The organism is Pseudomonas sp. HB05, from assembly GCF_016756915.1.
Classification (GTDB): domain Bacteria; phylum Pseudomonadota; class Gammaproteobacteria; order Pseudomonadales; family Pseudomonadaceae; genus Aquipseudomonas; species Aquipseudomonas alvandae.
In genome coordinates this window covers 112,226-167,180 of the sequence record NZ_JAESPG010000017.1, presented here as the reverse complement: position 1 = coordinate 167,180, position 54,955 = coordinate 112,226, and the positions used below count along the sequence as shown (strand labels likewise).

51 protein-coding genes, 1 tRNA gene, 3 pseudogenes and 1 riboswitch (1 of these 56 only partly in view) are annotated in these 54,955 nt (G+C 61.4%); of the genes and pseudogenes, 21 read left to right on the top strand and 34 right to left on the bottom strand.

Annotation, left to right across the window (positions count from 1 at the left end):
• From JMN22_RS16525 to JMN22_RS16510, 5 genes and pseudogenes are all read right to left on the bottom strand, one after another.
• The coding region (locus JMN22_RS16525) for an OprD family outer membrane porin (protein WP_198797097.1) at positions 1 to 646 on the bottom strand (646 nt) is incomplete at its 3' end.
• A 775-nt stretch (positions 647 to 1,421) separates the two neighbouring features.
• A pseudogene (locus JMN22_RS26560) lies at positions 1,422 to 1,508 on the bottom strand (nucleoid-structuring protein H-NS); the annotation flags it as partial.
• Positions 1,509 to 1,845: 337 nt separating this feature from the next.
• A complete protein-coding gene (adeC, locus tag JMN22_RS16520) occupies positions 1,846 to 3,303 on the bottom strand; it encodes an AdeC/AdeK/OprM family multidrug efflux complex outer membrane factor (RefSeq protein WP_198797098.1) in 1,458 nt (485 codons plus the stop codon).
• Entirely contained in the window at positions 3,300 to 6,464 is a 3,165-nt protein-coding gene (emhB, locus tag JMN22_RS16515) for an efflux RND transporter permease subunit EmhB (RefSeq protein WP_198797099.1), read from the bottom strand. The genes adeC and emhB overlap by 4 nt, the downstream gene beginning before the upstream one ends.
• 3 nt (positions 6,465 to 6,467) lie before the next feature.
• Positions 6,468 to 7,625 (bottom strand): efflux RND transporter periplasmic adaptor subunit, encoded by a 1,158-nt coding sequence (locus JMN22_RS16510; protein WP_198797100.1) that lies wholly within the window; start codon positions 7,623 to 7,625, stop codon positions 6,468 to 6,470.
• Between the two features lie 264 nt (positions 7,626 to 7,889).
• On the opposite strand from JMN22_RS16510, the gene JMN22_RS16505 reads away from it, so the two are divergent.
• Positions 7,890 to 8,522: a TetR family transcriptional regulator gene (locus JMN22_RS16505; RefSeq protein WP_198797191.1), complete on the top strand. Its 633-nt coding sequence runs from the start codon at positions 7,890 to 7,892 to the stop codon at positions 8,520 to 8,522.
• A 208-nt stretch (positions 8,523 to 8,730) separates the two neighbouring features.
• Here the strand turns inward: JMN22_RS16505 and JMN22_RS16500 are convergent, their stop codons facing one another.
• The 4 genes from JMN22_RS16500 to JMN22_RS16485 form a co-directional block, all read right to left on the bottom strand.
• Positions 8,731 to 9,240 carry a hypothetical protein gene (locus JMN22_RS16500; RefSeq protein WP_198797101.1) on the bottom strand — a complete coding sequence of 170 codons (510 nt, stop codon included), beginning with the start codon at positions 9,238 to 9,240 and terminating at the stop codon, positions 8,731 to 8,733.
• Between the two features lie 314 nt (positions 9,241 to 9,554).
• Positions 9,555 to 10,604: an alkene reductase gene (locus tag JMN22_RS16495; RefSeq protein ID WP_030138444.1), complete on the bottom strand. Its 1,050-nt coding sequence runs from the start codon at positions 10,602 to 10,604 to the stop codon at positions 9,555 to 9,557.
• 32 nt (positions 10,605 to 10,636) lie between these two features.
• Positions 10,637 to 11,803, bottom strand: coding sequence for an MFS transporter (locus JMN22_RS16490; protein ID WP_198797102.1), 1,167 nt, complete (start codon positions 11,801 to 11,803; stop codon positions 10,637 to 10,639).
• A gap of 17 nt (positions 11,804 to 11,820) precedes the next feature.
• Positions 11,821 to 12,123, bottom strand: a complete 303-nt coding sequence (locus JMN22_RS16485) for an ArsR/SmtB family transcription factor (protein ID WP_030138446.1) — start codon at positions 12,121 to 12,123, stop codon at positions 11,821 to 11,823.
• A gap of 155 nt (positions 12,124 to 12,278) precedes the next feature.
• On the opposite strand from JMN22_RS16485, the gene JMN22_RS16480 reads away from it, so the two are divergent.
• On the top strand, positions 12,279 to 12,857 hold the full coding sequence (locus JMN22_RS16480) for an acyl carrier protein phosphodiesterase (RefSeq protein ID WP_198797103.1): 579 nt from the start codon (positions 12,279 to 12,281) through the stop codon (positions 12,855 to 12,857).
• 110 nt (positions 12,858 to 12,967) lie between these two features.
• On the opposite strand, the gene JMN22_RS16475 is transcribed toward JMN22_RS16480, so the two are convergent.
• Positions 12,968 to 13,762, bottom strand: coding sequence for a lysophospholipid acyltransferase family protein (locus tag JMN22_RS16475; protein WP_198797104.1), 795 nt, complete (start codon positions 13,760 to 13,762; stop codon positions 12,968 to 12,970).
• Positions 13,762 to 14,517 (bottom strand): L-ornithine N(alpha)-acyltransferase, encoded by a 756-nt coding sequence (olsB, locus tag JMN22_RS16470; protein WP_030138449.1) that lies wholly within the window; start codon positions 14,515 to 14,517, stop codon positions 13,762 to 13,764. Before olsB ends, JMN22_RS16475 begins: the two co-directional genes overlap by 1 nt.
• A gap of 155 nt (positions 14,518 to 14,672) precedes the next feature.
• Between olsB and JMN22_RS16465 the strand changes: the two genes are divergently transcribed.
• From JMN22_RS16465 to JMN22_RS16445, 5 genes are all read left to right on the top strand, one after another.
• Positions 14,673 to 15,548, top strand: a complete 876-nt coding sequence (locus tag JMN22_RS16465; protein ID WP_198797105.1) for an acyl-CoA dehydrogenase — start codon at positions 14,673 to 14,675, stop codon at positions 15,546 to 15,548.
• 183 nt (positions 15,549 to 15,731) lie between these two features.
• Positions 15,732 to 16,826, top strand: coding sequence for a serine hydrolase domain-containing protein (locus tag JMN22_RS16460; protein WP_198797106.1), 1,095 nt, complete (start codon positions 15,732 to 15,734; stop codon positions 16,824 to 16,826).
• The gene (locus JMN22_RS16455; protein ID WP_198797107.1) at positions 16,823 to 17,131 is read left to right on the top strand and encodes an amidase; all 309 of its coding nucleotides are present in this window, start codon (positions 16,823 to 16,825) and stop codon (positions 17,129 to 17,131) included. Before JMN22_RS16460 ends, JMN22_RS16455 begins: the two co-directional genes overlap by 4 nt.
• 249 nt (positions 17,132 to 17,380) lie before the next feature.
• Positions 17,381 to 17,971 carry a YceI family protein gene (locus JMN22_RS16450; protein ID WP_198797108.1) on the top strand — a complete coding sequence of 197 codons (591 nt, stop codon included), beginning with the start codon at positions 17,381 to 17,383 and terminating at the stop codon, positions 17,969 to 17,971.
• Between the two features lies 1 nt (position 17,972).
• Entirely contained in the window at positions 17,973 to 19,130 is a 1,158-nt protein-coding gene (locus tag JMN22_RS16445) for a phospholipase D-like domain-containing protein (RefSeq protein WP_030138454.1), read from the top strand.
• Between the two features lie 129 nt (positions 19,131 to 19,259).
• Here the strand turns inward: JMN22_RS16445 and bglX are convergent, their stop codons facing one another.
• On the bottom strand, positions 19,260 to 21,551 hold the full coding sequence (gene bglX, locus JMN22_RS16440; RefSeq protein ID WP_030138455.1) for a beta-glucosidase BglX: 2,292 nt from the start codon (positions 21,549 to 21,551) through the stop codon (positions 19,260 to 19,262).
• A 261-nt stretch (positions 21,552 to 21,812) separates the two neighbouring features.
• On the opposite strand from bglX, the gene JMN22_RS16435 reads away from it, so the two are divergent.
• The 5 genes from JMN22_RS16435 (at position 21,813) to JMN22_RS16415 (ending at position 26,162) form a co-directional block, all read left to right on the top strand.
• Entirely contained in the window at positions 21,813 to 22,421 is a 609-nt protein-coding gene (locus tag JMN22_RS16435; RefSeq protein WP_030138456.1) for a LemA family protein, read from the top strand.
• A gap of 107 nt (positions 22,422 to 22,528) precedes the next feature.
• On the top strand, positions 22,529 to 23,278 hold the full coding sequence (locus tag JMN22_RS26670) for a TPM domain-containing protein (RefSeq protein WP_198797109.1): 750 nt from the start codon (positions 22,529 to 22,531) through the stop codon (positions 23,276 to 23,278).
• 28 nt (positions 23,279 to 23,306) lie between these two features.
• Positions 23,307 to 23,924 (top strand): TPM domain-containing protein, encoded by a 618-nt coding sequence (locus tag JMN22_RS16425; RefSeq protein WP_198797110.1) that lies wholly within the window; start codon positions 23,307 to 23,309, stop codon positions 23,922 to 23,924.
• Positions 23,925 to 24,150: 226 nt separating this feature from the next.
• Complete coding sequence (locus JMN22_RS16420; protein ID WP_198797111.1) at positions 24,151 to 25,377, top strand: class I SAM-dependent methyltransferase; 1,227 nt, start codon at positions 24,151 to 24,153, stop codon at positions 25,375 to 25,377.
• A gap of 203 nt (positions 25,378 to 25,580) precedes the next feature.
• Entirely contained in the window at positions 25,581 to 26,162 is a 582-nt protein-coding gene (locus JMN22_RS16415; protein WP_030138460.1) for a DJ-1/PfpI family protein, read from the top strand.
• 14 nt (positions 26,163 to 26,176) lie between these two features.
• Here the strand turns inward: JMN22_RS16415 and JMN22_RS16410 are convergent, their stop codons facing one another.
• Positions 26,177 to 27,196 (bottom strand): DUF4917 family protein, encoded by a 1,020-nt coding sequence (locus tag JMN22_RS16410; protein WP_030138461.1) that lies wholly within the window; start codon positions 27,194 to 27,196, stop codon positions 26,177 to 26,179.
• Between the two features lie 142 nt (positions 27,197 to 27,338).
• Between JMN22_RS16410 and yiaY the strand changes: the two genes are divergently transcribed.
• Complete coding sequence (gene yiaY / locus JMN22_RS16405) at positions 27,339 to 28,487, top strand: L-threonine dehydrogenase (RefSeq protein ID WP_030138462.1); 1,149 nt, start codon at positions 27,339 to 27,341, stop codon at positions 28,485 to 28,487.
• On the opposite strand, the gene JMN22_RS16400 is transcribed toward yiaY, so the two are convergent.
• Positions 28,484 to 29,647, bottom strand: coding sequence for an MFS transporter (locus JMN22_RS16400; RefSeq protein WP_030138463.1), 1,164 nt, complete (start codon positions 29,645 to 29,647; stop codon positions 28,484 to 28,486). The two genes, yiaY and JMN22_RS16400, sit on opposite strands and share 4 nt — an antisense overlap.
• A 12-nt stretch (positions 29,648 to 29,659) precedes the next feature.
• A complete protein-coding gene (locus tag JMN22_RS16395; RefSeq protein ID WP_198797112.1) occupies positions 29,660 to 30,895 on the bottom strand; it encodes an aminotransferase class I/II-fold pyridoxal phosphate-dependent enzyme in 1,236 nt (411 codons plus the stop codon).
• 443 nt (positions 30,896 to 31,338) lie between these two features.
• Here JMN22_RS16395 and JMN22_RS16390 point away from each other — a divergent pair, with 443 nt between their 5' ends.
• The 3 genes from JMN22_RS16390 to JMN22_RS16380 all read left to right on the top strand — a co-directional run bounded on the left by JMN22_RS16390 (position 31,339) and on the right by JMN22_RS16380 (position 34,527).
• Positions 31,339 to 32,688: a sensor domain-containing protein gene (locus JMN22_RS16390; RefSeq protein WP_198797113.1), complete on the top strand. Its 1,350-nt coding sequence runs from the start codon at positions 31,339 to 31,341 to the stop codon at positions 32,686 to 32,688.
• 349 nt (positions 32,689 to 33,037) lie between these two features.
• Positions 33,038 to 33,541, top strand: coding sequence for a DUF4142 domain-containing protein (locus JMN22_RS16385; protein WP_198797114.1), 504 nt, complete (start codon positions 33,038 to 33,040; stop codon positions 33,539 to 33,541).
• A 77-nt stretch (positions 33,542 to 33,618) separates the two neighbouring features.
• Positions 33,619 to 34,527, top strand: coding sequence for an SDR family oxidoreductase (locus JMN22_RS16380; RefSeq protein WP_030138467.1), 909 nt, complete (start codon positions 33,619 to 33,621; stop codon positions 34,525 to 34,527).
• A 45-nt stretch (positions 34,528 to 34,572) separates the two neighbouring features.
• Here JMN22_RS16380 and JMN22_RS16375 read toward each other — a convergent pair whose 3' ends face one another.
• Positions 34,573 to 34,977, bottom strand: a complete 405-nt coding sequence (locus JMN22_RS16375; protein ID WP_030138468.1) for a low affinity iron permease family protein — start codon at positions 34,975 to 34,977, stop codon at positions 34,573 to 34,575.
• A gap of 176 nt (positions 34,978 to 35,153) precedes the next feature.
• Here JMN22_RS16375 and JMN22_RS16370 point away from each other — a divergent pair, with 176 nt between their 5' ends.
• On the top strand, positions 35,154 to 35,300 hold the full coding sequence (locus JMN22_RS16370; protein ID WP_198797115.1) for a hypothetical protein: 147 nt from the start codon (positions 35,154 to 35,156) through the stop codon (positions 35,298 to 35,300).
• A gap of 123 nt (positions 35,301 to 35,423) precedes the next feature.
• On the opposite strand, the gene JMN22_RS16365 is transcribed toward JMN22_RS16370, so the two are convergent.
• The 3 genes and pseudogenes from JMN22_RS16365 to JMN22_RS16355 form a co-directional block, all read right to left on the bottom strand.
• Positions 35,424 to 35,834: a type II toxin-antitoxin system HicB family antitoxin gene (locus JMN22_RS16365; RefSeq protein ID WP_198797116.1), complete on the bottom strand. Its 411-nt coding sequence runs from the start codon at positions 35,832 to 35,834 to the stop codon at positions 35,424 to 35,426.
• A pseudogene (locus JMN22_RS16360) lies at positions 35,835 to 36,049 on the bottom strand (type II toxin-antitoxin system HicA family toxin).
• 276 nt (positions 36,050 to 36,325) lie between these two features.
• A complete protein-coding gene (locus JMN22_RS16355) occupies positions 36,326 to 36,955 on the bottom strand; it encodes a LysE family translocator (protein ID WP_198797117.1) in 630 nt (209 codons plus the stop codon).
• Between the two features lie 145 nt (positions 36,956 to 37,100).
• On the opposite strand from JMN22_RS16355, the gene JMN22_RS16350 reads away from it, so the two are divergent.
• On the top strand, positions 37,101 to 37,577 hold the full coding sequence (locus tag JMN22_RS16350) for an Lrp/AsnC family transcriptional regulator (protein WP_198797118.1): 477 nt from the start codon (positions 37,101 to 37,103) through the stop codon (positions 37,575 to 37,577).
• A 172-nt stretch (positions 37,578 to 37,749) separates the two neighbouring features.
• Positions 37,750 to 37,935: a hypothetical protein gene (locus JMN22_RS16345; protein ID WP_198797119.1), complete on the top strand. Its 186-nt coding sequence runs from the start codon at positions 37,750 to 37,752 to the stop codon at positions 37,933 to 37,935.
• A 6-nt stretch (positions 37,936 to 37,941) separates the two neighbouring features.
• Here JMN22_RS16345 and JMN22_RS16340 read toward each other — a convergent pair whose 3' ends face one another.
• From JMN22_RS16340 to JMN22_RS16280, 13 genes and pseudogenes are all read right to left on the bottom strand, one after another.
• Entirely contained in the window at positions 37,942 to 38,538 is a 597-nt protein-coding gene (locus tag JMN22_RS16340) for a hypothetical protein (protein WP_198797120.1), read from the bottom strand.
• Between the two features lie 121 nt (positions 38,539 to 38,659).
• Positions 38,660 to 38,733 (bottom strand) — tRNA-Gly (locus JMN22_RS16335).
• 146 nt (positions 38,734 to 38,879) lie between these two features.
• Positions 38,880 to 39,764, bottom strand: a complete 885-nt coding sequence (locus JMN22_RS16330) for an alpha/beta fold hydrolase (RefSeq protein ID WP_030138315.1) — start codon at positions 39,762 to 39,764, stop codon at positions 38,880 to 38,882.
• A gap of 309 nt (positions 39,765 to 40,073) precedes the next feature.
• The gene (locus JMN22_RS16325) at positions 40,074 to 40,766 is read right to left on the bottom strand and encodes a pseudouridine synthase (RefSeq protein ID WP_198797121.1); all 693 of its coding nucleotides are present in this window, start codon (positions 40,764 to 40,766) and stop codon (positions 40,074 to 40,076) included.
• Between the two features lie 35 nt (positions 40,767 to 40,801).
• Positions 40,802 to 41,020: a cysteine-rich CWC family protein gene (locus JMN22_RS16320; RefSeq protein WP_030138313.1), complete on the bottom strand. Its 219-nt coding sequence runs from the start codon at positions 41,018 to 41,020 to the stop codon at positions 40,802 to 40,804.
• Positions 41,013 to 41,669: pseudogene (locus JMN22_RS16315) on the bottom strand (GGDEF domain-containing protein); the annotation flags it as partial. The pseudogene JMN22_RS16315 and the gene JMN22_RS16320, both read right to left, overlap by 8 nt.
• Before the next feature lie 211 nt (positions 41,670 to 41,880).
• Positions 41,881 to 43,659 carry an allophanate hydrolase gene (gene atzF, locus JMN22_RS16310; protein WP_198797123.1) on the bottom strand — a complete coding sequence of 593 codons (1,779 nt, stop codon included), beginning with the start codon at positions 43,657 to 43,659 and terminating at the stop codon, positions 41,881 to 41,883.
• Positions 43,660 to 43,681: 22 nt separating this feature from the next.
• On the bottom strand, positions 43,682 to 47,362 hold the full coding sequence (gene uca, locus JMN22_RS16305; RefSeq protein ID WP_198797124.1) for an urea carboxylase: 3,681 nt from the start codon (positions 47,360 to 47,362) through the stop codon (positions 43,682 to 43,684).
• Positions 47,363 to 47,667: 305 nt separating this feature from the next.
• On the bottom strand, positions 47,668 to 48,309 hold the full coding sequence (locus JMN22_RS16300; RefSeq protein ID WP_198797125.1) for an urea amidolyase associated protein UAAP2: 642 nt from the start codon (positions 48,307 to 48,309) through the stop codon (positions 47,668 to 47,670).
• A gap of 11 nt (positions 48,310 to 48,320) precedes the next feature.
• A complete protein-coding gene (locus tag JMN22_RS16295; RefSeq protein WP_181286661.1) occupies positions 48,321 to 49,046 on the bottom strand; it encodes an urea amidolyase associated protein UAAP1 in 726 nt (241 codons plus the stop codon).
• A 13-nt stretch (positions 49,047 to 49,059) separates the two neighbouring features.
• A complete protein-coding gene (locus tag JMN22_RS16290) occupies positions 49,060 to 49,848 on the bottom strand; it encodes an ABC transporter ATP-binding protein (protein WP_198797126.1) in 789 nt (262 codons plus the stop codon).
• Positions 49,845 to 50,660 (bottom strand): ABC transporter permease, encoded by an 816-nt coding sequence (locus JMN22_RS16285; RefSeq protein WP_030138307.1) that lies wholly within the window; start codon positions 50,658 to 50,660, stop codon positions 49,845 to 49,847. The genes JMN22_RS16290 and JMN22_RS16285 overlap by 4 nt, the downstream gene beginning before the upstream one ends.
• Before the next feature lie 15 nt (positions 50,661 to 50,675).
• Positions 50,676 to 51,743 (bottom strand): putative urea ABC transporter substrate-binding protein, encoded by a 1,068-nt coding sequence (locus JMN22_RS16280; RefSeq protein WP_198797127.1) that lies wholly within the window; start codon positions 51,741 to 51,743, stop codon positions 50,676 to 50,678.
• 60 nt (positions 51,744 to 51,803) lie between these two features.
• A riboswitch (guanidine-I (ykkC/yxkD leader) is annotated at positions 51,804 to 51,905 on the bottom strand.
• A gap of 304 nt (positions 51,906 to 52,209) precedes the next feature.
• Here JMN22_RS16280 and JMN22_RS16275 point away from each other — a divergent pair.
• Positions 52,210 to 52,614 carry a hypothetical protein gene (locus JMN22_RS16275; RefSeq protein ID WP_198797128.1) on the top strand — a complete coding sequence of 135 codons (405 nt, stop codon included), beginning with the start codon at positions 52,210 to 52,212 and terminating at the stop codon, positions 52,612 to 52,614.
• A gap of 170 nt (positions 52,615 to 52,784) precedes the next feature.
• Here JMN22_RS16275 and JMN22_RS16270 read toward each other — a convergent pair whose 3' ends face one another.
• Positions 52,785 to 53,897, bottom strand: a complete 1,113-nt coding sequence (locus JMN22_RS16270; protein WP_198797129.1) for an enoyl-CoA hydratase/isomerase family protein — start codon at positions 53,895 to 53,897, stop codon at positions 52,785 to 52,787.
• Positions 53,898 to 54,028: 131 nt separating this feature from the next.
• Here JMN22_RS16270 and ung point away from each other — a divergent pair, with 131 nt between their 5' ends.
• Positions 54,029 to 54,721, top strand: a complete 693-nt coding sequence (gene ung, locus JMN22_RS16265; protein WP_198797130.1) for a uracil-DNA glycosylase — start codon at positions 54,029 to 54,031, stop codon at positions 54,719 to 54,721.
• A gap of 128 nt (positions 54,722 to 54,849) precedes the next feature.
• Here ung and JMN22_RS16260 read toward each other — a convergent pair whose 3' ends face one another.
• Positions 54,850 to 54,955 carry the final stretch of an AbrB family transcriptional regulator gene (locus tag JMN22_RS16260; protein ID WP_198797131.1) on the bottom strand. Its footprint extends 938 nt past the window's final position, so 106 of the gene's 1,044 nt are visible here — the last part of the coding sequence; its start codon lies off the right edge, out of view — the gene reads right to left on this strand; the stop codon is at positions 54,850 to 54,852.

Below are 54,955 nucleotides of genomic sequence, written 5' to 3'. Positions count from 1 at the left end.
TTTCGTTGAAGGCGTATTCACCGCCGCCGAAGTTGAAACGGTCGGAGGTGAAGGCACCACGGCCGTTCATCGACATGTCTTCCATGCTCGCGTCGTTGCGCGGGCTGTTGGCGCGGAACTGGCCGCCGTAGAGGCTCAGGCCGTTGATTTCGGTCGAAGTGACCTGGCCGCCACGGAAAGTCTGGGGCAGGGAACGACCGTCGTCGGAGCGCAGGATCGGCAGCACCGGCATCCACTCGCCGACCTTCAGTTCGGTCTTCGAGACCTTGGCCTTCAGGGCGACGCCCAGGCGACCGAAGTCATCGGCGGGGCGGCCATCGTCGTGCACCGGCAACAACTGGGTGCCCGTCGTGCCTCGACCACCGTCGAGCTTGATCGAGTAGGTCCCCAGCACGTCCACGCCGAAACCGACCACGCCTTGGGTGAAGCCGGACTTCGCGTCGAGGATGAAGCTCTGGGTCCATTCTTCGGCTTTGCCTTGGGCGGCGTTGTCGTTGGTGAAGTTGCGGTTGAAGTAGAAGTTGCGCAGGTTCAGCGTGGCCTTGGCGTCTTCGACAAACCCCGACTCCGCCGCCAGGACGGGCAGGGCGGTACTGCTCAGGGCGACGGCAATGAGGCTGGGGAACAGGTGCTGTGTGGGCTTCATGGGCGTTGTCTCTTATTTTTTGTGGACGAAGCGAGTTGTTGCCGCATCTTTTGGGTGCGAACGGTACAGTTGGGCCAGGTTGTTAAAGCGACCGAGGATCAGCCGGACGGTGCAGGGCGTGGGGACATGGCATCGAACCTGTTGTTATTGGTTTTGTGCGAGCGATGGTGAAGGGCGGCCCGGGATCGGTTCAATTGCTGTTCGCGGGTTTTGGGCGATTATCGAACGGCAAAACGACTGATTGGATGGACGCAATTCCCTGTGGGCGAGCTTGCTCGCGATGGCGGCCTGACAGCTGGCCTGGATTTTTGACCGGGTACATATCCGTTGCTGCGGTCACGGCGGCTTAGGGTTCCGCCCTTACGGCGGCTCACTTTTTTTCAGACGCCAAAAAAAGTAAGCAAAAAAGGCTTGCCCCACCACTCGGTGCCTCGCCTAGGCTCGGCATGCCCTCTCTCCGGCCTTGCTCCGTGGGCCCGCCGCGAAGGGCCATCCATGGCCCAGCGCGGCTATCCCGGCATCCATGCCGGGATGCCCACTCCACAATGCCTGCGTTCGGCCATCGTGGTTAACGGGGCGTTGAGATCAAGAGCAAGAGCAAGAGCAAGAGCAAGAGCAAGAGCAAGAGCAAGAGCATGGGGGCTTTCGCTGCACCTATGTGATAGAGCCATTGCTATCGCGAGCAGGCTCGCTCGCGAAGAGGCCGCCTCGTTCTTGATCTTGATCTTGATCTTGATCTTGATCTTGATCTTGATCTTGATCTTGATCTTGATCTTGGCGCCCCGTTAACCACGATGGCCGCACGTAGGTCTTGTGCAGTGGGTACCTCGGCATGGATGCCGAGGTAGCCGCGCTGGGCCATGGATGGCCCTTCGCGGCGGCCCACGGAGCAAGGCCGGAGTGCGGGCATGCCGAGCCTAAGCGAGGCACCGAGTGGTGGGGCGAAGCCTTTTTTGCTTACTTTTTTTGGCGTCTGAAAAAAAGTGAGCCGCCGTAAGGGCGGAACCCTAAGTAGCCGTTACCGCAGAAATGGATATGTACCCGGTCAAAAATCCAGGCCAGCTGTCAGGCCGCCATCGTCGGATCGCCGCCCGGAGCAAGCTCGCTCCCACAGGGTTGTGTGTTGAACTCGGATATTTATTAATCCTTAAAAACACGAAGCCCACCTTTCGGTGGGCTTCGTGTTTTCAGACGTCAAATCAGAACAACTTCGTTTCCGGCGCCTTCTCCGCCACCGGTTCGTTCTTGCCCGTCTCGGCATTCCAGCCACCGCCCAGGGCCTTGTACAAATTGACCTCGCTGGTCAGTTGCGCAAGGCGGTCGGTGATCAGCGATTGTTGCGCGCTGAACAACTGGCGCTGGGCGTCGAGGAAGGTCAGGTTGCTATCGACACCGATGCGGTAGCGACGCTCGGCCAGGCGGTAGTAGTCCTGGTTGGCGGCGACGAAGTCGGTCTGGGCCTGCAACTGCTCGTTGTAGGTCTGGCGCGCGGCCAGGCCGTCGGAGACTTCCTGGAACGCCGTCTGAATCGACTTCTCGTACTGCGCGACGTTGATGTCTTTCTGGATCTTGGCGTAATCCAGGCTCGCCCGCAGGCTGCCGGCGTTGAAGATCGGCAGGTTGATCTGCGGCGCGAAGGTCCAGGTGCCCGAACCGCCCTTGAACAGGCCGGACAGGTCTGGGCTCAGGGTGCCGGCGTTGGCCGTCAGGCTGATGCTCGGGAAGAACGCGGCCCGCGCGGCGCCGATGTTGGCGTTGGCGGCGAGCAGGTTGCGTTCGGCCTGGAGGATGTCCGGACGACGTTGCAGCAGGTCCGACGGCAAACCGGCCGGCACTTCGCTGAGCAGGTCATCGCTCAGCGGTTGGGTGCTCAGGTTGGCCGGCAGGCCGGTGCCCAGCAGCAGGGTCAGGCTGTTTTCATCCTGGGCCACCTGGCGGGTGTAGCGGGCCAGTTGCACGCGGGCGTTTTCCACCGCCGTGCGCGCCTGGCTCAGGTCCAGGGCCGAGGCCACGCCAACTTCGGCGCTGCGGGAGGTCAACTTCAGGCTCTGCTCGTAGGTGCCCAGGGTTTCCTGGGTCAGCTTGAGCAGTTCCTTGTCGGCCTGCCAGGTCAGGTAGGCATTGGCGACGTTGGCCACCAGGCTGATCTGCGTGCTGCGGCGGGCTTCTTCGGTAGCGAAGTAGCTTTGCAAGGCTTGCTCGCTCAAGCTGCGGACGCGACCGAACAGGTCCAGCTCATAGGCGCTGATCCCCAGTGTTGCCGAGTAGGAACTGCTGATCGCCGCTTCGCCGGTTTGCGAAGCCCGTGCCGGTACCCGCTGGCGGCTGCCGGAGCCGGTGGCCGAGACTGCCGGGAACAGGTCCGCGCGCTGGATGCGGTACTGCGCGGCGTAGGCATCGATGTTCAGCGCCGCGACGCGCAGGTCGCGGTTGTTTTCCAGGGCGACCTGGATCAATTGCTGCAGCGCAGGGTCATGGAAGAACTGCTTCCAACCCTGTTCGGCGGCAGCCTGGCCGGGCGCATTGGCTGGCTCGTAGGCCGGGCCCTGCGGGTATTGCGCCGCGACCGGTGCTTCGGGCCGCTGATAGTCGGGGATCAGCGAGCAACCGCTGAGCACGACGGCGGCGATGGTCAGGGAAAGTAGCGACTTGCTCATTGGCCAGCCTCTTTAGAAGTTTCAGGAGTGTGGTCCTGGTCGATATTCTTGCGACGACCCATCGACGACACCGTCACGAAGAACAAGGGCACCCAGAAGATTGCCAGGATGGTCGCGGTGAGCATACCGCCAATCACGCCGGTACCGATGGCGTGCTGGCTGCCCGAGCCGGCGCCGGTGGAAATCGCCAGCGGAACCACGCCGAGGACGAACGCCAGGGACGTCATGATGATCGGCCGCAGACGCATCCTACAGGCTTCGATGGCAGCTTCCATCAGGGTCCGGCCCTGTTCGTGGAGTTCCTTGGCGAACTCGACGATCAGGATGGCGTTTTTCGCCGCCAGGCCGATGGTCGTCAGCAAGCCCACCTGGAAGTACACGTCGTTGGACAGGCCGCGCAGGCTGGTCGCCATCAGCGCCCCGATGATCCCCAGGGGCACCACGAGCATGACCGCGATCGGAATCGACCAGCTCTCATACAGCGCTGCCAGGCACAGGAACACCATCAGCAGCGACAAGGCATACAACGCCGGCGCCTGGGAGCCCGACAGACGTTCCTCGTAGGACAGGCCCGTCCAGGAAATGCCGACACCGGCCGGCAGCTTCTTGGCGATGGCTTCGACTTCGGCCATGGCTTCACCGGTGGAATAGCCGGGCGCCGGGGTGCCGAGGATTTCCATCGCTTCCACGCCGTTGTAACGAGCCAGTTTCGGCGAGCCGTAGACCCACTCACCCTTGGCGAACGCCGTGAACGGCACCATGGTCCCGGCGCTGTTGCGCACATACCACTTCTGCAGGTCTTCGGGGCTCATGCGTGCGTTCGGCTGGCCCTGGACGTACACCCGTTTCACCCGACCACGGTCGATGAAGTCGTTCACATAGCTACTGCCCAAGGCAATCGACAGGGTGTTGTTGATCTCCGAGAGGGTAATGCCCAGGGCACTGGCCTTCTCGTCATCGATTTCCAACTGGTATTGCGGTTCATCGTTCAGGCCGTTTGGACGCACCTGGGCCAGTATTTTGCTCTGGGCCGCCATGCCCAGGAACTGGTTGCGGGCTTCCATCAGCTTGTCGTGACCGATGCCGGCGCGATCCTGCAGGAACACGTCGAAACCGGTGGCGTTACCCAGTTCCATCACCGCTGGCGGGGCGAAGGCGAATACCATCGCGTCGCGGAAGGTGAAGAAGTGTTGCTGGGCGCGGCCGGCGATCTTGAACACGGTGTTATCCGCGTTACGCTCTTCCCACGGCTTAAGCATGATGAACGCCAGGCCGGAGCTCTGGCCACGACCGGCAAAGTTGAAGCCGGTCACGGTGAACACCGAGGCCACGCCATCGCCTTCGCCGCCGTCCTTGCTCGGACGCAGCAGGAACTCACGCATCTTGTCCACCACCACCTGGGTACGCTCGGCGCTGGAACCGGCCGGTGTCTGCACTTGGGCAAACAGTACGCCCTGGTCTTCTTCCGGCAGGAACGCCGTCGGGATGCGGGTGAACAGCCAGACCATGCCAACCACGATGATGATGTAGGCCAGCAGGTACGGGGCCTTGTGCTTGAGCATATTGCCCACGCCGCGTTCGTAGCTCCTGACGCCACGGTCGAAGGTGCGGTTGAACCAACCGAAGAAGCCGCGTTTCGGCGTGCCGTGCTCACCCTTGGGGATTGGTTTGAGCATGGTGGCGCACAGGGCCGGGGTGAAAATCAGGGCCACCAGGACCGACAGGGCCATGGCCGAGACGATAGTGATGGAGAACTGCTTGTAGATCACACCGGTGGAGCCGCCGAAGAACGCCATCGGCAGCAATACCGCCGAGAGCACCAGGGCGATACCCACCAGGGCGCCCTGTATCTGGCCCATGGATTTCTTGGTGGCTTCCTTGGGCGACAGGCCTTCTTCGCTCATCACCCGTTCGACGTTTTCCACCACGACGATGGCGTCGTCCACCAGCAAGCCGATGGCCAGCACCATGCCGAACATGGTCAGGGTGTTGATGCTGAAGCCGAACGCCGCGAGGATGCCGAAGGTGCCGAGCAGTACCACGGGTACGGTCATCGTGGTGATGATGGTGGCGCGGAAGTTCTGCAAGAACAGGAACATCACCAGGAACACCAGTACGACCGCCTCGACCAGGGTTTCAACCACACCCTTGATCGATTCGCTCACCACCGGCGTGGTGTCGTAGGGGAACACCACTTCCAGACCTTGCGGGAAGAACGGCTTGAGGTTTTCCACGGTCTGGCGCAGGGCCTTGGCCGTGTCGAGGGCGTTGGCGCCAGTCGCCAGTCGCACCGCCAGGCCGGAGGCCGGGGCACCGTTGAACTGCGCGTTGATGCTGTAGTTCTCACCGCCCAGGGCCACATCGGCCACGTCGCCGACACGCACTTGCGAGCCGTCCGGGTTGACCTTGAGCAGGATTGCCTTGAACTGCTCGGCGGTCTGCAAGCGGGTCTTGCCGATGATGGTGGCGTTCAGTTGCTGGCCGGGCATGGCCGGCAGGCCGCCAAGCTGGCCGGAAGCGATCTGGACGTTCTGCGCGGTAATCGCCGTGCTCACATCCACCGGGGTCAGGTTGAAATTGTTCAGCTTGGCCGGGTCGAGCCAGATCCGCATCGCGTATTGGGCGCCGAAGACCTGGAAGTCACCAACACCCGCGGTGCGCGAGATCGGGTCCTGCATGTTGGACACGATGTAGTTGGACAGGTCTTCCCGGGTCATGCTGCCGTCGCGCGACACCACGCCGATCACCATCAGGAAGTTTCTCACTGACTTGGTCACGCGAATGCCCTGTTGCTGCACTTCTTGCGGCAGCAGCGGGGTGGCCAGGTTCAGCTTGTTCTGGACCTGGACCTGCGCGGTATCGGAGTTGGTGCCTTGCTCGAAGGTGGCAGTGATGGTCATGCTGCCGTCGGAGTTACTTTCCGACGATACATAACGCAGGTTGTCGATGCCGTTGAGCTGCTGCTCGATCACCTGCACCACGGTGTCCTGCACGGTTTGCGCGGATGCGCCCGGGTAGGTCACCTGGATCGCAATGGCCGGCGGCGCAATGCTCGGGTACTGGTTGATCGGCAACTTGAGGATCGACAGAGCCCCGACCAGCATGATCACCAGGGCGATCACCCAGGCGAAAATCGGACGGTCGATAAAAAATTTCGACATGGTTTACTCCCCTTTGCCGCCGGCGGCTTTATCAGCTGCCTGTGCGGGGGCCGGGTTCTTGGTATTGACGTTGGTGGCCTCGGTGGCTTTGACTTCCACGCCCGGGCGTACGAACTGCAACCCCTCGGTGATCACGCGATCGCCGGCCTTGAGCCCGTCTTCGATCAGCCATTGGCTGCCAACGGTGCGGCTGGCCTTGAGCTGACGCAGTTCGACCTTGTTGTCGGGGCCAACGACCAGGGCGGTCGGCGCACCCTTGAGGTCACGGGTCACGCCTTGCTGCGGTGCCAGGATCGCCGCGCTGTTCACGCCGGCCTGCAGTTGCGCGTGGACGAACATGCCCGGCAGCAAGGTGTGGTCAGGGTTGGGGAACACGGCGCGCAAGGTCACCGAACCAGTGGTCTGGTCGACCGAAACTTCGGAAAATTCCAGTTTGCCCTCGTGGGGATACTGACTGCCGTCTTCCAGCGTCAGCTTGACCATGGCGGCATTGTCGCCTGCCTTTTGCAGGCGCCCGCTTTCCAGCTCGCGGCGCAGTTGCAGCAGCTCGACGGAGCTCTGCGTCACGTCAACGTAGATCGGGTCCAGTTGCTGGATGGTCGCCAGGGCATCGGTCTGACCGTTGCTCACCAAGGCGCCTTCAGTCACCGAGGAGCGGCCGATACGACCGGAAATCGGCGCATAGACCTTGGTGTAGCGCACGTTGATCTGGGCAGTCTGCAGGTTGGCTTCCGACTCCAGGCGATTGGCCACGGCGGTGTCGTATTCCTGCCGGCTTACGGCCTGTTCGTTGACCAATTGCTGGTAGCGGTCGGCAATCGACTTGGTAGAGCGCAGGTTGGCCTCGGCACTCTTGAGGGTCGCCTCATAGACGGCCGGGTCGATCTGGTAGAGCTGCTGGCCGGCCTTGACGTCGGCACCTTCCTTGAAAAGGCGCTTGAGGATGATGCCGTTGACCTGCGGGCGCACTTCCGCGACGCGGAACGCACTGGTGCGGCCCGGCAGTTCGGAGGTCAGGGTAAAGGGCTGGGTCTTGAGGGTTACCACACCGACCTGGGGAGGGGGAGGCGCAGGGGCAGCCTCTTCCTTTTTGCATCCGCTGAGCAGCGATGCCAGGGCGATGGCAGTGACCAGAGCGGTAACAGCTGGCTTGAATTGCATGGAAATCCTCGGGTCCAGGCGCGTAACAGGCGCGCTCGAAGGTGGAAGGTAAAAAAGAGCAAGATAAGCAATTAGTAGGATGCTAAGAAATATACTTACGTACACGGTTGTTTGTAAACAGCCAAATTGCGTACCATCCGTATTTACAAAAGCCTTACAAAGGCCGATGCGAATCGGGGACGCATGTCGACGGGCACTGCCTCATGGATTGTCATGCTGAACCTTACGCATCGCTTATGCATCCTGATTGAGGTGTTTACTGCCATGGTCCGTCGTACCAAAGAGGAGGCTCTGGAGACTCGCAACCAGATACTCGAAGCGGCCGAAAAAGCGTTCTTCGAGCGAGGCGTGGCGCGCACCACGCTGGCTGACATCGCGACGCTCGCCGGTGTGACGCGGGGCGCCATCTACTGGCATTTCAGCAACAAGGCGGATCTGCTCCAGGCCATGCTCGATACGTTGCATGAACCGCTCGATGAGCTGGCACGCGCCAGTGAGAGCGAAGAGGAGGTCGATCCCCTGGGATGCATACGCAAACTGCTGGTGCGGTTGTTCCAGCAGGTGGCCCTGGATCCGAAAACCCGACGCATCAACGAGATTCTTTTCCATAAATGCGAGTTCACCGATGAAATGTGTGACCTGCGCCAGCAGCGGCGGCAGGTCAGCCTCGACTGTAATCTGCGTATTGCGCTGTCGCTGCGCAATGCGATGAAACGCGGCCAGTTGCCGGATGACCTGGATCCCGAAAGGGCGGCGGTGGCCATTCATGCCTACATTGACGGCATCCTCTACCAGTGGCTGCTGGCCCCCGACAGCTTCGCACTGGCAGGTGAAGCGGAGCGCTGGGTGGAAACCGGGCTGGACATGCTGCACTTGAGCCCTAGCCTGCGCAAATGAAACAAAATGCGTAATTGAGTCGGTTTGTGTCAATAGCCGATCAGGAAGTACCCCGCCGGGCATTTATCCTGGCGGGGTACTTTATATAGGCACCGCCTCAGCGTTGAAAGACGGCGCCTCGGCTATTTTGTAGGAAAATTGTTGCGTGTTTGCCAAGTCGCATCCTGCTCAGGCGCGTGCCCTGGGCCTCAGGCTTACTAACATTGGATCAGGTCGGGTTGTTGTCATCGATCGTCAGGTTAATGGTGTAGCTGAAGGGCGGTTCCAGCATTCTTTGGGTAATTACTGACCGACAGGAATATTCGCCATTCCCGGTATACGCGGTTCTGCTTTGCCAATTTGGTTTGTAGCTGGGTTCCAGGAAACCGAAAATAACTCGGGCGTCAAACAGGGTTTGCAGCTGGCAGCCGAAGTTAAAGTTGGTCATCTGATAGGTCAGAACCAGTTCAATAGGTTTTATTTCCCTCAGTGTGGGTTGCCAGCCAGCAGCGGGGTAGGTGAATTTTCTTTCATGTTTGAATTGAAACTTCATACTTGCGTCGGCGGGGACGACAGGAAAATCGTCAGGTATGGAAAACTCACCCAGAAGGTTAGTCATTTCCAGATCATGGGACGTATCGTTTATAACATTGACGATGATGTTCGTATTGGCCAAGCTGACGGCGGCCGCCAAGGGGCCCAGTAACAGGGCGAGAATCAGGTTTTTCATAAGGCTCATAGTAAGATCCCTCTAAAGAGTTTCAGGCCGCTAAAGCCTGCATAAGATAAACAGTATTTGATTATGTTTTGGGTTGGTAAAGCGTTGAGGTTGCATGTTTGTATTTTTTGGTGGTGATGGGGTTCGTTCAGTGGATGGGTTGTTGTTCGGGCTTATTATTAGCGTTGTTGGAAGTGTTAATCCACGGTGAGACGGTGCTGTGTTGTTATTTGATATTTCAACTTTAATAATTGGATTGGGGTCAAAGTCATTGGATGTAAAAAAGCCCCGGCTCTTTCGAGTCGGGGCTTTTTTACAAGGCTGCGTGGTTTAAATTACATCAATGGATAATCGATATAACCCACCGGACCTTTCCCATAGAATGTTTCCGGATGCGGCTCGTTCAATGGCGCGTCGGCTTTCAAGCGTGCCGGCAGGTCCGGGTTGGCAATGAACGGCACGCCAAACGCCACGGCGTCAGCCTTGCCTTCTGCCAGCCAGGCATTGGCACTGTCCTTGGTGAAGCGTTCGTTGGCAATGTAAGGGCCGCCGAAGGCTTGCTTGAGTTGCGGGCCGATGCTGTCTTCGCCTTCTTTCTCGCGGGAGCAGATAAACGCGATGCCACGCTTGCCCAGCTCGCGGGCAACGTAGCTGAAGGTTTCCAAGCGGTTCTCGTCGCCCATGTCGTGGGAGTCGGCGCGCGGTGCCAGGTGCACGCCCACGCGGCCGGCGCCCCAGACTTCGATGGCGGCGTCGGTCACTTCCAGCAGCAGGCGGGCACGGTTTTCCAGGGAGCCGCCGTAGTTGTCGGTGCGCTGGTTGGTGCTGCTTTGCAGGAACTGGTCGAGCAGGTAACCGTTGGCACCATGGATTTCCACGCCATCGAAACCGGCGGCCTTGGCGTTTTCCGCGCCGACGCGGTAGGCATCGACGATGTCGGCGATTTCAGCGGTTTCCAGTGCACGTGGGGTCGGATAGTCGGCCAGCGGACGCACCAGGCTCACGTGGCCCTTGGGTTGGATGGCGCTCGGTGCCACTGGAAGCTCGCCGTCCAGGTAGGACGGGTGGGAGATTCGGCCCACGTGCCAGAGCTGCAGGAAGATCTTGCCCCCAGCACCGTGGATGGCCTTGGTCACGTTGGCCCAACCGCGGACCTGATCGTTGGACCAGATGCCCGGCGTATCAGGGTAGCCCACGCCCATCGGCGTCACCGACGTGGCTTCACTGAGGATCAGGCCGGCGGAGGCGCGTTGCACGTAGTACTCGGCCATCAACGCGTTGGGCACACGGCCGGCGTCGGCACGGCAGCGAGTGAGCGGGGCCATGATGATGCGGTTCTTCAGCTCGATTTCGCCGAGTTTGATAGGGTCGAAAATTGTCGCCATGAAATACAACCTCGCAAGTAAAGGATTAAAAGTCAGTGAGTGGCAGGGGCCAGGTCGGCATTGCCGCCCTGGCGGAAAGTGATCAGGGTCACCAGCAGCGCCAGCACGGCCAGCGCGCCCGCCGCCAGGGGCACGGAAGTCAGGCCCAGGCCGTGGTCGATGACGCTGCCGCCGACCCAGGCGCCCAAGGCGTTGCCGATGTTGAAGGCGCCGATGTTCAGGGTGGACACCAGGTTGGGTGCGTCTTTGCCGAAGGTCACCACGTTGACCTGCAGTGCCGGCACCGCGGCGAAACAGGCGGTGGCCCAGAGGAACAGCGTGATCTCGGTCGGGATCAACGCCACGCTGGTCCAGCTCAAGATGGTGGACACCACCGCCATGGTCAGGAATACGCCCATCAGCGTGTTCGCCAGGCTCTTGTCCGCCAGCTTGCCGCCGATGATGTTGCCCAGGGTCAGGCCTAGGCCGATCAGCACCAGGGTCCACGTCACGCCACGGGGCGATACGCCGGTCACTTCACCCAGCAGCGGGGCGACGTAGGTAAACAGGGTGAACACCGAGGCGGAGAACAGCGCGGTCATGCTCAACGACAGCCACAGGCCCGCTCCCTTGAGCGCCACCAGCTCCGAACGCATGTCGAGTTTTTCCTCGTCGCGCTTGGCTGGCAGGAAGCGGATCAGGCCGATCAGGGCGACTACACCGATGATCGTTACCGCCCAGAAGGTCGAACGCCAGCCGGCTTGCTGGCCCAGCGCGGTGCCCAGCGGTACGCCAAGCACGTTGGCCAGGGTCAGGCCGGTGAACATCAGGGCCACGGCCGAGGCACGCTTGTTCGGCGCCACCAGGCCGGCGGCGACCACCGAACCGATGCCGAAGAACGCACCGTGGCACAGGGCGGTGACGACTCGCGCAAGCATCAGCACGTTGTAGTCGCTGGCGACGGCGCAGAGCAGGTTGCCAATGATGAAGATCCCCATCAGCGCCACCAGCGCGGCCTTGCGCGGCAGCCGCGCGGTGGCCAGGGCCATGAACGGCGCACCGATGGCCACGCCCAGGGCGTAGCCGGTGACCAGCCAGCCGGCGCCGGGAATCGACACGCCGAGGTCCGCCGCCACGTCGGGCAACAAGCCCATGATGACGAATTCCGTCGTGCCGATGGCGAAGGCGCTCAGCGCCAGGATGAAGAGGGAAAGGGGCATGTCGAATCCTTGTCTGGTCAGAGCTCTTGGCTCATTTGCTTGAGGAACTGTTGGATCACTTCCTCGTTGCGTTTGAAGAAGTGCCACTGACCGACCTTCTGGCTGGTGATCAACCCGGCCCGTTGCAGCACCGCCAGATGCGCGGAGACCGTGGATTGCGACAGGCCGCAACGCTGGTCGATCTGGCCGGCACAAATGCCGAATTCATGGTTGTGCAACTGCTCGGGAAACTGGACCTTGGGGTCCTTGAGCCAGTTGAGGATGTCTCGCCGTACTGGGTGCGCCAGGGCTTTTATTATTTCGTCGAGGTCGAGGGGCATGGTGGCAGGCTCGGGTGAGTAAAACGCTATATCGCGATGAAGCGAACCTTAAATCGTTAATTCGCGATATACCAATATGTATTTGATCTGAACCCCGAACAAATCGCTATATCGGGTTATAACGATATGGGCGCGGTGGTGCTAAGCTGCCCGCCATGAACTACCTCGCGCACCTGCACCTCGGCGGCCCTGGCCGGGAACAACTGCTCGGCAGTCTCTATGGCGATTTCGTCAAAGGGCCGCTGCAAGGGCAATTCGACCCGCGGATCGAAGCGGCGATCGCTCTGCATCGACGCATCGACATGTACACCGATCGCCATCCGTTGGTGGATATCGCCTTGTCGCGCTTTTCCACGGTGCGGCGGCGTTACGCCGGGATCGTACTGGATGTGTTCTTCGACCATTGCCTGGCCCGGGATTGGACGCTGTACGGTGAGGGGCCGCTGATGGACTTCACCTCCCGCGTCTACCAGGTTCTCGCCGCCGAACCGCAGTTGCCGGGGCGCCTGGCGCACATCGCACCGTTCATGGCGGCGGATGACTGGCTGGGGTCCTATCAGGAATTCGAGGTGATCGGGCAGGTGCTGCGCGGCATTTCCCGGCGCTTGTCACGGCCGGAGGAGCTGGCGGGGGCGATGACGGAACTGGTCAAGCTCTATGAGCCGTTGAGCGAGGATTTTCGGTTGTTCTATCCGCAGTTGCAGGATTTCGCCCAAAACCAAACCACACCATAAACCCATGTGGGAGCGAGCTTGCTCGCGATAGCGGTATATCAGCCAGAACATCTGCTGAATGTTGAATCGCTATCGCGAGCAAGCTCGCTCCCACAGGGATCTCACACGGATCAAGCCGCAATCGCCGCCGGCCGAACCGGCACCGGCTGCTTCTCCGGCATCTCGCCGAACAACGCCCGGTGCACCGCCTGCTGGGCCTGGAACGCCAGTACCGCGCGTTCCTGGCCGTGGCAGGCAATCGGTTCCAACAGATGGATTTCCACGTCGCCGCGATCATTGGCGAACAGCCGCATCAGGTGCGACAGCAAATCATCATCGCCAATGAATGGCGCCAGCGAATCCGGTTCTCCGTTGCGCAGGTAACGGATCGCCACCGGTTGCAGGGCCACGTCGGCATCGATGGCCGCCGACAACAGGCGACCGTGGAAGGTGCGCAGCGAACGGCCATCGGTGGTGGTGCCTTCCGGGAACATCAACAGCGGATGAGCCTGTTCAAGATGACGGCTCATCTGCTTGCGGATCAGTTGGCTGTCGCCCGAACCGCGACGGATGAACAGGCTGCCGGCCTTGGCGGCGAGCCAGCCGGCCACCGGCCAGGTGCGTACTTCGGCCTTGGACAGGAACGACAGCGGCGTGAGCATGCCCAGCAGCGGAATGTCGGTCCAGGACACATGGTTGCTGACCCACAGCATCGGCTGGCGGGGCAGTTGGCCGTGGACCGTCACCGAAAAGGGCAGGGCATTGGTCAACCGCGTCATGAAAAATCGCGACCAACGCTGGCGACGGACCATGGAGTTGGCAACGCCCAGGCGTTCGAACAGGCCGAACACGCTGGCCATGCTCAGGCCCAGCGCCACCACCAGCAATACTCGCGCGATGCGCGCGTACACCCGCAACCGGCTCATCAGACCGCTGCCTTGAAGTGACGGGCGTAGCGTGGGCAGAGTTCGTCGCGCTTGAGCAGGATGAACACGTCGGCCACCTGGAAATCTTCGTCCCAGCACGGCTCGCCGCAAATCTTCGCACCCAGGCGCATGTAGGCCTTGAGCAACGGTGGCATCTCGGCGATGACGTTGGACGGTACGTCCAGGCTCGGCAAGGGCTTTTTCGGCACCGCCTGCAGGTGTTCGGTGCACAGGTAGCGTTCGCGCAGGCGCTGCATGATCGCCTGGGCCTGGATGCCGCCGTCCTGCATCGGGATGCTCGCGCAACCCATCAGGTAGCTGTAGCCGCCTTCGTTGAGGACTTCGGCCAGTTCGCCCCAGAGCACCGCGATGGTGCCGCCGTTGCGGTAGGCCGGGTCGACGCAGGTACGGCCGATTTCCAGGATCGGGCCTTGCAGATGAACCAGGCCGTGGAGGGCGAATTCTTCTTCGCTGTAGAACCGGCCCAGGCTACTGGCGGCCTGGTGGTCGAGCAGCCGAGTGGTGGCTACGAGGCGGCCGGTGTTCAGGTCGCGTACGCCGATGTGGGCGCAGTGAACATCATAATCATCCATGTCCAGACCCATTTCCGCGCCTTTGAGCTTGGCGTTGAATTCGCCGCTGAAGACGTTGAAGCGCAGGGCCTGTGCTTCGTGCAAGGCCTGGGCGCCGATCAGGCGTTCGGCTTGCAGGCGGCGTTCATTGCCGGTGTCGCGGATGCGGGCGATCTGGGTCATAGCGAGTCTCCGTGCGGGCTGTCTACCCGTCTTGGGTTGAGCCAATCGACTTTCTTTATGCAGCCATGTTGTGCAAAGTCAGGCTATGTAGCCCCGGTGTCACCGCCATGAAGCTTTGGTGATGCTTATATGACAGCCCACGAAAGGAGCCCTTCATGCCTTGGCAAACCCTGATCGAACGCGGCGAGCGGTTGCCCGCCTGGGCGGATCTGGCTGAAGGTTATGCCGCGTTGTTGCACCGCCTGGGGACGGTCACGCCGTTCGAGTTGGCCGTGGTCGGGGCGCGGTCGATGGCGACGCCTGGGTTGGCGTTCCTGGTGGGCTATCAGGCGGCGCTGCGGACGCTTTGGCCGAGCGCGCCGCAAAGTCTCGGCGCGTTGTGTGCCACCGAGCAGCGCAGCCTGCGGCCGGCAGATATGCAGACCCGCCTGACCGACTTGCGGGTGAGCGGGCGCAAGGACTTCGTCACCGCTGGCGATGCCGCCGAATGGCTGTTGATCGCGGCCCGAAGCGAGTCGCCGGAAGACGAGCGCCCGCGATTGAGTCTGGCGGTGGCCTACGCAGGCGAACCGGGTGTGGTGCTGGAAAAACTCCCGGGCCTGCCCTTCATGCCGGAGATCAGCCATGGTCGGGTGCTGTTGGAGGGCGCGCTGTGCGAATTGCTGGCGGGTGACGGCTGGGACGCCTACGTCAAACCGTTTCGTACCCTGGAAGACCTTTATGTGCTCAGCGCGATGACTGCATGGTTGTATGGCGTCGGGCAAGAATGCGCCTGGCCCCAGGCGTTGCGACTGCGCCTGTTGGCGCTGCTCGCCGGGTGCGCGGAGGCGAGCCGCCACAATCCTTCGAGCGCTGCCACGCATGTGCTGCTGGGTGGCCTGTTCGCCCAGTTCCAAGGGCTCGAAGCCGAACTCAACGCTGCCCTGGCCGCCGGGCCTGTGGCGTGGCGCGAGATGTGGGTGCGGGATAAAGGTGTGATGGACATTGCGGCGGGGGCGCGGGCCAAGCGGTTGGACAAGGCGTTGGGATAGCCCCTCAAGCGACTGCCCCCTGTGGGAGCGCGCTTGCTCGCGATAGCTGTTTGTCAGTCGCCATATGCTTAGCTGACACCCTGCTATCGCGAGCAAGCTCGCTCCCACAGGGGGCCACACACGCCTCGAAATTGTCATCAAGTCTGAATAGGCTCTGAAGGTTCAATCCTGCGAGCCCCGCGAATGTCCAAAGGCTGGTTCCTGATCCCGCTGTTGCTGCTCAACCTGAACGCCCAGGCCGAGGATTGGCCCGGTGAGCAATGGTCAAGCAGCCCGCCCCCCACGGGGCCGGCCATCGAAGCCCTGGAGCAATACGCCTTCGTACCGAGGGACGACGCTACCCGCCAAGGCATTCGCACCGACGCGCTGCTGGTGATCCAGGACGGTCGGTTGGTCTACGAACGCTACGCCGGGCCGACCACCGCCCAGACCCCGCACCTGACCTGGTCCATCAGCAAAAGCCTGCTGGCGACAGTATTCGGCGTGGCCTACGGTGAAAAACGCTTTGCCCTGGATGACCCGGCGGCCCGGTACTACCCGCCGCTGAAGCGACACCCGGGCATGACCCTGGCCGATCTGTTTCATTGGGCGTCCGGCCTGGACTGGCAAGAAGACTACGAATACGCGCCGCTCAATTCTTCGGTCGTGGCGATGCTCTATACCCGCGGACGCCACGACATGGCGGCGTTCACCGCCGGGCACGACAGCTTCAGCCCGCCCGGCCAGGTGTTCCGCTATTCCAGCGGCGACAGCAATCTGCTGGCGGCAGCACTGAAAACTATCGTCGGCCCGGCGAGCTATGCCGATTATCCCTGGACAGCCTTGTTCGATCCCTTGGGCATCCGTCACGCGACCTGGGAAACCGACGCCAGCGGCACGTTTGTCGGTTCGTCTTATGCTTATCTCACGGCTCGGGACCTGGCGCGTGTCGGCCTGTTGATGCAACGGGATGGCCGTTGGGGCGATCGACAATTGATTCCCAAGGATTGGATTGCGTTCAGCCGCGAGCCGTTCACCCGCTTCCAGGCCGGTCAGGACGAAGCCGTGCCCGGCGGACACTGGTGGCTCAATCGCGCCGCTGACCGAACGATCCGCCCGTGGCCGGACGCGCCACCCGATACCTTCGCTGCTCTTGGGCATTGGGGCCAGGCGCTGTACATCATTCCCAGCGCCAGGTTGGTGATCGTGCGCTACGGCGACGATCGCGACGGCAGCTATCGCCACAACGAATTGCTCAAGCGCGCCATGGCGGCTTTCGCCGGGACGGTGCAGCCATGATGCGCAAAGTGTCGCTTACCTTGATGGCGGTGCTGCTGGTTGCCCTGTTCGGTTGGGTCTGGCAGGAGCGGGTGGCGTTGCGCGCGTTTCCCGACATCATCAGCGCCTATACCGCCAAGGAATATTGTTCGTGCCGCTATGTGATGCAGCAACCGGCCGAATATTGCCGGGGTTATGTGAAGCAGTCGGTGCCCACCAACGACTTTCTCGACACACCTGAAGCCAAGCGCATCACCGTCAGCGGCTTGGGGCGCAGCCACAGTGCGCGGTGGATTGGGGAGCGACAGGGGTGTCGGTTGGAGTAATCCAGAAACGACGCGAACCTGTGGCGAGGGGATTTATCCCCGCCGGGCTGCGTAGCGGCCCTATAGCTGAACTAAGTTTCTCCCTAATGCAATGCTTCGCCTGTTTTGGGGTTGCGGCGCAACCCAGCGGGGATAAATCCCCTCGCCACGAAAGCTGGGCGATTTCTGGTTGTTGTTGCTACAGACAGTTTGCAAGCGCCCTCGGCCCGGTTAAGGTTCGCCACAGGTTTATCTGCCCCCCGAGTCTGTATGTTCAAGCGGTCTTTCTCCCACGTTGTCACCACCTTGCTGCTGGCCTGCGCCGCGCTGCCGGCCGAGGCCGATTGGTACCTGGACGGCGAGTCGTCGCGGCTCTCTTTTATCAGCAGCAAAAACGGCAATGTCTCCGAGGTCCAGCGTTTCCTCGTGCTGCACGGCCAGGTCCAGCCCAAGGGCCTTGCGCGATTGGAGGTCGAACTCGAATCCATCAACAGCGGCATTCCCCTGCGGGACGAGCGCATGCGCGCCGAGTTGTTTGAAATCAAGCAGTTCGCCGAGGCCACCATCACTGCGCAGCTCGACCTGATACCGATCCAGGATTTGGCCAATGGCGCGCAACTGGAACTGCGCCTGCCGGTGACGGTGGATTTGCATGGCAAGCAGCACGAATACAACGTTCAACTGCTGGCGACGCGCCTGGACGAACGCCGCTTCCAGGTTGTAACCCTGGAGCCGGTGGTGCTCAACGCGGCGGATTTCGATCTGGCGCCGGGTTTGGAAACGCTTCGAACATTAGCCGGATTGTCGGCCATCAGCCTGTCGGTGCCGGTGAATGCGGTACTGATCTTCACGGCGCGCTGACATGAGCGGCCCGGTATTCCCTTGGCGCGAAGGCAATCGCTTCGAGCTGTTGATCGACGGTCCGCAGTTTTTCCCGCGCATGCTGGTGGAGATTGCCCGCGCCCAGGAACAGGTCGAACTGGAGTTGTACCTGGTGGAGGCGGGCGCTTGCGCCGAGGCGATGGTCCAGGCCCTCGTCCAGGCCGCCGAACGCGGTGTTCGCGTGCGCTGCCTGTTCGACGACTACGGCAGCCTGGCGTTTACCCTGGGCCTGCGCAATCGCCTGGTCCAGGCGGGTGTGGAACTGCGTTTCTACAATCGCCTGAGTTGGCGCCGTTGGGTGCGCAATCTCTACCGCGATCACCGCAAGCTCCTGCTGGTCGACCAACGCTTGGCGGTGGTCGGTGGCACCGGGGTTACCGATGAGTTCTGGAACCCCTTGGATGACCACAGTGACTGGCATGAAGTGATGGTGGAAATCGTCGGTCCGCTGGTGCTCGATTGGCAGTTGCTGTTCGACCGCCAATGGCTCGCCAACCGCCATCGACGGGCCTGGAAACCGGCGTCCAATTTTGGCCTGCCGCGCCTGCCTCGGGTTCCGCCGGTCGGCGAAGGCATGGGCCGGGTGGCGTATGCCGACGCCCGCCAGCACCGCGACATCCTGCAGTCACTGTCCCGGGCATTGAACAGCGGCCAGAAACGCATCTGGATGGCTACGCCGTATTTCCTGCCGACCTGGAACGTGCGCCGCTCGCTGCGCAAGGCCGCCGCGCGGGGCATCGATGTGCGCCTGCTGCTGACCGGCCCGCGCACCGATCATCCGTCCGTGCGTTACGCCGGCCATCGCTATTACCCACGCCTGCTCAAGGCCGGGGTGAAAATCTACGAATACCAACCCTGTTTCCTGCACTTGAAAATGGTGCTGGTGGACGATTGGGTCAGCATCGGCTCGTGCAATTTCGATCACTGGAACCTGCGCTTCAACCTCGAAGCCAATCTGGAGGCGCTGGACTCCGGATTGAGCAAGGCCGTGGCGGCCAGTTTTGAACGGGACTTCGAGCAGAGCCTGCAGATGAGCCTCGACGCCTGGCAGCGCCGGCCATTGTGGAAGCGGTTCAAGCAAAGGGTGTGGGGATTGGTGGATCGGGTGGTGGTGAACTTGTTGGATCGGCGGGGCTAACCATCCACCGCAAAACCAATGTGGGAGCGAGCTTGCTCGCGATGGCGGCCTGACAGTCGATGATGCGGTGACTGATGAGGCCTCATCGCGAGCAAGCTCGCTCCCATAGGGTATTTCAGTGTTGCTGGATCAGAGCAACTCAAAGCTCTGCTGCTTCACATCCTGGGAATCCAGGCCGATCTGCACGTTGAATTTGCCTGGCTCTGCGGCGTACTTGAGCTGGGCGTTGAAGAACTTCAGGTCGTCTTCGGTGATGTCGAAGTGGATGACCTTCTTCTCGCCGGCCTTGAGCATCACCTTGCGGAAGTTTTTCAATTCCTTCACCGGACGGATGATCGAGCCGGTCACGTCCTGGATATACAGCTGCACCACGGTTTCGCCGTCACGGTCGCCGGTGTTTTCCAGGGTGATGCTCGCATCCAGCTTGCCGGTCTTGTTCAGCGTGGTGGACGACAGGGCCATGTCCGACAGGCTGAACGTCGTGTAGCTCAGGCCATAGCCGAACGGGTAGAGCGGGCCGGTGGTGTCGTCGAAGTACTGCGAGGTGTAGTTGCCTGGTTTGCCCGGTGTGAACGGCCGACCGATGCTCAGGTGGTTGTAGTAGGTAGGAATCTGCCCGACGGAGCGTGGGAAGGTGATCGGCAACTTGCCCGAAGGGTTGTAGTCACCAAACAGCACGTCCGCGATGGCATTGCCGCCTTCGGTGCCGCTGAACCAGGTTTCCAGGATCGCATCGGCCTGCTGTTTTTCTTCCAGCAGCGACAGCGGACGGCCATTCATCAGCACCAACACCAACGGCTTGCCGGTGGCCTTCAGGGCCTTGATCAGTTCGCGCTGGCTGGCCGGGATATTCAGTTCAGTGCGGCTCGACGATTCATGGGACATGCCACGGGACTCGCCCACGGCGGCCACGACCACGTCCGCTTCCTTGGCGGCTTTAACCGCTTCATCGATCAATACCTGGGCCGGACGCGGGTCGTCCACGACTTCAGGGGCGTCGAAGTTGAGGAAGTTCAGGTAGTCGAGCACTTTCTTGTCGCCGGTGATATTGGCACCACGGGCATAGATCAGCTTCGACTCACCGCCCAGGGCCCGGGCCATGCCGTCGTACACGGTGACCGACAGCGCCGGACGCCCGGCGGCGGCCCAACTGCCCATCATGTCGATCGGCGCCTTGGCCAGCGGGCCGACCAAGGCGATCTTCGCGGTTTTCTTCAGGGGCAGGGTCTGGTTGCGGTTTTCCAGCAGCACCAGGCTGCGGCGTGCCACGTCGCGGGCATCGGCGCGGTGCATGCGGCTGTCGGCGTAGACGTCGGCGGGGTCATCCTCGGCCTTGCCGATACGCAGGTACGGGTCCTTGAACAGGCCCATGTCGTACTTGGCGGCCAGTACTTCGCGGACCGCATTGTCGATGTCGCTCTGCTCGATCTCGCCAGCCTTGAGCAGGCCGGGCAGCTCCTTGCCGTAGAGCGAGTCGTTCATGCTCATGTCGATGCCGGCCTTGATCGCCAGTTTGGCCGCTTCGCGACCGTCCCGGGCGACGCCATGCTTGATCAACTCGAAAATCGCGCCGTGGTCGCTGACGGCCAGGCCCTTGAAACCCCATTCCTTGCGCAACAGATCGTTCATCAGCCAGGTGTTGGCGGTGGCCGGTACGCCGTTGATGGAGTTCAGCGCGACCATCACGCCGCCTGCGCCAGCGTCGATGGCGGCGCGGTAGGGCGGCAGGTAGTCCTGGTACATTTTCACCGGGCTCATGTCCACGGTGTTGTAGTCCCGACCGCCTTCCACGGCGCCATACAGGGCGAAGTGCTTGACGCTGGCCATGATGCTGTCGGCTGCGTTCGCACCGCTGCCCTGGAACGCCTTGACCATCACCCCAGCAATGCGCGACACCAGGTAGGTGTCTTCGCCGAAGCCTTCCGAGGTACGGCCCCAGCGTGGGTCACGGGAAATATCGACCATCGGTGCGAAGGTAATGTCGAGGCTGTCGGCCGCCGCTTCCTTGGCTGCGATGCGGCCGGAGCGGTAGATGGCATCCATGTCCCAGCTCGAGGCCAGGGCCAGGGGAATCGGGAAAATCGTGCGATGGCCATGGATCACGTCATAGGCGAAGAACATCGGGATCTTCAGCCGGCTGCGCATGGCCGCGTCCTGCATCGGACGGTTTTCATCGCGGGTAATGGAGTTGAACGTGCCGCCGATGTTGCCTGCGGCGATCTCCTTGCGGATCATCTCCCGGGGCATCTCCGGGCCGATGCTGATCAGGCGCAGCTGGCCGATCTTTTCCTGAAGGGTCATCTGTTTCATCAGGTTGCTGATGAAAGCGTCCTTGTTCTCTATGGGGGCTGGCGGGTTGTCGGCTAATACGGATTGACTGGCCAGGGTGACAAACAGGCCCAGCAAACACAGCTTCTTCATGAATAGTTTTCTCGCAAGCCTAAAGGGCGGTGATCAGTACACGCCGGTCAGCCTAAATGTGAGGAGCGGCTATTGTTGTTCGGGTGTTATCCAATTAAATGCAGCACACTTTCGAACCTGTGGCGATGAACTTAGTTTCGCACCGCGCATCTTTTAGCCCATAGACCCGATTCGATCCAGTGCGGCGGCGATTATGCCCCAGACACCGGCAAGATAGGTGGCGGTGTTTTGTTAATGCAATGCAACGGAGAGCTTCACCTGATGAATCCACGACTGAACCACCGCAGCGGCCTGCAACTGCTGGCCCTGATGCTGTTCACTACACTGCTGGCCGGTTGCGGCATCAACAACATCCCGACCCTGGACGAACAGGCCAAGGCGGCCTGGGGCCAGGTGCAGAACCAGTACCAGCGCCGCGCCGACCTGATCCCCAACCTGGTAGAGACCGTCAAGGGCTATGCCCAGCATGAGCAGGAAACCCTGACGGCGGTGATCGAAGCGCGGGCCAAGGCCACTTCGATCCAGGTCGATGCCAGCACTCTGGACAATCCGGAAAAACTCAAGCAGTTCCAGCAAGCCCAGGATCAGTTGAGCGGCGCATTGAGCCGCTTGATGGTGGTGTCCGAGCGCTACCCGGACTTGAAGGCCAACCAGAACTTCCTGGCCTTGCAGTCGCAGCTCGAAGGCACCGAGAACCGCATCGCCGTGGCCCGTCGCGACTTCATCCTGGCGGTGCAGAAATACAACACCGAAATCCGCACCTTCCCCGGTCGCCTGTGGCACAGCGTGATGTACAGCGACTTGCCGATCCGCGAGACCTTCGAGGCCACCAGCCCGAATGCCGAAAAAGCGCCTGAAGTGAAGTTTTGAAAAAACTGTGGGAGCGAGCTTGCTCGCGATGGCGGCCGCACATCCAACATTGATGCAAACTGATCCACCGCTATCGCGAGCAAGCTCGCTCCCACACAGGAGTTCTGATGCGAGTGTTGAAATTTGGCCTGGTGCTGTTGCTCTGGGTCTTTGCCATCACGGCCCAGGCCGAATTGAGCTTCCCGGCATTGACCGGGCGGGTGGTGGACTCCGCCCAACTGCTCGACCCGTCGGTCCGCGCGCAACTCGATGGGCAACTCAAGGCCCATGAACAGGCCACCGGCGAACAGGTGGTCGTCGTCACGCTGGCCAACCTCCAGGGCGCCAGCATCGAAGACTTCGGCTATCAATTGGGCCGCCACTGGGGCATCGGGCAGAAAGACAAAAACAACGGCGCGCTGCTGATCGTCGCCCGCGATGATCGTAAACTGCGCATCGAAGTGGGTTATGGCCTGGAGGATCGTCTGACTGATGCCCAGAGTTCGGTGATCATCAACCAGGTAATCACCCCGGCGTTCAAGACGGGCAATTTCAACAAGGGCATCAGTGACGGCGTGGCGGCGATGCTCGTGGTCCTGGGCGGCAGTTCCCTCGATGAACCGGCAGCCGCGTACAACGCGGGTGAGCAGGACGAGAGGGATTTCGTCGAGCGCCATCCGGGGCTGTTCATCTTCCTGGCGATGCTTTTCATCCTGACGATATTCGTCTGCCAAGTGCTCGGTATCCTGCCCAGCGGCGGCGGTTCCGGTGGTAGCAGTTACAGAAGCGGCGGTGGTGGCTTCGGTGGCAGCGGAGGCGGTGGCTTCAGCGGTGGTGGCGGCAGTTTCGGGGGCGGCGGTTCGTCGGGCGGCTGGTGAGAACAATAATGAGCGGGCTTTTTCAAACATGGCATTACTGACTGAACACGAACAACGCAAAGTGGCCGAGGCCATCGCCCGGGTCGAGCGCGACACCGACGCCGAGCTGGTCACGGTGCTTGCCGCCCGCGCCGATGACTACGCCTACATCCCGTTGCTATGGGCCAGCCTGCTGGCACTGGTGGTCCCCGGCGCCTTGCAGTACCTGACAGGTTGGCTGACCCTGCACAGTCTGCTGTGGGTGCAGTGGGGTAGTTTCATCGTGCTGTGCCTGGTGTTTCGCATGCCTGGCATCACCACGCACCTGATCCCTCGCTCCGTACGCCACTGGCGGGCTTCCAACCTGGCGCGCCGGCAATTTCTCGAACAGAACTTGCACCACACCGTGGGCAGCACCGGCATGCTGATCTTCGTCTGCGAGGCCGAGCGCTATGTGGAGATTTTGGTGGACGAGGGCATTTCCAAGCGACTCGACAATACACATTGGGATGCGATTGTCGCGGCGTTCACCCAGCAGGTTCGCCAAGGCCAGACGTTGCAGGGTTTTGTGACGTGCATCGAGGCCTGCGGCGAATTGCTCAAGGAGCACGTACCGGTGACCCATGCGCGTAATGAACTGCCGAATCGGTTGGTGGTGTTGGGCTGAGTGTCTGCCGGACACCGTTGTGGCGAGGGGATTTATCCCCGTTGGGGGCGTAGCCCCCTTTAGCCGACAGCCGGTTATGGGTCGAGATCTGTTGTCTGATTTGGGTCTGCTGCGCAGCCCAACGGGGATAAATCCCCTCGCCACAGGAAATTCCCCGTGCCCTGGCACCCCATCCCCCCTAAAATACCCGCCATTCCCGATCCGCCCGCCCCGAGGCTGCTTCTCCATGTCCGTCACTGCAACTCCCGCCCGTTCCGCGCCGGATCACCACGCCCAGTTCATCGCGCTGCTGCAAGCCAATCTCGAGCAGAACGCCTTCATCAAGCTGGTGCTGGCCAAGTACGTCGGTGACGAAACCGATCTGCAGCGGCTGATCATCAAGCAGCTCACGGTCAAGGATCAGCCTTGCCTGTCCTTCGTCTATCGCTACAAGACCCGCGACATCACCAAGAATTTCCCGCTGGCCGAAGGCGTGGATACCATCGCCGCGCTGTTGCCGGCTTCGTTCAAGAACGCGCATCTGCTGGCGATCACCGACGAGGCGCAATTGGAGTACAGCAAGAAGGGCAAGAGCTCGCTGTTCAAGAGCAAGCCCCAGCAATTGCGGGAGGTGCCATCGACCGAGCACAACCGCGAGAAGAACCGCTTCCTCGACTTGAGCCGGCCATTCCTGGCTGACCTGGGCGTGACTAACCACAAGCACGAACTGATTCCGGCGATGTCGCGCAAATGGAAGCAGATCAACAAGTTCATCGAGGTCTTCAGCCATGCACTGACGTCTTCGCCGCTGGCCCTGGACAAGCCGGTGCGGGTCTCGGACTTCGGCTCGGGCAAGGGCTACCTGACCTTCGCCATCCACGATTACCTGCGCAACACCTTGCAGGCCGAAGGCGTGGTGACCGGGGTCGAGTTGCGCGAAGACATGGTCAAGCTGTGCAACGAAGCCGCCGCGCGGCTGGAGCACCCGGGCCTGAGCTTCCAGCATGGCGACGTGCGCAGCGTGGCGCCGAGCGCGGTGGATGTGATGATCGCCTTGCACGCCTGTGACATTGCCACCGACTACGCCATCCACATGGGCATCCGCTCGGGCGCCTCGATCATCATGTGCTCGCCGTGCTGCCACAAACAGATCCGCCTGCAGATCCAGAGCCCGGCGCTGCTCAAGCCAATGCTGCAATACGGCCTGCACCTGGGCCAGCAGGCGGAAATGGTCACTGACAGCTTGCGGGCGTTGTTCCTCGAAGCCTGCGGCTACGAGACCAAGGTGTTCGAGTTCATTTCCCTGGACCACACCAACAAGAACAAGATGATCCTCGCAGTCAAGCGTGCCGAACCGACGGACCCCGCCGAACTGCTCGCCAGGATCGAAGAGCTCAAGGCGTTCTATTACATCACTGAGCACTGCCTCGAAACGCTGCTGCGAGCGGATGGCTACCTCGCCGCACAGCACTGACCTCTTGTGGGAGCGAGCTTGCTCGCGATGAAACGATAACGCGGTGTGCCTGAAACACCGCATCGCCTGAATCGCGAGCAAGCTCGCTCCCACGAGGGGCAGAGGTACAGCCCGTCAGGTAATCAGCGCTTATCCCTCACCTACCGATGTACCGGTCTACCTTTAATGCGTCCACCCTCACGCATTCCAAAGGAGCCCAGTCCATGGCCGCAAAGAAAATCCTCATGCTGGTCGGCGATTACGTCGAAGATTATGAAGTCATGGTGCCGTTCCAGGCGTTGCAGATGATCGGCCACACGGTGCATGCCGTGTGCCCGGATAAAACGGCTGGCCAGACCGTCCGCACCGCGATCCATGATTTCGAGGGCGACCAGACCTACAGCGAAAAACCGGGGCATTTGTTTGCCCTCAACCATGACTTCGCCAAGGTCCTGGCCGCCGATTACGATGCGCTGCTGGTGCCGGGCGGTCGCGCTCCGGAATACCTGCGCCTGAATGAAGAGGTCCTGCAACTGGTGCGTGATTTCGATCTGGCCGGCAAGCCGATCGCCGCGGTGTGCCACGGTGCGCAATTGCTCGCGGCGGCGGGCATCCTGGAAGGCCGCGAGTGCAGCGCCTATCCGGCGTGTGCCCCGGAGGTGCGCTTGGCCGGCGGGACTTTCATCGATATTCCGGTAACCGAAGGTCACGTCCAGGGCAACCTGGCCACGGCACCGGCCTGGCCGGCGCATCCGAACTGGTTGGCGGGGTTCCTGACGTTGCTGGGCACGGCGATTACCCTGTAGACGTCACCGGGAGACTACACCTCAACCGGCACTGCCAGCTTCGGATCGCCCAGCGGATGACTCTTGGCATCGAAGAAGCGCAGCTCAATGTCCAGGCCTTGGAATAGCTTGGCGTAATGCCGTTTCTGGTGCTGGATAAAAGCCTGGCTGCGCGGGTAGATCGAGATGGCCAAGGTTCTCGGCGCGGCCTGGCGCAGGGCATCAACGATGTGGCTGTCCTGCTCGCCCAGGGCGTGGCCGAACAGGCACAGGTTGTCGCCGTGCTGCAGCAACTGGTCGTAGCAGAACGACAAGTAGTCACTGCTGCGGATGGTCTTGAGTTTGTCCTGGCTCGGGCCTTCGTTGATGAACAGTGGGACATCATCGAGGGTCTTGAGGGTGTTGTTGATGGCGAAACTGCCCAGCAACGTACCCTCGGTGGAGGTGAGCTTGCGTGCCGTGCCGTCCTGGTTGCGCACCAGGTGCAAGCCACCGTGCAAGTACAGCAGGCATGGTTTATCCGTGTTGGCCTGGCTCAGGTCGAAGCTGTGATCGGCTCCCAGGAACAGGTCGGTGACGGTGTCGGGAGCGTGCTGGATCGCCCAGTAGCTCAGCAAATCGTAGTTGGTCGTGAACACCGTGCGGTAGCGGCCCAGTTCCTGGTTGAGACGTTGCAGGGTCGACGCTTGCACCAGTCGCCAGGGGATGTGCATGGCGTGCACGGCGTTGATCAACGCTTCCTTGATCGCGTAGTAGCGATTGCGCGGCGCGGCGGAGCTCACCGCCAGGGCCTTGTTGACCCGGCTGGTGGTTTTCAGCGCACCCAGCACCTGCTCGAAACTGCGGGTCTGCAGCGCATCGAACACGCTCAGCTCCGACGGACTGAGGGGTTTTTCCTCGACGGTACGGGCGTTTTCGAACAACGAGTCATAGCCGAAATCGTCCCACACGGCGCGGCTGGCGCCGTTGCCTACCAACAGGCCGCTGAAGGCCGTGTCGGCGCGCAAGGTCTCCCAATCTTCGAGCCGGGCGTCGTATTCCTGGAAATCGGTCATTGCGAAAGTCATCTCAAAACGTGGCAAAGGCAGGGCGTGACTTTATCACGACCCAGTCTTGAGCCAGATCAAGATACGTTGTGACCAGTCGGTCAATCCTGTACGCCCCTGCCGATCCGGCCTCTTTCAGGAGCGTGTCCCCATGAGCAGCACTTTTTTCATTCCCGCCGTGAACATCATGGGCCTGGGTTGCCTCGACGAGGCGATGACCGCCATCCGCAACTACGGCTTTCGCAAGGCACTGATCGTCACCGACGCGGGGTTGGCGAAGGCCGGCGTGGCCTCCAAGGTGGCCGAGTTGCTGGCATTACAGGATGTCGACGCGGTGATCTACGACGGTGCCAAGCCCAACCCGAGCATCGCCAACGTTGAACTCGGGCTCGGCTTGCTGAAGGAAAGCCGCTGCGATTTCATCGTGTCGCTGGGTGGTGGCTCTCCCCATGATTGCGCCAAGGGCATCGCGTTGTGCGCGACCAATGGCGGGCAGATCCGCGACTACGAAGGCGTCGACCGCTCCAGCAAGCCGCAACTGCCGCTGATCGCCATCAACACCACGGCCGGCACCGCCAGTGAAATGACCCGTTTCTGCATCATCACGGACGAGACGCGTCATGTGAAAATGGCCATCGTCGACCGCAACGTCACGCCGCTGATGTCGGTCAACGACCCAGCCCTGATGGTGGCGATGCCAAAAGGATTGACCGCCGCGACCGGCATGGATGCGCTGACCCATGCGATCGAGGCTTATGTCTCTACCGCCGCTACGCCCATCACCGACGCCTGTGCCCTCAAAGCGATTACCTTGATCAGCAACAACCTGCGCCTGGCCGTGCGTGACGGCAATGACTTGGCGGCGCGGGAGAACATGGCTTACGCACAGTTTCTGGCGGGGATGGCATTCAACAATGCTTCGCTGGGTTTCGTGCATGCGATGGCGCATCAGTTGGGCGGTTTCTATGACTTGCCCCATGGCGTGTGCAACGCCGTGTTGCTGCCCCATGTGCAGAGTTTCAATGCCGCAGTCTGTGCCGTCCGGCTGACGGACGTAGCCCATGCCATGGGGGCCGATATTCGTGGGTTCAGCCCTGAAGAAGGTGCGCAATCCGCCATCGCGGCGATTCGCAGCCTGGCCGTGGATGTGGACATTCCAGCGGGCTTGCGTGAGCTGGGCGTGCGCCTCAATGACGTGCCGGTACTCGCCGCCAACGCCTTGAAGGATGCCTGCGGCCTGACCAACCCGCGAGCGGCGGACCAGCGCCAGATCGAGGAAATTTTCCGCGGCGCGTTCTAAGTGGCCCGAGGCGGCATGAACCTGACGCACAACATCGCCGCCATCGCCAACAGCGTGCACAACAGCGCCAATGGCCAGGCCTGTTGACTCAACAACAGGCTGGCCAAGGCGCCGATCGCGGAGGCCATCAACTGGTGCAGGAAACCGCTCAGTGCCATGGCGTATGCGCCGGCGACTGGCGAGCCCTCGTTCGCCAATGACAGGCTGATGGGGTAGTTCAACGACTGGCCGAACACCGCGAAGCAGTACGGGAGCCAGAACAGCAGGGCAACACTGCCCAATGCAATGCTTCCCGCCAGCATGGTCACGCTGCCGCCCAGCACGAGCGCGATGCCCCAGCCCATCAGTCGACGCTGGCCGGTGCGTAGCACGAATGCATTCACCGCCAACGCGCCGAGCAGGTACGCCGCGCTGATCGGCCAGCCCAACAGGCCGTATTCGATGGCGGACCAATGGAAACTTTCCTGCAGGATCAGCGGCGCACCGGTGTTGAAGGCGATGATCACGCCATACCCCAGCCCACCTGCCAGTGCAGGTAGCAGAAAACCGCGATGCCTGACGATTTGGCCGTACACGTGCCACGCCGATTGCCCACTGTTTACTTCGGTCAATATCGGAAACCGGGCCCTGGACACCGCCGCTGCCGTCACCAGGCTGACCGCACCCAAGCCCAGGAAAATCGCCTCCCACCCGAACGCGAGCTGGATCAACGAACCGAGGTACTGGCCGATGCCGAGGGCAACCACGAAGGCGATCGATATCCACGACAGCGCCTTGGCCAGCACGTCGCCGCTGAACGTGTCGCGGATCAACACCCGCGCCATCACCGAAATACCGCTGGCACCGATGCCCTGGATCAACCTGAACGTCAAGAACGCTTCCAGTGACGTGCCCAACGGCAAGGCCAGGTTGCCCAGGCCGTACAGGACCAATGCCGCAAGCAAGACGGGTTTGCGCCCGAGCCGCTGGCTCAGGCTGCCCCATGACAGCATGGGCAGCGCCATGCCGATCAGGTAGACCGACAATCCCCACGACACCTGGGCCGCATTGGCCTTGAGGTCCAGGGCAATGTCAGGCACGGCCGGCAGGTAGATGCTCATGCCCAGTTGTGCGAGGAAAACGGTGGCGCAGGTGACGATCAGGGTTGTGCGGTTGTTCATCAAGGGCTCGATTCAAGGGCGAGTGTCGCGCCCGTGGGCCAACAGCAGGTCAATGACCTGCTCGCAGAACGAACGGATCACCTCAGGCGTCATGTCGGCACGCAGGGTGATCCGGATCGCGGCTTTGTCTTGTGGCACCACGGGGAAAAAGACCGCTGAGGTGAAATACCCCAGTTCGGCGAGTTCAACCGCGAGACGCGTGGCCAGGACCGCCTCGCCGCAGTGCACCAGGCGAATCGCCATGGGGCTGGCGTACTGTTCGGTGCGGATAAGGCTGTCGAACAGCCGGATATTAGCTTGCAAACGCTCCTGCAACGAACTGAATTCGGGACTGCGGTGCAAGCGGATCGAGGCCATGCCTGCGCCGATAGCGGCCGAATTCAGGCTTTGCGACCAATTGCTTGGGCCGCCGTAACGTTGCACCAGGGTCTTGTGCCGTTCACTGCCAAACATGGCCAGTCCACCGCTGGCACCGAATGATTTGGCCAGCGAGGCGACAATCAGGGTGCGTTCGTCCACCGCCTGGATTCGCGATCGCACCAGGCCAATGCCGGAGGGCCCCACGGCGGACAACGCATGGGAATCGTCCAGATAAAGGAACAGGCCATGGCGCTGCTTGAGACACATCAGGCTATCCAGGTCCGCCATGCCGCCCATGCTGTAGGCGCTGTCCGCCACGTAGGTCACGTTAGCGTGGCGTTTGCACACGTCTTCGAGGAAGTCCATGTCGTTGTGTGGGCAGGTGATGACCTGGGTTTCATCCGCACAGGCGGCCTTGATATGGTTCATCGAGTAATGGGCCTGCTTGTCGAAGACCATGACCGGTGGTCGATTGCCGGTCAAGGCACCGCTGGCCAGCAACGGCAGTATTCCCGAGCTCGCTGCGCTGCAAGACAATGCGCTGCTGCAAACTGCGCCAAACAACTCCGACAGTTGGCTTTCGTATTGGTCGAGGATTTCCAGCTTGCAGCGATTTTTCGAGTTGGCAACGCGCAGGGTTCCGGCTTCCCATAGCGCCGTCATGGCTCCATCCAGCAAGGCGGGGTGATAATCCAGGCCCAGGTAGGATGTCGTACAGAAGTGGTGGAAGGTCCGACCGTGCTGGTCGACCAGCACATTGGGGCTCTCGATGTGCACATTCAATCCGGCGGCTTTTCCGGTGTCGGCGTTCTGCCAGTCCTGGTCCGCCAGGGAAATCACCTTGCGATAGTTGCTGAAGCGATGGGGTGGTAGCGCAGTCTGGTTCATGGTTCGAGTACATTCCTTGGTTATGCGTTGCTGTCCGTGGGTGTTTCACTTTGTGTGTATGTCGAGACTTTACAGACTGCTGGGCAGGGCTTTGAATCGGCTGTTTCCGGTGTATTTGAGAGTGATCGGAGAGTTCTACGTAGGACCTTGCCTAGGGAGATGGACGGGAAATCCATTTGCGGCGTGGGAGTAGGGTTTCGACCCGTGAATTTGCTGCGTTTGCTACCCTGTGCGCGTGGTCAACCCATTGAATATGGATTTCGCTTCGGTCCTGTCCATCGTGTGTTGGCAAAATGATGTCAATTTTCCAAGGGCGGTCCCATTGCCTGCGCTATCCTCATCGGTAATGTGGGTATACGTGGTTGCGCATGTCTGCAGGGCGGCGCGGATTGACGGATGCCCGGTTCTCCCATGGCTGTATCACCCGGATGGCTTACCGCGTCATGGATACTCGAAATCCCGCGCCGCTGGCCAGTTACCTCGATTTGTTGCTGGACGCCGTATGTGCCGTCGACGCCCAAGGCTGTTTCGTGTTCGTCAGTGCGGCGTGCGAGCGCATTCTGGGCTACACGCCACAGGAGCTGATCGGCCGGCGAATGATCGACCTGGTGCATCCCGCCGACCGCCAGCGGACCCTCGACGCTGCGCGGGAAATCATGGAGGGCGAGCCTAAGCTCAATTTCGAGAACCGCTACCTGCGCAAGGACGGTGGCGTGGTGCATATCCTGTGGTCGGCCCGCTGGTCGGAGGCTGACCAACTGCGCATCGCGGTGGCGCGTGACATCACCGAGCGCAAGCAGGCGGAGTCCCGTCAGGCGGCGTTGTATGCGATCTCCGAGGCAGCCCATGCCGCCGCCGACCTGCTGGCCTTGCTCAAGCGCGTCCACCTGATCATCGGCGAGTGGCTACCGGCGCTGAATTTTTCGGTGGCGCTGTATGACGAGCAATGCGAGCAGATCGACTTTGCGTATCACGTCGACGATCGAGAGCGACAACCCGAATTGCCCGGTACGATGATCGGACGCTTGTGCGCCGAAGTCATCCGCAGTGGCCAGCCGATCCTGCTCACCCCCGGTTGCAGTGCCTTGCCCGCGGAGTTCCATGACCTAGTGTCGACGCCGCAATCGCCTTGTTGGCTGGGCGTGCCGCTGAATTCGCAGAACGGTACGATCGGTGCCTTGATCGTCAAGAGTGCCCCGGACAGCGAACGCTACACCGAACAAGACAAGGAATTGCTGCAATACGTCTGTGCGCAGATCACCCTCGCCATCGAGCGCCAGCAATTGCACGCCCGGTTGCAGCACATGGCGCAGTACGACCAACTGACCCAGGTGCCCAATCGCGAGCTGCTGCGCGAGCGGTTCAAGGCTGCGCTGGCCACGGCCCGTGCCGCGTCGGGGCGGATGGCCTTGCTGTATATCGACCTGGATCGCTTCAAGCAGGTCAACGACACCTATGGCCACGGCGTTGGCGACATGTTGTTGCAAGCGGTGGCGAGTCGGCTCAGGGGCTGCATTCGCGAAACCGACACCGTCGCGCGCATCGGCGGTGATGAATTTGTCGTCTTGTTGCACAGCATCCAGAACGTCACAGACGCCGAGCGGGTGCAGGCAAAAATCCGCCGTGCATTGGCTGAGCCGCTGCGGCTGGATGGCCACTGCCTGAGTATCGAACCGAGCATCGGCGTGGCCTGCTTCCCCGACCATGGCACCGAAGACATCACCCTGTTCCGCCACGCCGACGAGGCGATGTACGCAGCCAAGCGTCACAATCATCGAGCCTTCGGCATCTGAGTCCGCGCCACCGTTCGTCGTGGCATTCGCGTGTTTTCCAAACCTTGAGACTTGGGCCATTTCCAATGAAATACGGGGCATGCGTGCCCGTCATTTCTTGCAATACGGAGGGCCGGGCCATGCGCGGATCTAGCAACATTTATCCGGGAAACGTCGTCCACGATCGAACGAAGGTGTCCGAAGCAGGTCGCAAAAGTGGGAGAACCACCATCGCGAGCGTCGATAAAAGCCCGCTGAAGGCCGAGATTGGCCGCAAGCCGGGTCGCACGTCTCGCTGAATACCCAACGGTGGTTCTGATTTCTGCGACGGAAATTGCGTCGCGACTTTATTTCAGAGGAGGGCGCGACCATGAGCCGGATGGCCACCTTTTTACGCACCACCAGTGTTGTCGTGCTGATGGGCCTGGGTGCCAACAGTGCCTGGGCCCAGTCACCTGTCGAATTCATCAACGATGCATCCGCCAAAGGCATGGCCGACATCGAGGCCAGCCGTGAGGCGCATTCGAAAGCGGAGTCACGGGAGGTCAAGGACTACACCATCATGGTGATCAACGACCGCACCACCGCCAACCAACATTTGGCGAAAATCGCCAAGAAGCTCGACTTGCCTGTCGCGCCACGGGAAGAGGTGGCGGACAAGGCCAAGACCCTGATGCCGCAGGTGGCCGAGGGCGAGTCGTTCGAAGCGGCTTATGCCGCCAGCCAGGTCAAGGCCACTGAAGAAGCCATCGAGCAGATCCAGCAGCAGGCCCAGACCACCGACGTGCCGGAGATCAAGGCGTTCGCTGACGAAACGCTGCCCAAGCTGCAGACCCATCTCGAGATGGCCAGGGCGTTGCAGGCCAGTCGCTGATCCACTGCGCCGACTTATGTTCAGGACCGGGGCGCCAACGTCCCGGCTCGTTTTGCCCGCAAGAAAGGAGAACCTCGATGTCTACACGCCGAGAACCCAACCAATACGCGATGCAGAATCCGCTGACCCAATACCCGCGTCCGGAATTTCCGGACCAGCCGCAGTCCCCGCCGGGCATCGACCAGGACATGCTGCCGCAACCCGATCATGGCGAAAAATCCTATCAAGGCTTCGGCCGCCTGGAAGGGCGCAAGGCACTGATCACCGGCGGTGACTCCGGGATCGGTCGCGCCGCCGCCATCGCCTACGCCCGGGAAGGCGCCGATGTCGCGATCAATTACCTGCCCAGCGAAGAGCGCGACGCCCAGCAAGTCATCGAACTGATCAAGGCTGAGGGCCGCAAGGCCATCGCCATCCCTGGCGACCTCAAGGATGAAGCGTTCTGTGCGCAAATGGTCAAGATGGCGCAACAGCAACTCGACGGCCTGGATATCCTGGTCAATGTCGCCGGTAAGCAGGAGGCGCAAAAAGACATCGCCGATATCACCACCGCGCAGTTCGACGACACCATGAAAACCAACATCTATGCGATGTTCTGGATCTGCAAGACTGCGGTGCCACTGATGCCGGCCGGTGCGACCATCATTAATACGGCGTCGATCCAATCCTACGATCCGTCCGCAACGCTGCTGGACTACGCCACCACCAAGGCGGCGATCGTGGCGTTTACCAAGGCATTGGCCGGGCAAGTCATCAGCAAGGGCATCCGTGTCAATGCAGTTGCGCCGGGGCCGATCTGGACCGTGCTGCAACCCAGCGGAGGACAACCTAGGGAGAAGATTCCTACGTTTGGCTCCCAGGTTCCGATGAAACGTCCCGGACAGCCTGCGGAATGCGCGCCGCTTTATGTGCTGCTTGCATCGCAAGAGTCGAGTTATATCACCGGGGAAGTGTTTGGCGTGACGGGAGGCAACCCGTTGCCCTGATGCGCAAAAAATGCGCGAGTGGCATGGACCACTCGCGCCTCTGCATCAGCACTGGTTCAAGTCGATCTTGTTCTTCTGCTCAATACCGTCAAGGCTCTTGGCTTCGTCTTTGCCCATGTCCTGATATTGCTTGCGCAGCGCTTCAAGTTGCTTGAGGTCCAGCGATTCGAGACCGAGCATTGCGTTCTGCGCGTCCTTGGACGCCCGCAGCAATTCATCGATTTTCAAATGCAAGATATCCGTATCGCGGTTCTGGGTGTTCTGGATCAGGAACACCATCAGGAAGGTGATGATGGTTGTCGAGGTGTTGATGATCAATTGCCAGGTGTCGTTGAAACCGAAGAAAGGTCCGCTGGCAGCCCAGAGCGCCAACAACACGATGGCCCCCAGGAATGTCTTGGGGCTCCCCGCCCAAAGGGACAGTTTTTGCGCGATTTTTGCGAACGTCATTGCCGTGTTTCCTTATGGGATGCACCTGTCTGGTGTGACAGCAACGAGTCGGTGAAAATTCTACTTACATTTCAACCGCAAACGTTCGTCGACGTTCATCGTCCGGCACGATGACAGTCGCAACCATTGCCACGCTCGCAGGTCACTCCTTAAAGCCCCCAGCATCGGAGTCCATCATGAATTTCGCCCGCACTTTTTGCCTCGCCTGCTGCCTGTTCGCCCTGCACGGCTGCTTCGACAATTCGGATAACGAGACCAAGGACAACACCGATGGCACCAAGTCTTCGGTGCAGATGCAAGAGTCCAAGTCGGAGAGCAAATAAGGACCAAACCTGTGGGAGCGAGCTTGCTCGCGATGGCGTCAGATCAGCAGCCTCGCTGTCGACTGATTAGCCGCTATCGCGAGCATGCTCGCTCCCGCAGGTTTGTGTTTTGTCAGCGGTTGCTCAGCGGCCTTGCTGCAGCACCTTCAGCGCTGCCGATGCCAGAAAGCCGGAGCGGCTCTTCTCTTCAGGATGATGCAACACATATTCATCGATCCGGTTGAGCAGGTAGCCGGGCAACGTGATGTTGAGTTTCTGCGCCTTGCCCAGGTATTTGGTCACATCAATATCCACCAGCGCCCAGGTGCACCCGGCATATTGCGGATTGGCTGCGTGCAGGGTAACCGTATTGGCCGATGGAATCGGTGAGCCGTCTTCAGCCAGAATCTCGAAATGCCCCTCGATCGCCTCACGCGCCATCGCCATGGCCTCATCCAGGTCGTCACCTGCGGAAAAACAACCGGGAATATCCGGCACCTCAACACCCCAGGCGTGCTTGTCATCGCCCATGGAAATAGCAATCGGGTAAAGCATTCAATCGTCCTCCGGAAAAACGGGGCAACTGGCTGTCTGCAGAAGGGCCTGTTGCAAGATACTGATGCCGTCTTCTTGAGCAGGTCCTTCTTGGGATGAGGAACCGTGACCAGCCCCGATTTGGTCGGGAGCTTGAAGTGATGATGACTGCCTCGTATACGCACCAGGTACCAACCATCCGCAACAATTTGGCTTATCAAGAATCGGCTATCCACAACACCTCCCTGTGGTGTTATTGGTGGTTACTATACCTACTGCTGAGGAATGATCAACACCATAACCACCGTGAGCGACGGTTGGGACTGGTGGGCGCTGCGCTTGAAGTCTAGAAGCGGCGTCAGGCCAGGGCGGGAGAGGGCGGGGTTGGCTTTATTTCGGGATGTGAGATGAGGGGCTGATATAGACGTGGCGAGGGAGCTTGCTCCCGCTGGGCTGCGAAGCAGCCCCGGTTTTGAGCCCTTTTCCCAGTAGGACTTCTTTATCCACAGGATCTACGACTGCTGCACAAACGTCAGCCGCACCGCAAAACCAATCAGAAGACTGCCAAACAACCACTGCTGCACGCGCTGGGCCGAAGGCGAGCGCTGTAGCCAGTGTCCAAGCGCCACGCCGATCAATGCATAAGCGCTGTCGAACAGCAGGCCAACGCCGACCAGCACCAAGCCCAAGATTGCGAATTGCTCCAGCACCGGCCCGTCCTGTGGATGGATGAACTGCGGCAGCAACACCGAGCAAAACAGCAAGGCCTTGGGGTTGAGCAGGTTCGTCAGCAGGCCGCGCTGGATCGCCTGGTGCCATTGTCGCTTTCCGATCGCAGGTGCGTCTCCTTCGAAGCTGGGCAACAACGTCGTCCGCAAACATTGAAACCCGATCCAAGCCAGGTAAGCAGCCCCGGCCAGGCGCACCACATCGAAGGTCCAGGGTGCCGTCTTGAACAATACCGAGAGGCCCATCGCTGCCAACGCGACATGGCATGCCCGGGCAATCCCCAATCCTACCGCCGTCGCTAGCGCCGCGGCCCGGCCCTGACGGGCGCCGGTTTGCAGCACGAGGATCATGTCCGGCCCGGGCAACAGGTACGCCACCGTCAACGCCATGAAAAACAGCCAGAGCTCTGTCATCGCACACCCCCCGCAATCAGTGAATTGAAGGTGTCAGTCTATGGCCGAAGGGCAGGGCAGGTGGTTGCGTACTCAGCTTCTAAAGCTTTAGAAATTGGCATAACCTGCCAAGTGGTTCAGTCATATAAATGGAAAATGCCAAATTATGAAACTTGACGGTTACGACCGCAAAATCCTGACGGCACTGCAACGGGACGGGCGGTTGAGCAATGTGCAACTGGCCGAAGAAATCGGCTTGTCGCCGTCACCGTGCCTGCGCCGTGTGCGGATGCTCGAAGAAGCGGGAGTGATTCGCGGCTATCAAGCCATCCTGGACCGCGATGAAGTAGGCCTTGGTATGACGATCTTTGTCGGCATCAAGGTCGAACGGCACACCGACGAAAGAGCCGAGGCGTTTCGTCAAGCAGTGACCGCACTGCCCGAGGTGATCTCGGCGTTCCTAGTGTCGGGCGAGTCAGACTTCCTGCTGCAGGTGGTGGTGCCCGACCTGCGGGCCTATGACCGGTTCGTCACAGGCAAGCTGCTGAAGCTGCCAGGAGTGAGTGATATTCGCAGCAATTTTGCAATTAACACGGTGAAGGCGCCGGGACCGTTGCCGTTGGGGCATTTGGCTGGGGGCTGAGGCCGTTGTCTGTCGTACGCAACTTGCTGGTTTTGCCTACAAACCACGCGGAAATCACCCACTATCCGTAACCGAGCAGATAGGAAATAGTGGCTTTAGAAGCACGCCACTCACATTGCTCAAAGTAGTCCAAGGGCTCAACTCGAGCCGCAGCCTCGTAGGAGAAAGAAACGTGCCCGCACCTCGTAATTATCAAGCGAGCATCGAGCAATTACATCAAGAGGTGGAAGCGCTAGCCGAAGAAATGAGGCGCCCGGCCCCGACTAAAATCCGGGTTACGTTGCTGCCGTTCAGCATCGGTGCTGCGTTTGCCCTGACCATGTTTGCAGTTATCGCTTTTGCGTTGAAGCATGTTTGATTCTCGCTAAATCAAATCGTCGGTGTGGTCCCCTGACGTGCTCTTCAAAGCTCCTGCCGCGCAACGTCTCGCAATCGCCTTCAGCATGCGCCGACGGATGAGGCCACTGACCGGACGAATCAAATACCAATAGGCAGTAAAACTTCGCAATGCATCAGCATCGATGCACTGTACCCGTGTCTGGGTAGTGACTCTTGTCAGACCCGGTTGTAGGGACTGGCAGGTGAAGTTTATCGCCAGCTTCACATTGCCCGGTTCGTTGAAGGCCTCGAACGCTTCGGCATCAGCGATGAAGACTTGGCCGTAGTCGGCTTTCCAGAGCTTGCCGGCGAGCCCGTAGGCAATCTCTGCGTCGCCATTGCGCTGGAGCAGCGTGAAGTTATCCAGGCCGAATGACGCGGATTGACCGGCGCGGTGGGATTGAGAATGGCCCAACAGTCGCATCGGCAACTCGCGAAGCTTGATTGCGTACCGAAACAATCGGACGTCTTCGGGGCGATGGGCCAGGATTGCCGCCATTGCGCTGGGCGGATCTGTCGGAACATCCAAGGCATGGAGTTCCCGAAATTGGTACGCAGGCAGGTATGAGTCGATCAGGTGCATCCTTGCTTCCTTCTATATTTGCTGAAATTCCACAAATCGCAGACCAAAAAAAACCGGCCACCAAGAGCCGGTTTTTTTAATCCCCTGTCAAAACCACCACGACGCAGGATCTGAATTCGATTGGAGCGGGTGAAGGGAATCGAACCCTCGTTATCAGCTTGGGAAGCTGGAGTAATGCCATTATACGACACCCGCTCAGAGCGGCTGACTTTGTACCAGATGTCGCCTTGGATTTGAAGTTTTTCTTTCCGGACGGTGAGGTTGTCCGTCTGCGCAAGCCTCAAAGCAGAGCGGTCTTCGCGGGCAAGCCTCGTTGTCGGAGGCTCGCTCGCGATGACTTTTCAGATAGCCAGTGCATGGTAGTCCTGCACATAGCTGTAGCGCGGTCGGCTTTCGTGGCGGGTCGGCTTGAGGAAGCCCAGCAACGCGTCGCGGCTGTCGCGGCAGGCGGCTTTGTGTTCCATGTCCAGGAAGTGCCCGGTGGCTTGCAGCGTGGTGAAGGTGCTGTGCTGGACGTGGTCGGCAAAGAGCCTGGCGTCGGTGGCAGAGGTGTATTCGTCCCATTCACCGTTCAGGAACAGCACCGGAACGTTGACCTTCTTGGCGGCGTTGACGTAGCACTGCTGGTCGCTGTGGAGCACGTCGCTGATGTGGAAGTGCATCTGCCCGTATTCGTGCTCGGCCAGGCTGCTGACGTGGCGATAGTTGAAGCGCTTGAACAGTGGCGGCAGGTGCTTGCCGATCGTGTTGTTGACCAGGTGGCCGACACGGTCGCCGTCCAGGCTGCTCAAGTAATCCACACCGCGTTCGAGGTAGTCGCGCATCGGCGCGTTGAGCACCGGTGAGAACGAACTGATCACGGCTTTTTCGATGCGCCGTGGCCGTTGCGCCAGGGCACTCAGCGTGGCGGCGCCGCCCCAGGAAAACGACAGCACATGCTCGGCGGCGAAGTGGTCGATCAATTCCAGGAGAATCTGCCCTTCGATTTCCTTCGTGAGCATTTTCTCGTGGCGGTTGTGCGCCTTGGACTTGCCCGCGTAGGGCTGGTCGTACAACACAACGTTGAATTGCGGGTAGAGGTTTTTCGCGGTCTGAGCAAACGACGCGGTGGTGGCCATCGAGCCGTTGACCAGGATAATGGTCTTTTGCGCGGCGTCTGCGCGATAGAACTCCGTGTAAACCCGATACTGACCCTGTATATCCAGCACAGCGATTTCTGGCCTCATGTCATAAGACTCCTGGCAAGCGGGTATGCGCGCAATGAGATTGCACGGGCAATGTGACAGGTAGGCATTCGCCTGGAAGATAAGGCCCATGTCGATCCATGACAGCCGGTCGACGGGTGTTGTTATGGCGGGCAGTTTGCCGACGCATGAGGCGGAACCTGAGGGCTCCAGCCGGCAAAAAGTTTCTTAGAGGTATGGTGTGACTCGTCGGTCACATTTCGGCCGACGGTTTGATTCAAGCAGGGGGCCGGCGGTTGCGCAAGTGCTCATTGGAAATTGTTCGACACTTCTGCCCAGCGGTCATTTCCCTCAGACCAGGCAGATTTCTTCCGGGCCCAGGGCGCGATATCTCCCGGGCTCCAGATGGGCGTCCAGTACCAGCGGGCCCATCCGTTCGCGATGCAGGCGCAGCACTTTATTGTTGAAGTGACCGAACATGCGCTTGACTTGGTGATAGCGCCCTTCAACGATGCTCAACCGTGCGGACGTCGGCCCTAGCAGCGTTAGTTCCGCCGGTTGGGTGGTGAGGTCCTCGAACGCGAAGTACAGGCCTTGGGCGAAGGTGACGGCGTACTCGGCGGTGATGGTTTGCTCGGTCTCGACGTAGTAGACCTTCGGCAGCTTGGTCTGCGGTTGGGTCAGGCGCCGCGACCAACTGCCGTCATTGGTGATCAGCATCAGCCCGGTGGTGTTGAAATCCAGGCGACCGGCGATGTGCAGGTCATCCTTGTCTGGTTCGTCGAGCAAGTCGAGCACGGTCCGGTGCTGCGGATCGCGTGTGGCGCTGACGCAGCCGGGCGGCTTGTGCAGCATGAAATACCGCGCCGGTCGCCCTGTTTGCAGCACTTCGTCATTCACCTCGACGCGGCTGAATTCACGCACGTGTGCCTGTGGATCGATGACGGTCTGGCCGTCGATCCGTACGCGACGTTCCACTAACAAGAGGCGGACCTGTTGGCGGTTGAACCGCGGCAGATTGCTGAGGAATCGGTCAACGCGCATGGGCAGTACGGGCTAGGAGGCGGAGGGCGGGCATCTTACGCGATCGGTCGGGGCTTGGCGCGCAGTTGGTCATCCACGCGGGCGCACCGTGGGCACAGGCAGGATTTGTCGCGCAGCTCGGCCGGCAATGCCTGGAGCACCGCCGGGTCGATGCTCACGCCGTAGCACCAGCAGGCGCGATCGGCGGTTTCCGGGTCGGCGAGGGCGCAGTCATTGACGGCACCGCAGGCCGGACAGAGGTCAAGTTTATTCATAGCTGGAGTGAGGCATTTCCACGCAGGTTCGATTGCTCCCGGTCTGTCGGGCGCGCTGCAGCGCATGATCGGCCCGGGACAGCAGGCTGTGCAAGGTGTCTTGATCCTGCAGGGTGGTGACGCCGATGCTGATGGTGACCCGCAATTGTTTGCCGCTGCAAAAATAGCGCTGCTGCTCGATGCGCTGGCGAATCTTCTCGGCGATCTTCAGACCGTTCTGGCCGTCGGTGTCCTTGAGCAGCAGGGCGAAAGCATCGGTGCTCCAGCGGCAGATAATGTCCGAATGTCGCAGGTTATCGGTCAGGTCACGGGCGAGGCCGGTCAACAATTGATCGCTGGCGATGTGGCCATGGGTGGTGTCCAGTTGCTTGAAGTTGTCCACCTCCAGCAACAGGGCGCTCAAGGGCTTGGGCTCGCGCTGGGCTTCGTGCAGGGCTTGCACCGCCAGCAGGTCGAAACCCCGGCGATTCGGCAGTTCGGTCAGGCCGTCGAGAATGGCTTGGGCGTCGATCCGGCGCTGGTAGCTGGCAATCAACCGATAGAGCACCACAAGGGCGGCCGCTGTCACCAGCACGCCGATCAGCAGATTGAGGTAAAGCGCCTTGAGGGCATTGTCCCGCAGCGAGGTGTTGGCGGCGTAATAGCCCAGCAATGAAGTCACCAGGAAGCCGGCACAGAGCAAAATGGTCAACAGCAGCAATGGTGAGCGAGGGGAATACAACGGCGAGCGAAGCGACATGGCGATTCCCTTGAAGTGACCCAATGGAATCAGTTTAGTGGCCTTGCGGAAAAAGGTATCTGGATTTGCAGTTTGTGGACGCTGTGGTGAGCGAGTGTGCTCTCCCACCACAGGTTCACCGCTATTTCTGACTGCGCAGGTAAGTTCGCCAACCTCCCAGGTGACTGATGTCCTGCGCGCCGTCCAGGCCATACGGCTCGCAAATGAAACCGCTTTCCCAGCGGCCGTCGGCCAGTTGCACCTTGCCCAGCCCAAGCGGCGCGGGAATACCAGTCAGGAACGAGCCCAATTCACTGCTCGGCAGTTCCCAGACTTCCACTTCAATCGCCACGCCACCCTCGTCGACGCGAAGCATGCCGGGACGCAATGGTGGGCCGCCGGCCAGGGCATAGAGGCGGTAATCCGGCGAGCTGAGGGTCGTCTCGATCAGATGCGCGCCACGCTGCTTGAGTTGCCCGTTCAGTGCCAACCCATCCAGATGCGCGCCGCACACCACCAATCGAGCCCGATCATGGCGCGCCGGATGGGCGGGTGTTGGCAGGCCAGGCAGTTGCTGGCGTTGCAAGGCGTCAGCCACGCCCAGCAGGTATTGATCGGTGAAAGCCCGGCCGAACAGCGTGACGCCCCAAGGCAGACCGTTGGCCATGAAAGCGCTGGGCACGGCGACGGCGGCGTAGTCCAGCAGGTTCATGAAGTTGGTGTAGTAACCCAGCTCCGCGTTGCGCAGCAGCGGTTCGGCAGCGAGTTCGGCGAGCGTCACCGGGCGCCCGATGGTCGGGGTGAGCACGCAATCGAGGGCTTCCATCGCACGGTCGCATCGGGCCTTGAGCGCTTGCAGGCGGTACTGGGCGCGGAAGGTTTCGATACCCGTCACCGTAGGCGCTTTCGCCAAGACGGCGCGGATCACCGGCAACACCGCGTCAGGTTCGCGCTCGATCAATTCGCCGGCGATGCTGTAGCGTTCGGCGACCCAGGGCCCCTCGTAGAGCAAGCGTGCGGCTTCGAGGAAGGGCGACAGGTCCAGCTCGACGGCTTCGCCGCCCAGGCGTTCGAGGCGCTCGATGGCTTCGCGGAACAACCGTGGGCCTTCGTCACAGCCGAAAAAATCGAGGTCTTGCCAACGGGGCACGCCGAAGCGAAAGCGTCGTGGCGCGCCGAACGCCGAGCCGTCGTTCCATTGCGGGTTGCGGCGGCTGTATTCGTCGCGCGGGTCGAGGTGTGCAGTCAGTGCCAATAGCTGGCTGGCTTCCCTCGCCGTCGCGGTGAACGTGGTCACGCAATCCAGCGTTCGGCAGGCCGGCACCACGCCTGCGGTGGAAATCAAACCTTTGGTGGCTTTCAGTCCGACCAGGTTGTTCAACGCCGCAGGCACCCGACCGGAGCCTGCGGTGTCGGTGCCCAAGGCAAAACTTGTCAGACCCAGGGCCACCGCCAGCGGCGAGCCGGCACTCGAGCCACCCGACGGATAATCCGCCAGCACGCTGTTGCGACAGGCGCCGTAGGGGGTGCGGGTGCCGTTGAGCCCGGTGGCGAATTGATCGAGGTTGGTCTTCCCCAGGGGAACAGCCCCCAGCGCCAGCAACTGCTCGACCACCGTCGCCGAACGTTTTGGCACGTAGGCAAACGCCGGGCAGGCGGCGGTGGTGGGAATGCCGGCCAGGTCAATGTTGTCCTTGATCGCAAACGGCACGCCATACAGCGGCAGGCTTTCCGGGTCGGCGCCTTCCAATGCTGTCAGGAAGGGTTCCAGCTCCTCGGGCGACAGCAGGTGGATGAACAGGTGATAGTCCGGGTTGAGCGCAGCGGCTTTTTCCCGCAGGGCAAGCAGCAGTTTGCGCGGTGTGATATTGCCGTTGCGGTAGGCGTCGCGCAGGTTGTCCAGGCGCAGAGAGAGGTTCATCGCATTAATCCCTTGATTGAGTTCAGTCACGTTCCAGCACCACGACACGCTGTCCGGCGCGCACCGCCGAACCGGGTTGGACGCGCACCTCGCGAACCACGCCGGCCATCGGCGCAAGCACCGGGATCTCCATCTTCATGGACTCCAGGATCACCAACACGTCACCGGCGGCGACCCGCGTGCCCACTTCTATCTGGACTTGCCATAGATTGCCGGCGATGTGGCTGTCGACGCTCAATTGGTCCTCGCCCAGCAACGTCTCTTCGCTCGGCGCGGGTGTCGGTTCCTCGCTGTCGAAATGCGCCTGGCCGCTGGCGATCCAACGCTCGCGCTCGGCCTTGAAGGCTTGTTGTTGCTGCTGACGAAACGCGGCGATGCTGTCCGCTTCCCGGGCCAGGAAACCCCGATAGTCGGCGAGGTTGAGCTGGCTGTATTCGATGTTCAGGTCGAAGCGGCCCAAGGGGAAATCCCGCCGGATGCGCAACAGTTCATCGGCGCTGACCGGATAGAAGCGGATCTGGTCGAAGAACCGCAGCAGCCAAGGCTTGCCGTCAAACGCGGCAACATCCCGATAACGATTCCACATCTGCAACGTGCGCCCGACGAACTGATAGCCGCCCGGACCTTCCATGCCGTACACGCACATATAGGCGCCGCCGATGCCCACCGAGTTTTCCGCGGTCCAGGTCCGGGCCGGGTTGTATTTGGTGGTCACCAGCCGATGCCGTGGGTCGAGCGGCGTGGCGACTGGCGCCCCGAGGTAGACGTCCCCCAGGCCCATCACCAGATAACTCGCGTCGAATACCGTGCGTTGCACTTCGTCGAGGTTGGGCAGGTCGTTGATGCGCCGGATGAACTCCAGATTGCTTGGGCACCAAGGGGCGTCCTTGCGCACGGTGGTCATGTATTTTTCGATGGCCAATTGGCAGGCCGGGTCGTCCCAGGACAGCGGCAGGCGGACGATGCGCGAGGGTACTTGCAGGTCTTGCGCAGCGCACACGGCATCCCACTCACCGGCGACGATAGCCAACAAATCGGCCAGCGGCAGTTGTTCGGGCTGGTAATGCACTTGCAGCGAGCGAATGCCCGGCGTCAGGTCGATCACACCGTGCAGGTGCTTTTGTTCCAGGGCCTGCATCAAGGCGTGGGCGCGGAAGCGCAGCACCAGGTCCAGTTCGGGGGCGCCGATTTCTAGCAGTAGGTGGGTGTCGCCGGACACGCGCGCGACCAGGCGGGTATCGTCCTGGCCGATATCCAGCACCACGGGTGACACCAATGTTTGTGTATCCCCAAAACCTGTGGCGAGGGAGCTTGCTCCCGCTGGGTCGCGCAGCGGCCCCGACTTTTCACCGGTAAGCGTGTTGTCCGGCGAGCGCTGCGCACTCGAGCGGGAGCAAGCTCCCTCGCCACAGGGGAAATCCATTGCCAGTGCGCGCGCGGTCTCCAAGTCCACCGGCACAAACCGCACCTTGTCCCCCGCCTTGAGCTGGCCCAACTGCCACAGGTCCGCCTCGATCACCGTCACCGGGCAGACGAAGCCTCCCAGGCTGGGGCCGTCGGGGCCGAGGATGACGGGCATGTCGCCGGTGAAATCCACGGCACCGATGGCATACGGGTTGTCGTGAATGTTGGAGGGGTGCAGGCCTGCTTCGCCGCCGTCGGCCCGGACCCATTCCGGCTTCGGCCCGATCAGCCGCACGCCGGTTCGGCTGGAGTTGAAATGCACTTCCCATGAGGTGTCGAAGAACGTCTGGATGTAACGTTCGGTGAAATATTCCGGCGCCCCATGCGGTCCGTAGATCACGCGGATCTGCCGCACGGCTGGCAAGAGCAGAGGCGGCTCGTCCACCGTCGGCCATACGGCGCGCTCATCCAGCGCAGCCAGGTGCAGCACGTCGCCGGTGCACAGCGCTCGTCCGCCATGACCACCGAACTGGCCGAGGGTAAAGGTGCTTTTGCTGCCCAGGTAATCCGGCACTTGCACACCGCCTTGCAGGCACAGGTAGCTGCGGGCTCCGTCGCCGGCGATGTTGCCGATCTCCAGGGTAGAGCCGGCAGCAATTGACAACGGGGTGTTCATCGGCACGACGTTGCCATCGAGTGCCAGGGCAATCGCCGCACCGGTCACCGCCAGCCGGGCATCGCAGTTGAAGCGCAGCAACGGCCCGCTCATGGTGATTTCCAAGGCCGCCGCGCCTTCGTCATTGCCCAGCAGGCGATTGCCCAAGCGCAGCGAACGGCTGTCCATCGGACCCGACGGCGGTACGCCTACGGCCCAATAGCCGAGGCGGCCAGGGTAATCCTGGACGCTGGTCTGGGTGCCGGGGCTGAGCACCTCGAACGTGTTGGCGCGGTAGGCCAGGGTCTCCAGGCAACGCGTCCAGGGCTGGCCGGTTGCGAAGGGCGCGTCGAGGAGAATCTGCTGCAAATAGGTGCGGTTGGTTTCGACGCCGTATAGCAGACAGTCTTCCAGCGCTTGATGCAGGCCCAGGCGCGCCTGCTCGCGGGTCGGCGCCCAGCGAATCACCTTGGCGATCATCGGATCGAAGTAGGGCGGGATCTGGCAACCGGCCTCGACCCAGGTGTCGATGCGCAGCCCTTTGCCGTCGCCCCGGGGAAATTGCACGGCGGTGAGCAGGCCTGGGCTCGGCTGGAAATCCCGGCCCGGGTCCTCGGCATACAGGCGCGCCTGGATTGCGTGGCCGCAGGCTTTCAAACCCAGGCTCAGTTCGCTCAGTGGCGGCAGCTCACCGGCGGCCAATTGCACCATCCAGCGCACCAGGTCGACGTCCCAGACCTGCTCGGTGACGCCATGCTCAACTTGCAGTCGCGTGTTCACCTCCAGGAAGTAGAAGCGCCCGGCGCCACTGTCGTAGACGAACTCCACGGTGCCCGCGCTGCGGTAGTTCACCGCCCGGGCCAGTTTGATCGCCGCCGCGCAGAGTTCCTCGGCCATGCCTTCGGGCAGGTTGGGTGCCGGGGTTTCCTCAAGGACTTTCTGGTTGCGCCGTTGCACCGAGCAATCGCGCACGCCCAGGGCGATCACTTGGCCCTGGCCGTCGCCGAAAACTTGCACCTCCAGGTGACGAGCCCGTTCGATGTACTTCTCGATGAACACGCCGGCGTCGCTGAAGTTGTTCTGCCCGAGGCGTTTGACCGCTTCGAAGGATTCGCTCAACTCGGCGGCGCTACGGCACACGCGCATGCCGATTCCGCCGCCGCCCGCCGTGCTTTTGAGCATGACCGGATAACCGACCTGCGTTCCGGCCAGCAGCGCGACGTCGAGGCTGTCGAGCAACTCAGTGCCTTCAAGCAGCGGCACGCCGTGCTGGCGGGCGAGATCTCGTGCGGTGTGCTTGAGACCGAACACGCGCAGTTGCTCCGGTGTCGGCCCGATGAAGGCAATATTCGCGGCCTCGCAGGCTTCGGCGAAAGCGGCGTTTTCCGAGAGGAAGCCGTAGCCGGGATGAATCGCCGTCGCGCCGCTGCTCTTGGCAATCGCCAGCAGCTTATCCACCGCCAGGTAAGTACCGGCCGCCGCGCCTTCGCCCAGGCAGTGGGCTTCGTCGGCTTGGAGGATGTGCAGGCTGGCAGCGTCGGCTTGGGAGTACACCGCGACGCCCTGGACATTCAATTCGCGCAACGTCCGCAGGATGCGGCAGGCGATGGCGCCACGGTTGGCGATGAGGATTTTTTCGAACATGGCATTGCCCCCTCAGGCATACGTGCTGCCTGAACTGGGATGCGGGCCGTCCCGCAGTTTTCGATGGCCAACGGGGTCGTCCCCGTGAGCGAAATAATCAACCTTAAAAACACCGCTGAACCTTGTGGGAGCGGGCTTGCTCGCGAAGTCGGTGTGTCAGTCAACATCAATGTCTCTGTCGGACCGCTTTCGCGAGCAAGCCCGCACCCACAGTGGCTTGGGGGTGTCTGGTAAACGTTATTTGATGCACTGCCCCGACCGGCTCTGGCACAACGCGAACAACCAGCGGCGCAGGCGCACGAATTTCAGTTCCATATCAGAAGCTCCGCTGGCGTGGGGTTGTAGGCGTTGCACGGGTTATTCAACTGCGGGCAGTTGGAGATCAAGACGATCACGTCCATCTCGGCCCGCAGGTCGACGTATTTGCCCGGCGCCGAGATCCCGTCTTCGAACGTCAGGCCGCCATCGGCGGTGACCGGCACGTTCATGAAGAAGTTGATGTTCGGCCCGATGTCGCCCTTGCCCAGCCGACCGTCGTGGGCGCAGGCCCGCAGGTAGTTGTCGCGGCAGCTGTGCATGTGGCGTTTTTCCAGGGCGTAGCGCACGGTGTTGCTTTCCTGGGCGCAGGCGCCGCCGAGGGTGTCGTGACGCCCGCAGGTGTCTTCGACGATGGTCAGCATCGGCCGGCCGAGGTTGGAATACAGCACGCTCCCGGTGCCCAGGTAGACGCTGTTCTGCCGGCGCAAGGTGCGTTGCACGTCGTAGCGTTCCCTGGGGTTGGCCAGGCTGTAGAACAGCGTATCGACCGCCTGGTTGCCTTCCAGGTCGAGGATGCGCAGGGTCTGGCCGGCCTTGACTTCGGTCAGCCAAGGCTCTCCGGAGGGAATCGTGGCGCGGTAGATGGCGGTCTCGGGTTGTTTGTGTGCAGTGGCGATGGCGAGTGACATGGCGACGATCCTCAGGCGAACAGGCGGTCGGTGTTGATGAAGCCGCGCTGGTTTTCCGGACGCGAAAGGCGGCAGTGTTCGGCGACGCTGGCGTCAGCATTCATCCAGCTAAGCTTGAGCGGTTGCGGGGCGTATTGCGGGTTCGGGTCCATCGGGTGTTGCAGCGCGGTCAGCACCACCAAGGTGTCCATCGGCGCGTACAGCTCGATGTAATCGCCAGCTTTGGAATTGCCCTCGACGAAGTGAAAATGGCCGGCCGCGTCGACGTCGACCCGGCTGAACAAGTTGAGGGTCATCAGCAGGTCGGACAGGCCCAACCCCCATTTGCCCAGCTCCACCAGCAGGTTGTCGGTGCCGTTGCGAAAGAAGCCGTTGCGCAGCTCCTGATAACGACCCTGACCGTATTTCTCAGCGACCTCTTCGGCGCAGAGCACACCGCCAAAACTGTCGCTCCAACCACAGGTGTCAGCGGTGATCGCCGCCAGCACTCGCCCCATGTCCGAATACAGGCAATGGCCGGCGGTGAGCTTGGCGGTGTGTTGGCATTTGAGGCTGTCGGGCAGGTTCAGGCGTTCGGTTTTTTCGTTGGCGTTGAGCAGTGTCAGGCTCACGTTGGCGCCACCGCGCAGATCGGTCAGGCGCAGCAGTTGGCCGCGCTTGAGCACGAACGAGCGATGGCCGCCACCGGGCAGCAGTTCTTCGGCGAAGGGGGGGAACAGCTGGATCGAATCGGTCATGGAAAAACTCCTTTCAAGCGATACGCAACGTGCCGGCCAATTCGGCGGGCAGGGCGTCGACGGCGGCACGGGCGGTGCGGCGGTCGCTGTTCAATGGAATGTCGTAGGTGATGCGTGCACCGTAGGCGCCAGGTGCGTGGGGATCGACGCGGACCTTGTCGAACACCAGCAGGCGCGTGCCGAGGCTGAAGCCTTCGGACAGGTCATGGGTGACCATGAACACCGTCAGTTGGGTCTCGCGCCACAGCGCCAGCAACAAGGCATGCATGTCTTTGCGGATACCCGGGTCGAGGGCGCCGAAGGGCTCATCCAGCAGCAGGACTCGGGGCTTCATGATCAGCGCCTGGGCAATCGCCAATCGCTGCTGCATGCCGCCGGAAAGCTGCGCCGGGTATTTGTCCAACGCGTGGCCGAGGCCGACCTTGTCCAACAGTTGCGCAGCCTCTTCGCGAGCCTGGCGCTTGGCGCTGCCGAACAGACGGCCCAGCAACGGCGAACGCGGCAACTCCAGGCCCAGGGCGACGTTGTCCAGCACCGTGAGGTGTGGGAACACCGAATAGCGCTGGAACACCACGCCCCGGCTGGCGTCTGGTTCGCCGGCCAAGGGTTCGCCATCCAGCAGGATTTGTCCGCGACTGGCGCGCTCCTGGCCGAGCAACAAGCGCAAGAAGGTCGACTTGCCGCAACCCGACGCGCCCACCAGTGTGCAGAACTCACCCTCGGCGACGTTCAGGTTCAAGCGTTCCAGCACGACCTGATCGTCGTATTGCTGCCAGACGTTGTTTACCGTGATGAAGCTCATGCTCTCGCCCCCTCGTACCAAGGGAACGCTCGAAGGGTCAGGCGCTTGAGCCCCCAGTCCATCAGCCAGGCGAGCAGCGTGATCCACACCACGTACGGCAGGATCACGTCCATCGCCAGGTAACGACGCACGAGGAAAATCCGATACCCGAGCCCATCGGTGGAGGCGATGGCTTCGGCGGCAATCAGGAACAGCCAGGCCGAACCCAGCATCAATCTCAGCGAGATCAGCAAGCGTGGCAGCAGTTGCGGCAGCACCACGCGCAGCATCAGCGTCCAGGTCGAGGCGCCGAGGGTCTGGGCCTTGATCAGCAGTTCGGACGGGATCTCCCGGGCGCGCTGTTCCAGATCCCGCGCCAGGCACGGCGTGATGCCGATCACGATGAGCATCACTTTCGACAGTTCCCCCAAGCCGAAGACGATGAACAGGATCGGCAGGATCGCCAGGGGCGGCACCATCGAGACCACGGTAAGCAACGGCGACAACGGCGCGCCGAACAGCGGTAGCGTGCCGGCGGCGATGCCCAGGCACAGCCCGGCCAGGGCGCTGATGCCCAGGCCAATGGCCAACCGGCGTAGGCTCGACGCGGTGTCTTGCCAGAGCAGGTAGTCGCCACTGCGGGCATCGGCGGTGAAGGCCAGGCGTTTCACTGCATCGATCATCTGCCCGGCACTGGGCAGCAGCTTGTCGTTGGGGTTTTCTGTCAGTCGTTCGGCCGAGCCCATGAAATAGGCGAACAGCACCAGCGCGAATGGCAGGATGACCAGCAGCAAGCGGCTGGGGCGATCCGGGTAGCGGTTGATCAGGCGCATGCCAGGTCCTCCGGTCTACAGCTTGGCGTCGGCGGCCAGCTGTACGTAGGTGGGGTCGAAGCGCAGCTTGAGGTTGGCCTTGTCGCCGCGGGTCACGCCATTGGCGAATGCCATGCCGACCGCGTTCGTGTCCTTGGCGCCTTCGCCCAGCAAGCCGTGCTTGAACGAGAACTCGGCCACCTTGCCCATGGTGGCGGGCAGTTGATCGCTGGTGGCGAAGCCCAGCACTTCCTGGGGCGTGGCGAACAGCTTGGTGGTGTCCAGTTGCGCCTGGAAACCCTTGAGGTCGGTACCCGAGGCCTTGGCCATGTGTTCCAGCGCAGCGTTGGCGGCGGCATTCCTGGCGTTCATCAGCGCCACCACTTCGAACCAGGCGCCGGTCAAGGCCTTGCCCAGGGCGGGGTTGTCCTGGAGGGTCTGGGTGTTGACCACCATCATGTCCATGATCTCGCCAGGCACCTGGCTGGAGTTGAACACTTCGCTCACGCCTGGCTGCGCCTTGATGTCCGAGAGCATCGGGTTCCAGGTGGTGACGGCCTTGACCTGGTCGGTGTTGAAGGCGGCGGAAATGTCGGCATCGGAGGTGTTGACGACTTTCAGGTCTTTCTCGGCGAGGCCGACCGAATCCAGCGCGCGGGCCAGCAGGTAATGAGACACCGACAGCTCCACCAGATTGACGTCCATGCCCTTGAGGTCGGCGACTTTCTTGCCGTCGCCCTTGAGGACGATGCCGTCGTTGCCGTTGGAGAAATCACTGACGATCAGCGCTGTGCTGTCCACGCCACCGGCGGCGGGAATGGTCAGGGCGTCCATGTTGGTCATGGTGCAGCCGTCGAACTGACCGGCGGTGTACTGGTTGATGGATTCGACGTAATCGTTGAGCTGCACGACATCGATGGTGATGCCGTATTTTTTCGCCCATTTGTCGACGATGCCTTGGCTGCCGGCGTATTCCCAGGGCATCCAGCCGGCGTAAATGGTCCAGCACACGCTGAAGTGATCTTTTTGCGCTGCGGCGGACGAGAAGCTCATGAGGGCCGAGAGAGCGGCGAGGAGCAGGGCGGACAGACGAAGCTTGAACATGGTGGTTCTCCAGTTGATCAAGGGCGGACAGGAGCAACGCGGCACCGCGAACGGTGGCTTGTCTCCCGGGCTTTTGTCCCGCCGTGTAACCTCAACTGGAGGTCGCCAACTCTCGGACCAGCCACTCGCCAGAGGCGAGCCGGAACCCTAGTCAGCCATTGCAAATTGTGGTGCCGCGAACCTGTGATGACTCCTGCACGGGGATTGTTAAAGCGAGAGCCGTGCCAATTCAGGCAAAGGCCCATGCCAGAGCGGGCGAGCGTCGGAGAGGGATGATTGAGGGCGGATTTGTGCTTGCTTGTGGTGCCATGGCGCACCGGAAGAGGGCGACGAGTGACATGTTTCCAGTTGTTGCCATGTCGCACCAGATTCCGATTTTGCTGTCTGAATATTCGTCAGTCACACAACGTTGACTGCCGCCCATCAGCGTCGCTGATGCGGCCCATTCGCGGTCCAGGAGGCCGCCATGTATCGACGACTGCTCCTCATTGCGTTTCTTGGTCTGACTCTTTCGGCATGCGTGCCTTACTACGACGGAGACTCGAGCTATTACCGTTCAGAGGTCTACACCTCGCCAGGGCCGGCCTATTACAGCGGAGGATATTATTCGGCACCGCGTGGCTATTACGCACCGCGGTATTACCAACCGGCGCCACGCTATTACTCGGCACCGCGTTATTACCAGCAAGGCCCACGTTATTACTCGCCACCGCGTGCATACCGGTCTTATCCGGATCGTGGCGGCTGGGGTGGCCGTGACCGGGGTGGTTGGAACGACGACCGGGGCGGTCGAGGCGGGCGAGATCATTGGGGACACGGCGATCGTGCTCGCGGACATGGTGGTCGCGATGGACGGGGCAACCACCGCTGATCCCAGGGCAACAAAAAAGCGGCGCATTGAGCGCCGCTTTTTTGTGCCTGGCATAAACCCGCCCTGTGGGAGCGAGCTTGCTCGCGATGGCGTCGGGTCAGCCAATATCGATGTGTCTGGCATGCCTCTATCGCGAGCAAGCTCGCTCCCACAGGAATCTTCTAGCTCGGCTATTCATTGGACAAATCCGCCAACGGATGCCGCCCCTCCCACACCTTGTGGAAATGCGCCTCCACTGCCGCTTCGGGCACATGATTGATGTCCGGCCAGTGCCAACGAGGCTTGTGGTCCTTGTCGATCAACCGTGCCCGCACGCCTTCGCTGAACTCCGGATGGCGGCAGCAGTTGAGGCTCAGGGTGTATTCCATGCGGAACACACCGGCCAAGGACAAATGCCGCGCTCGGGCGATTTGCTCCCAGACCAGGTGCGCCGTCAGCGGTGAGCCTTCGGCCATGGTCTTGGCTGCCCGGGCGATCAGCGGATCGGGATGGTCCACCAGCAAGCTCAGGGCTTTCCAGGCGCAGCGCACATCGCTGACATCCAGCCATTCGTCGATCTTCTCCCGGCGGGGCAGCCATTGGGCTTCGGGCAGTTGGGGGAGGGCTTCTTGCTGCAAGGCCTTGAGCAGGCTGTTGAGCTGCATCTCGGTCTGCTCCTGCCAGTTAAGCTGCAGCAGGCCCTCGATCAAATCGTCCTGTTGACCATCGAGCAGGAAACGGTCGGCCAGGCCAAGGTCGATGGCGTCGCGGGCATTCATGTGGGCGCCGGTCAGGCCGAGGAACAGCCCGAGCTTGCCCGGCAGGCGCGACAGGAACCAACTGGCGCCGACATCCGGATACAGGCCGATGCTGATCTCCGGCATTGCCAGGCGACTGCTCGGCGTGACGATCCGCGTGCTTGCGCCTTGCAGCAAACCCATGCCGCCGCCCAGCACATAGCCGTGGCCCCAGCACAGCAGCGGCTTGGGGTAGGTGTGCAGGTTGAAATCCAGGCGGTACTCCGCCGCGAAGAATTGCGCGGCCAGCGGTGGCACCTCACCGGGATGAGCCCGGCAAGCCTCCACCAGGCTGCGCACTTCACCACCGGCACAGAACGCCTTGGCGCCGTTGCCGCGCAGCAGGACACAGACGACCTGCGGCTCCCTGGCCCAGGCATCCAGGCGATCCTGCAGGGCATTGATCATCGGCAGCGTCAGGGCATTCAGGGATTTTTCCGCATCCAGGGTGGCGATGCCGAGCCGCGCACCATTGATACCCGTAAGTTCTTCGAAGTGCAGATTCATCGTGACCTCGATCAGAAATTTGAATGATCAGTATGACTGCTGTGGGGGAAAGTGCCGGATCAGCGTCAGATCAATTGACAAGCCCTGTAGGCTTTCCTAGGGTGCGCCCATTGTTTTTAACGGGTGTGCCCATGACCGCTGACGACCGTATCAAACTCGAACCGAGCTGGAAGCAGGCACTGCGTGCCGAATTCGACCAGCCCTACATGGCAGAGTTGCGCGAGTTCCTGCGCAGTGAATACGCGGCCGGCAAGGAGATCTATCCGCCCGCGCCGTTGATTTTCAACGCGCTCAATTCCACGCCGCTGGACAAGGTCAAGGTCGTGATCCTTGGCCAGGATCCATACCACGGTCCAGGCCAGGCACATGGCTTATGCTTTTCGGTGCAGCCGGGCGTGCCGACACCGCCTTCGCTGGTGAATATCTACAAGGAACTGAAGCGCGACCTGAACATCGACATTCCCAACCACGGCTACCTGCAAAGCTGGGCCGACCAAGGTGTGTTGCTGCTCAACACGACCCTGACCGTGGAGCGCGCCAATGCCAACGCCCACGCCAAGAAAGGTTGGCAGCACTTTACCGACAGGGTTATCGAGGTGGTCAGCGAACACCAGCGTCACCTGGTGTTCCTGTTGTGGGGCGCCCATGCCCAGAGCAAGCAGAAGCTGATCGATGCGACCAAGCATCTGGTGCTGACTTCGGTGCATCCGTCACCGCTGTCGGCCCATCGGGGATTCATCGGCTGCGGGCATTTCAGCCGGACCAACAAGTTCCTCGAGCAACATGGCGAGAAGCCGATCGAATGGCGGTTGCCGCCGGTTTGATGCGCTAATCGGGTTGGCCCCTTCGCGAGCAAGCTCGCTCCCACATTGGATCTTCAGTGGCCGCCCGATTTTTGTACGCCGCGAGTTCTCTGTGGGAGCGGGCTTGCTCGCGAAGGGGGCAACTCGGTCTACAAGTCCGAACCCGGCCTGCGCATCCAATACCTGAACAACGGCTCCGCCAGAAACAGCACGAATAACAGCCGCATCACCTGCAACGCCGTGACCAACGGAACC

What these genes read in the sequence shown, in the direction of transcription:
- JMN22_RS16390 (WP_198797113.1), top strand. Translation starts at nt 31,339, where the DNA reads ATGGATACTCGAAATCCCGCGCCGCTGGCCAGTTACCTCGATTTGTTG.
- ung (WP_198797130.1), top strand. Translation starts at nt 54,029, where the DNA reads ATGACCGCTGACGACCGTATCAAACTCGAACCGAGCTGGAAGCAGGCA.
- adeC (WP_198797098.1), bottom strand. Translation starts at nt 3,303, where the DNA reads ATGAGCAAGTCGCTACTTTCCCTGACCATCGCCGCCGTCGTGCTCAGC.
- JMN22_RS16495 (WP_030138444.1), bottom strand. Translation starts at nt 10,604, where the DNA reads ATGGCGACAATTTTCGACCCTATCAAACTCGGCGAAATCGAGCTGAAG.
- JMN22_RS16330 (WP_030138315.1), bottom strand. Translation starts at nt 39,764, where the DNA reads ATGAGGCCAGAAATCGCTGTGCTGGATATACAGGGTCAGTATCGGGTT.
- JMN22_RS16480 (WP_198797103.1), top strand. Translation starts at nt 12,279, where the DNA reads ATGAACTACCTCGCGCACCTGCACCTCGGCGGCCCTGGCCGGGAACAA.
- uca (WP_198797124.1), bottom strand. Translation starts at nt 47,362, where the DNA reads ATGTTCGAAAAAATCCTCATCGCCAACCGTGGCGCCATCGCCTGCCGC.
- JMN22_RS16320 (WP_030138313.1), bottom strand. Translation starts at nt 41,020, where the DNA reads ATGAATAAACTTGACCTCTGTCCGGCCTGCGGTGCCGTCAATGACTGC.
- JMN22_RS16350 (WP_198797118.1), top strand. Translation starts at nt 37,101, where the DNA reads ATGAAACTTGACGGTTACGACCGCAAAATCCTGACGGCACTGCAACGG.
- JMN22_RS16420 (WP_198797111.1), top strand. Translation starts at nt 24,151, where the DNA reads ATGTCCGTCACTGCAACTCCCGCCCGTTCCGCGCCGGATCACCACGCC.
- JMN22_RS16395 (WP_198797112.1), bottom strand. Translation starts at nt 30,895, where the DNA reads ATGAACCAGACTGCGCTACCACCCCATCGCTTCAGCAACTATCGCAAG.
- JMN22_RS16270 (WP_198797129.1), bottom strand. Translation starts at nt 53,897, where the DNA reads ATGAATCTGCACTTCGAAGAACTTACGGGTATCAATGGTGCGCGGCTC.
- JMN22_RS16490 (WP_198797102.1), bottom strand. Translation starts at nt 11,803, where the DNA reads ATGCCCCTTTCCCTCTTCATCCTGGCGCTGAGCGCCTTCGCCATCGGC.
- JMN22_RS16370 (WP_198797115.1), top strand. Translation starts at nt 35,154, where the DNA reads ATGAATTTCGCCCGCACTTTTTGCCTCGCCTGCTGCCTGTTCGCCCTG.
- JMN22_RS16300 (WP_198797125.1), bottom strand. Translation starts at nt 48,309, where the DNA reads ATGTCACTCGCCATCGCCACTGCACACAAACAACCCGAGACCGCCATC.
- JMN22_RS16460 (WP_198797106.1), top strand. Translation starts at nt 15,732, where the DNA reads ATGTCCAAAGGCTGGTTCCTGATCCCGCTGTTGCTGCTCAACCTGAAC.
- JMN22_RS16365 (WP_198797116.1), bottom strand. Translation starts at nt 35,834, where the DNA reads ATGCTTTACCCGATTGCTATTTCCATGGGCGATGACAAGCACGCCTGG.
- JMN22_RS16425 (WP_198797110.1), top strand. Translation starts at nt 23,307, where the DNA reads ATGGCATTACTGACTGAACACGAACAACGCAAAGTGGCCGAGGCCATC.
- JMN22_RS16510 (WP_198797100.1), bottom strand. Translation starts at nt 7,625, where the DNA reads ATGCAATTCAAGCCAGCTGTTACCGCTCTGGTCACTGCCATCGCCCTG.
- emhB (WP_198797099.1), bottom strand. Translation starts at nt 6,464, where the DNA reads ATGTCGAAATTTTTTATCGACCGTCCGATTTTCGCCTGGGTGATCGCC.
- JMN22_RS16385 (WP_198797114.1), top strand. Translation starts at nt 33,038, where the DNA reads ATGAGCCGGATGGCCACCTTTTTACGCACCACCAGTGTTGTCGTGCTG.
- JMN22_RS16285 (WP_030138307.1), bottom strand. Translation starts at nt 50,660, where the DNA reads ATGCGCCTGATCAACCGCTACCCGGATCGCCCCAGCCGCTTGCTGCTG.
- yiaY (WP_030138462.1), top strand. Translation starts at nt 27,339, where the DNA reads ATGAGCAGCACTTTTTTCATTCCCGCCGTGAACATCATGGGCCTGGGT.
- JMN22_RS26670 (WP_198797109.1), top strand. Translation starts at nt 22,529, where the DNA reads ATGCGAGTGTTGAAATTTGGCCTGGTGCTGTTGCTCTGGGTCTTTGCC.
- atzF (WP_198797123.1), bottom strand. Translation starts at nt 43,659, where the DNA reads ATGAACCTCTCTCTGCGCCTGGACAACCTGCGCGACGCCTACCGCAAC.
- JMN22_RS16465 (WP_198797105.1), top strand. Translation starts at nt 14,673, where the DNA reads ATGCCTTGGCAAACCCTGATCGAACGCGGCGAGCGGTTGCCCGCCTGG.
- olsB (WP_030138449.1), bottom strand. Translation starts at nt 14,517, where the DNA reads ATGACCCAGATCGCCCGCATCCGCGACACCGGCAATGAACGCCGCCTG.
- JMN22_RS16295 (WP_181286661.1), bottom strand. Translation starts at nt 49,046, where the DNA reads ATGACCGATTCGATCCAGCTGTTCCCCCCCTTCGCCGAAGAACTGCTG.
- JMN22_RS16415 (WP_030138460.1), top strand. Translation starts at nt 25,581, where the DNA reads ATGGCCGCAAAGAAAATCCTCATGCTGGTCGGCGATTACGTCGAAGAT.
- JMN22_RS16280 (WP_198797127.1), bottom strand. Translation starts at nt 51,743, where the DNA reads ATGTTCAAGCTTCGTCTGTCCGCCCTGCTCCTCGCCGCTCTCTCGGCC.
- JMN22_RS16475 (WP_198797104.1), bottom strand. Translation starts at nt 13,762, where the DNA reads ATGAGCCGGTTGCGGGTGTACGCGCGCATCGCGCGAGTATTGCTGGTG.
- JMN22_RS16380 (WP_030138467.1), top strand. Translation starts at nt 33,619, where the DNA reads ATGTCTACACGCCGAGAACCCAACCAATACGCGATGCAGAATCCGCTG.
- JMN22_RS16410 (WP_030138461.1), bottom strand. Translation starts at nt 27,196, where the DNA reads ATGACCGATTTCCAGGAATACGACGCCCGGCTCGAAGATTGGGAGACC.
- JMN22_RS16375 (WP_030138468.1), bottom strand. Translation starts at nt 34,977, where the DNA reads ATGACGTTCGCAAAAATCGCGCAAAAACTGTCCCTTTGGGCGGGGAGC.
- JMN22_RS16505 (WP_198797191.1), top strand. Translation starts at nt 7,890, where the DNA reads ATGGTCCGTCGTACCAAAGAGGAGGCTCTGGAGACTCGCAACCAGATA.
- JMN22_RS16435 (WP_030138456.1), top strand. Translation starts at nt 21,813, where the DNA reads ATGAATCCACGACTGAACCACCGCAGCGGCCTGCAACTGCTGGCCCTG.
- JMN22_RS16355 (WP_198797117.1), bottom strand. Translation starts at nt 36,955, where the DNA reads ATGACAGAGCTCTGGCTGTTTTTCATGGCGTTGACGGTGGCGTACCTG.
- JMN22_RS16500 (WP_198797101.1), bottom strand. Translation starts at nt 9,240, where the DNA reads ATGAGCCTTATGAAAAACCTGATTCTCGCCCTGTTACTGGGCCCCTTG.
- JMN22_RS16290 (WP_198797126.1), bottom strand. Translation starts at nt 49,848, where the DNA reads ATGAGCTTCATCACGGTAAACAACGTCTGGCAGCAATACGACGATCAG.
- JMN22_RS16445 (WP_030138454.1), top strand. Translation starts at nt 17,973, where the DNA reads ATGAGCGGCCCGGTATTCCCTTGGCGCGAAGGCAATCGCTTCGAGCTG.
- JMN22_RS16400 (WP_030138463.1), bottom strand. Translation starts at nt 29,647, where the DNA reads ATGAACAACCGCACAACCCTGATCGTCACCTGCGCCACCGTTTTCCTC.
- JMN22_RS16455 (WP_198797107.1), top strand. Translation starts at nt 16,823, where the DNA reads ATGATGCGCAAAGTGTCGCTTACCTTGATGGCGGTGCTGCTGGTTGCC.
- JMN22_RS16325 (WP_198797121.1), bottom strand. Translation starts at nt 40,766, where the DNA reads ATGCGCGTTGACCGATTCCTCAGCAATCTGCCGCGGTTCAACCGCCAA.
- JMN22_RS16340 (WP_198797120.1), bottom strand. Translation starts at nt 38,538, where the DNA reads ATGCACCTGATCGACTCATACCTGCCTGCGTACCAATTTCGGGAACTC.
- bglX (WP_030138455.1), bottom strand. Translation starts at nt 21,551, where the DNA reads ATGAAGAAGCTGTGTTTGCTGGGCCTGTTTGTCACCCTGGCCAGTCAA.
- JMN22_RS16450 (WP_198797108.1), top strand. Translation starts at nt 17,381, where the DNA reads ATGTTCAAGCGGTCTTTCTCCCACGTTGTCACCACCTTGCTGCTGGCC.
- JMN22_RS16485 (WP_030138446.1), bottom strand. Translation starts at nt 12,123, where the DNA reads ATGCCCCTCGACCTCGACGAAATAATAAAAGCCCTGGCGCACCCAGTA.
- JMN22_RS16275 (WP_198797128.1), top strand. Translation starts at nt 52,210, where the DNA reads ATGTATCGACGACTGCTCCTCATTGCGTTTCTTGGTCTGACTCTTTCG.